General features: G+C 42.6%; 46 protein-coding genes, 1 tRNA gene, 1 other RNA gene and 1 other annotated feature (1 of these 49 running past the window's edge). Of the genes, 4 read left to right on the forward strand and 44 right to left on the reverse strand.

All coding sequences use genetic code 11. The annotated features are described in order from the left end of the window. Positions 1-166 precede the first annotated feature (166 nt). From LJE12_RS04990 to LJE12_RS05160, 35 genes are all read right to left on the reverse strand, one after another. Complete coding sequence (locus LJE12_RS04990; protein WP_227292105.1) at positions 167-316, reverse strand: hypothetical protein; 150 nt, start codon at positions 314-316, stop codon at positions 167-169. Positions 317-475: 159 nt separating this feature from the next. Next, a complete protein-coding gene (locus tag LJE12_RS04995; protein WP_227292106.1) occupies positions 476-1,771 on the reverse strand; it encodes a DUF2971 domain-containing protein in 1,296 nt (431 codons plus the stop codon). 293 nt (positions 1,772-2,064) lie between these two features. Next, positions 2,065-3,924, reverse strand: coding sequence for an asparagine synthase (glutamine-hydrolyzing) (gene asnB, locus LJE12_RS05000; protein WP_118615057.1), 1,860 nt, complete (start codon positions 3,922-3,924; stop codon positions 2,065-2,067). A gap of 1,105 nt (positions 3,925-5,029) precedes the next feature. Beyond that, positions 5,030-6,085 carry a 16S rRNA (cytosine(1402)-N(4))-methyltransferase RsmH gene (gene rsmH / locus LJE12_RS05005; RefSeq protein WP_227226782.1) on the reverse strand — a complete coding sequence of 352 codons (1,056 nt, stop codon included), beginning with the start codon at positions 6,083-6,085 and terminating at the stop codon, positions 5,030-5,032. Between the two features lie 19 nt (positions 6,086-6,104). After that, a complete protein-coding gene (locus LJE12_RS05010; RefSeq protein ID WP_227226781.1) occupies positions 6,105-8,759 on the reverse strand; it encodes a heavy metal translocating P-type ATPase in 2,655 nt (884 codons plus the stop codon). A 117-nt stretch (positions 8,760-8,876) separates the two neighbouring features. Then, positions 8,877-9,194, reverse strand: coding sequence for a metal-sensing transcriptional repressor (locus tag LJE12_RS05015; RefSeq protein WP_128867656.1), 318 nt, complete (start codon positions 9,192-9,194; stop codon positions 8,877-8,879). A gap of 456 nt (positions 9,195-9,650) precedes the next feature. Then, positions 9,651-10,970: an MATE family efflux transporter gene (locus LJE12_RS05020; protein ID WP_227226788.1), complete on the reverse strand. Its 1,320-nt coding sequence runs from the start codon at positions 10,968-10,970 to the stop codon at positions 9,651-9,653. Between the two features lie 121 nt (positions 10,971-11,091). After that, positions 11,092-12,492, reverse strand: coding sequence for a tRNA (N6-isopentenyl adenosine(37)-C2)-methylthiotransferase MiaB (gene miaB / locus LJE12_RS05025; RefSeq protein WP_227226780.1), 1,401 nt, complete (start codon positions 12,490-12,492; stop codon positions 11,092-11,094). 143 nt (positions 12,493-12,635) lie between these two features. After that, positions 12,636-13,535, reverse strand: a complete 900-nt coding sequence (locus LJE12_RS05030; RefSeq protein ID WP_008703215.1) for a M14 family zinc carboxypeptidase — start codon at positions 13,533-13,535, stop codon at positions 12,636-12,638. Between the two features lie 151 nt (positions 13,536-13,686). Continuing rightward, entirely contained in the window at positions 13,687-15,732 is a 2,046-nt protein-coding gene (locus LJE12_RS05035) for an LPXTG cell wall anchor domain-containing protein (RefSeq protein WP_227226779.1), read from the reverse strand. Between the two features lie 137 nt (positions 15,733-15,869). Beyond that, a complete protein-coding gene (locus LJE12_RS05040) occupies positions 15,870-17,120 on the reverse strand; it encodes a glutamate-5-semialdehyde dehydrogenase (RefSeq protein WP_227226778.1) in 1,251 nt (416 codons plus the stop codon). A gap of 14 nt (positions 17,121-17,134) precedes the next feature. Then, complete coding sequence (locus LJE12_RS05045; RefSeq protein WP_008703219.1) at positions 17,135-17,692, reverse strand: 5-formyltetrahydrofolate cyclo-ligase; 558 nt, start codon at positions 17,690-17,692, stop codon at positions 17,135-17,137. Next, positions 17,670-17,891 carry a DUF896 domain-containing protein gene (locus LJE12_RS05050; RefSeq protein ID WP_008703220.1) on the reverse strand — a complete coding sequence of 74 codons (222 nt, stop codon included), beginning with the start codon at positions 17,889-17,891 and terminating at the stop codon, positions 17,670-17,672. Before LJE12_RS05050 ends, LJE12_RS05045 begins: the two co-directional genes overlap by 23 nt. A gap of 93 nt (positions 17,892-17,984) precedes the next feature. Continuing rightward, positions 17,985-18,842 (reverse strand): glutamate 5-kinase, encoded by an 858-nt coding sequence (gene proB, locus LJE12_RS05055; protein ID WP_022381406.1) that lies wholly within the window; start codon positions 18,840-18,842, stop codon positions 17,985-17,987. Positions 18,843-18,945: 103 nt separating this feature from the next. Next, entirely contained in the window at positions 18,946-19,440 is a 495-nt protein-coding gene (ybeY, locus tag LJE12_RS05060) for an rRNA maturation RNase YbeY (RefSeq protein ID WP_022381407.1), read from the reverse strand. Further along, complete coding sequence (locus LJE12_RS05065; protein WP_008703224.1) at positions 19,437-20,447, reverse strand: PhoH family protein; 1,011 nt, start codon at positions 20,445-20,447, stop codon at positions 19,437-19,439. Before LJE12_RS05065 ends, ybeY begins: the two co-directional genes overlap by 4 nt. Positions 20,448-20,587: 140 nt before the next feature. Then, positions 20,588-21,772: a sporulation protein YqfD gene (locus LJE12_RS05070; protein ID WP_227226777.1), complete on the reverse strand. Its 1,185-nt coding sequence runs from the start codon at positions 21,770-21,772 to the stop codon at positions 20,588-20,590. Continuing rightward, complete coding sequence (locus tag LJE12_RS05075; RefSeq protein ID WP_020993926.1) at positions 21,766-22,050, reverse strand: YabP/YqfC family sporulation protein; 285 nt, start codon at positions 22,048-22,050, stop codon at positions 21,766-21,768. Before LJE12_RS05075 ends, LJE12_RS05070 begins: the two co-directional genes overlap by 7 nt. Positions 22,051-22,123: 73 nt before the next feature. Next, a complete protein-coding gene (locus tag LJE12_RS05080; RefSeq protein ID WP_008703231.1) occupies positions 22,124-22,660 on the reverse strand; it encodes a DUF2284 domain-containing protein in 537 nt (178 codons plus the stop codon). Between the two features lie 38 nt (positions 22,661-22,698). Next, complete coding sequence (rlmH, locus tag LJE12_RS05085; RefSeq protein ID WP_008703233.1) at positions 22,699-23,178, reverse strand: 23S rRNA (pseudouridine(1915)-N(3))-methyltransferase RlmH; 480 nt, start codon at positions 23,176-23,178, stop codon at positions 22,699-22,701. A gap of 50 nt (positions 23,179-23,228) precedes the next feature. Further along, entirely contained in the window at positions 23,229-24,320 is a 1,092-nt protein-coding gene (locus tag LJE12_RS05090; RefSeq protein ID WP_022381412.1) for a chitobiase/beta-hexosaminidase C-terminal domain-containing protein, read from the reverse strand. 13 nt (positions 24,321-24,333) lie between these two features. Further along, complete coding sequence (locus LJE12_RS05095) at positions 24,334-27,033, reverse strand: FtsK/SpoIIIE family DNA translocase (RefSeq protein ID WP_227226776.1); 2,700 nt, start codon at positions 27,031-27,033, stop codon at positions 24,334-24,336. A gap of 42 nt (positions 27,034-27,075) precedes the next feature. After that, positions 27,076-27,954 (reverse strand): undecaprenyl-diphosphate phosphatase, encoded by an 879-nt coding sequence (locus tag LJE12_RS05100; protein ID WP_020993930.1) that lies wholly within the window; start codon positions 27,952-27,954, stop codon positions 27,076-27,078. A 112-nt stretch (positions 27,955-28,066) separates the two neighbouring features. Further along, positions 28,067-28,963, reverse strand: coding sequence for a YihY/virulence factor BrkB family protein (locus tag LJE12_RS05105; protein ID WP_173681620.1), 897 nt, complete (start codon positions 28,961-28,963; stop codon positions 28,067-28,069). 231 nt (positions 28,964-29,194) lie between these two features. Beyond that, on the reverse strand, positions 29,195-30,256 hold the full coding sequence (locus LJE12_RS05110; protein WP_025579028.1) for an aldose epimerase family protein: 1,062 nt from the start codon (positions 30,254-30,256) through the stop codon (positions 29,195-29,197). 78 nt (positions 30,257-30,334) lie between these two features. Beyond that, positions 30,335-30,516: non-coding RNA, 6S RNA (gene ssrS, locus LJE12_RS05115), on the reverse strand. Between the two features lie 91 nt (positions 30,517-30,607). Further along, on the reverse strand, positions 30,608-32,098 hold the full coding sequence (thrC, locus tag LJE12_RS05120) for a threonine synthase (RefSeq protein ID WP_227226775.1): 1,491 nt from the start codon (positions 32,096-32,098) through the stop codon (positions 30,608-30,610). Positions 32,099-32,381: 283 nt separating this feature from the next. After that, complete coding sequence (locus tag LJE12_RS05125; protein ID WP_020993931.1) at positions 32,382-33,218, reverse strand: cell wall hydrolase; 837 nt, start codon at positions 33,216-33,218, stop codon at positions 32,382-32,384. Between the two features lie 194 nt (positions 33,219-33,412). Further along, on the reverse strand, positions 33,413-35,926 hold the full coding sequence (locus LJE12_RS05130; RefSeq protein WP_173698836.1) for a methyltransferase domain-containing protein: 2,514 nt from the start codon (positions 35,924-35,926) through the stop codon (positions 33,413-33,415). A 462-nt stretch (positions 35,927-36,388) separates the two neighbouring features. Then, positions 36,389-37,129 carry a pyruvate formate-lyase-activating protein gene (gene pflA, locus LJE12_RS05135; protein WP_173703081.1) on the reverse strand — a complete coding sequence of 247 codons (741 nt, stop codon included), beginning with the start codon at positions 37,127-37,129 and terminating at the stop codon, positions 36,389-36,391. An 18-nt stretch (positions 37,130-37,147) separates the two neighbouring features. Next, entirely contained in the window at positions 37,148-39,403 is a 2,256-nt protein-coding gene (pflB, locus tag LJE12_RS05140; RefSeq protein ID WP_020993932.1) for a formate C-acetyltransferase, read from the reverse strand. 405 nt (positions 39,404-39,808) lie between these two features. Further along, the gene (locus LJE12_RS05145) at positions 39,809-41,464 is read right to left on the reverse strand and encodes a 2-isopropylmalate synthase (protein ID WP_025579023.1); all 1,656 of its coding nucleotides are present in this window, start codon (positions 41,462-41,464) and stop codon (positions 39,809-39,811) included. A gap of 94 nt (positions 41,465-41,558) precedes the next feature. After that, positions 41,559-41,822: a binding site (T-box leader), on the reverse strand. A gap of 88 nt (positions 41,823-41,910) precedes the next feature. After that, positions 41,911-41,984 (reverse strand) — tRNA-Pro (locus LJE12_RS05150). Positions 41,985-42,148: 164 nt separating this feature from the next. Further along, complete coding sequence (locus LJE12_RS05155; RefSeq protein ID WP_026648465.1) at positions 42,149-42,496, reverse strand: hypothetical protein; 348 nt, start codon at positions 42,494-42,496, stop codon at positions 42,149-42,151. Between the two features lie 124 nt (positions 42,497-42,620). Then, positions 42,621-43,862 carry a DUF1015 domain-containing protein gene (locus tag LJE12_RS05160; protein WP_128867660.1) on the reverse strand — a complete coding sequence of 414 codons (1,242 nt, stop codon included), beginning with the start codon at positions 43,860-43,862 and terminating at the stop codon, positions 42,621-42,623. 258 nt (positions 43,863-44,120) lie between these two features. On the opposite strand from LJE12_RS05160, the gene dpaL reads away from it, so the two are divergent. From dpaL to arcC, 4 genes are all read left to right on the forward strand, one after another. Continuing rightward, positions 44,121-45,350, forward strand: coding sequence for a diaminopropionate ammonia-lyase (gene dpaL, locus LJE12_RS05165; protein ID WP_128867661.1), 1,230 nt, complete (start codon positions 44,121-44,123; stop codon positions 45,348-45,350). 145 nt (positions 45,351-45,495) lie between these two features. Further along, complete coding sequence (locus tag LJE12_RS05170; protein ID WP_025581111.1) at positions 45,496-46,806, forward strand: YgeY family selenium metabolism-linked hydrolase; 1,311 nt, start codon at positions 45,496-45,498, stop codon at positions 46,804-46,806. 206 nt (positions 46,807-47,012) lie between these two features. Beyond that, the gene (gene ygeW, locus LJE12_RS05175; protein WP_008703264.1) at positions 47,013-48,206 is read left to right on the forward strand and encodes a knotted carbamoyltransferase YgeW; all 1,194 of its coding nucleotides are present in this window, start codon (positions 47,013-47,015) and stop codon (positions 48,204-48,206) included. Positions 48,207-48,407: 201 nt separating this feature from the next. Continuing rightward, positions 48,408-49,352: a carbamate kinase gene (gene arcC / locus LJE12_RS05180; RefSeq protein ID WP_008703267.1), complete on the forward strand. Its 945-nt coding sequence runs from the start codon at positions 48,408-48,410 to the stop codon at positions 49,350-49,352. A gap of 27 nt (positions 49,353-49,379) precedes the next feature. Here arcC and LJE12_RS21030 read toward each other — a convergent pair whose 3' ends face one another. From LJE12_RS21030 to xdh, 9 genes are all read right to left on the reverse strand, one after another. Next, a complete protein-coding gene (locus LJE12_RS21030; RefSeq protein ID WP_373218572.1) occupies positions 49,380-49,580 on the reverse strand; it encodes a DUF6783 domain-containing protein in 201 nt (66 codons plus the stop codon). A gap of 175 nt (positions 49,581-49,755) precedes the next feature. Beyond that, positions 49,756-50,442, reverse strand: coding sequence for a nucleotidyltransferase family protein (locus tag LJE12_RS05185; protein ID WP_227226774.1), 687 nt, complete (start codon positions 50,440-50,442; stop codon positions 49,756-49,758). A 6-nt stretch (positions 50,443-50,448) separates the two neighbouring features. Then, positions 50,449-51,165, reverse strand: coding sequence for a selenium cofactor biosynthesis protein YqeC (gene yqeC / locus LJE12_RS05190; protein WP_062807712.1), 717 nt, complete (start codon positions 51,163-51,165; stop codon positions 50,449-50,451). Next, a complete protein-coding gene (gene yqeB, locus LJE12_RS05195; protein ID WP_173680887.1) occupies positions 51,125-52,003 on the reverse strand; it encodes a selenium-dependent molybdenum cofactor biosynthesis protein YqeB in 879 nt (292 codons plus the stop codon). Before yqeB ends, yqeC begins: the two co-directional genes overlap by 41 nt. Next, the gene (gene xdhC / locus LJE12_RS05200) at positions 52,000-52,500 is read right to left on the reverse strand and encodes a xanthine dehydrogenase subunit XdhC (RefSeq protein ID WP_008703273.1); all 501 of its coding nucleotides are present in this window, start codon (positions 52,498-52,500) and stop codon (positions 52,000-52,002) included. Before xdhC ends, yqeB begins: the two co-directional genes overlap by 4 nt. Next, complete coding sequence (gene xdhB / locus LJE12_RS05205) at positions 52,497-53,381, reverse strand: xanthine dehydrogenase subunit XdhB (RefSeq protein ID WP_227226773.1); 885 nt, start codon at positions 53,379-53,381, stop codon at positions 52,497-52,499. The genes xdhC and xdhB overlap by 4 nt, the downstream gene beginning before the upstream one ends. 15 nt (positions 53,382-53,396) lie before the next feature. After that, complete coding sequence (gene xdhA, locus LJE12_RS05210; RefSeq protein WP_055052750.1) at positions 53,397-55,670, reverse strand: xanthine dehydrogenase subunit XdhA; 2,274 nt, start codon at positions 55,668-55,670, stop codon at positions 53,397-53,399. A gap of 339 nt (positions 55,671-56,009) precedes the next feature. Continuing rightward, a complete protein-coding gene (locus LJE12_RS05215) occupies positions 56,010-56,501 on the reverse strand; it encodes a 4Fe-4S binding protein (RefSeq protein WP_020993935.1) in 492 nt (163 codons plus the stop codon). A 2-nt stretch (positions 56,502-56,503) separates the two neighbouring features. Then, positions 56,504-57,671: the 3' portion of a selenium-dependent xanthine dehydrogenase gene (xdh, locus tag LJE12_RS05220; RefSeq protein WP_173700744.1), read on the reverse strand. It continues 1,415 nt past the right edge of the window; the window shows 1,168 of its 2,583 coding nt (coding positions 1,416-2,583); its start codon lies beyond the right edge, outside the window; its stop codon occupies positions 56,504-56,506.

Consider the following 57,671-nt stretch of genomic DNA (forward strand, 5'->3'; position numbering starts at 1 on the left):
TGGAATAGCCGTTCCGCAGTAGCGGAACTGGCATTCCGTTTGAGCGTAATTTGCATTATAAAAATAATAAGGCATTTTCTTACCTCACAGAATTAATTGATTCATATTGCAAAATAAGTGATGAAAATCATAATGCACAAATTGCATTACTATATGCTGGATGCCTTTATATCAAAGAAAAATATACTTCTCTTGTCTTATAAGAAGGATTTTTCTCAAACTTTTCCACACATTCACATAATGTATCTAAAATCTGTTCACGCGCATTCGCTGGCCATTTTTCTGGCTTCTCAGCTGTTTCTTTCTCATAATACATTTCACTGCCCTTCCCTTCATATAAAATTAAAAGCAATTCTTTTCATCTTGAATCAAAATCAACATGATTATATTATATCCTCAGAATCTGCTTTTTTCCAGCAAAATAACGCCCCAGCCATAAAGCCAGAGCGTTACATACTTTCCATATCAAATTACCTTAAACTTTTTCTGTGCCATCGACTTTTCCTTTATAATTTATCAGTCTCCAAAATTTCTTTTTTCGAATCTTAATTTTCTGCTCTTCAGCACTATATTCAGCTTGATAAAAAGTAAAATCTGATAATTCGTCCTTATGCTTTATCAGCTTAGCCAGAATCTGTTTTTTATCATATTCACTGGTTCTGATTCCAAAGATAACACCTTTCAAAAGGTTCCAATCAAATGACATATTCTGCTTTTGAGGAACATCAAATTCACCAAATGTATTTGACACAGCTACCCTAAATTCCTTTTCATGTTCCCAGTTTTTTGTCTTGCGATAGGTTTTCGCATCATAGATCTTCCAGTAACGTTTTCTCCATTCCTCTACATCAGAAAATGCTTCATAACAGGAACTGACGCCGTCTACTCCAAGTAACCATTCTCTTATTTGAACCATAGTCAATCGTCCTAATGTCTGGAAAAAATTACATTCAATGGACTCTCCACCATAAGAAATTGCTCTTACATCAAGAGGAATATGTCGCCCTCCTACCTTAAGTTTTGCCTCGTCACCTGTATCATAAATCAGACATACACCCTTATGACAATCTGCATAGTTTCCCCACATAGCAGAATTATCATTTTTTTTAGAAAAACAAACAACATAGCTTTTGGGGTATATCATATCCCTCAACTGAGCCACAAACACTTTTGGAAAATCAGCCATAACAATTAACCACTTTCTATGCTGTTGAACTACTGAATTGCCATCATTATTATATATTTGTTCTTCAGAGCCTTTACCATGAAGAAATATGTCGTTTTCTGCACCTTTCATTATATAGGAGAATTCCTTCATTTCCTCGAATATTTCTTCCATAGATTCAATTGTCTGGACACGCATTTTTTCATTAGAAAAGACTTTCTTTATTGCATCTACTAATTTTTCCACAGAAAGTGAAAAATTAAGAAGTTTAATCTGTTTCTCAGCTTCCTCTGCAGGTACAAATTTATTTTTCTTAAATTCTTCCAGACACCTAATTAGTGCATTATTATGAATATAAAAAAGAATATATTGAAGTTCCTTTTCTGATACTTTCAAACAATTGTCACCATAAACTCCTGCCAGATTTTGTACATCTGTATCCGTTATGAACTCTTCTCCTAATTTCAATAAAATTTTCTCAAAAAAGTTATTTTTACAGCAATGAACATCTGCAACCAAAGTACCATGATATAACGCTTCATCATCGGCTTTCAGAATATAGAGTTCCAGTGCACGCGCTACGCTATATATATAATGTCTGAACAATCCCTCCCAGAAAACACGTACAAACCCTTCCAACGGATCATTTAACTCTTCTTTCGATGCAAAATGAAAAGTGCCATTTTCAATTTCTAATAATGCACTGCTTATTGAACGGTAGTGGTATAATTTGATTTTTTCCTTCTTTCGATAAATTATTCAAATAGTTATGATGAAGTCTGCTCTTCATAAACCATGGATTGACATGCAGCTTCCTATACGAAAGCTTAATACCTATCTTCTATTTTTTCTTTGTGAATATCCATTTAGGTATTATTACCGTCTCATAACCAACTCTCTCACTTCGAACATGTAGTAAAAAATCTATCGTACCAGATAAGGAATGTTAAAACTGTCCAGATTTTACGGCTGTTATCTGCTTTTTTATCTTTATGGTCGTTCAGGAGCTGGAGCAGTTTCTCTGTATGGAAAAATTCTTCTGCTTCTTTCGAGGTAAATAAATCTGTTACCATCTGATACCAGTCATTCTGCCGCAGCCACACACGGATTGGAATGGGAAAACCAAGTTTCTTCCGTTCATTGGTTTCCTGTGGAAGAAATTCTGAAACAGCTTTGCGGAAAATATATTTGGTTGTACCTGCTGCAATCTTGGCTTCTTTCGGAAGCTTTGCTGCAAAGTTAAAAATTTCTTTATCCAGAAATGGTACCCTGACTTCCAGGGAATGTGCCATGCTCATTTTATCTGCTTTCTGCAAAATATCGCCAGGAAGCCAGTAGTTCAGATCTACAGACTGCATTTTTTCCATGTCTTGAAGTGAGTCTCTGTTTTCTGACTCAAGCTCTTCATAAAATTGACTTAAATATTCCTGCGTGGAAGGTCCTGTTACTTTATTTTTCAAAATCTGTTCTTTCTCTTTTTCACAGTAAATATATGCATTTCCGATGAAGCGTTCTTCTACTTTCATTCCTGCGCGGATAAGGAAATCCCGTCCTTTCACGTCTGGCAGCTTTGCAGCCAGTTTTCTGACAGCGCGTCTGAGCACGAACGGAATCCAGGCAACTTTCTTTAATGCTTCAGGTTCTCTGTAAATATTGTATCCACCGAAAAGTTCATCTGCGCCTTCCCCGGAAAGGACTACCTTAACATGTCCGGCAGCCTCTTTGGAAAGAAAATAAAGTGCAACTGCAGAGGCATCCCCAAGTGGTTCATCCATATGATACATCACATCTGGAAGGGCATCCCAGAATTCCTGCTTGGATATGATTTTTACATGGTGTTTCAAACCTACTTTTTCTGCCACTTTGGCAGCTTTGTTTACTTCACTATATCGGTCTCCCTCATCAAACCCCACTGTAAATGCCTGATCTGCACCGGAGGAAGATGCCAGATAACCGGAATCCACTCCACCTGATAAAAATGCGCCGACTTCCACATCACTTAACATATGATGCTTCACTGAATCCTTTAAAATCTCGGAAAGCTGGCTCCGCAGCTGCGCCATATTCGTCTTATGGTCCCACTGACCTGGTGTAAGCTTTGGTTTGAAATAAGTCTTTATTTCATAGCTTCCGTTTTTATATAAAAGCATATGTCCAGGCATCAGTTTATAAATTCCCTTAAAGAAGGTCTCTTCCAGAGGAGAATATTGAAATGACAAATACTGCTCCAGGGCCTTCTGATTTACTTTTCTTTCATAGCCTGGAAATACAAGAATACTCTTAATTTCAGAAGCAAATACAAAGTGTCCATCTATTTCGGCATAGTACACAGGCTTAATTCCAAAGAAATCCCTTGCAAGCATCAAAGTCTGCTCTTTTTCATTCCATACTGCAAACCCAAACATTCCCCTGAGCTTATCCAGTGCCTTCTCCCCATACTGTTGAATGGTATTTACCAGAACTTCCGTGTCAGAATGGGTACAGAAAGAAATGCCGGAAGCCTCAAGTTCTGCCCGCAGTTCCTTATAATCATAGATTTCCCCATTAAAAACAATATGCAGGTTTCCGTCCGCACTTTCCATAGGCTGCTGCCCATCTTCTAAATCAATAATACTAAGTCTTCGAAAGCCCAGCGTAATCTTCTCCCTGCAAAAAGAGCCTTCACTATCCGGGCCTCTATGTTCAATGGCTTTCATCATCCTTTCAATTACTGTCTTCTGATCCTGTCTGTAACCTGTAAATCCACAAATCCCGCACATTTTTTCCTCCGTATCCATTTGATGTAGTTTAGACACTGCAACGACTTTTGTTACAGTCCAAAATTATTTTTACCGATATTTTATCATAAAAATGTCTGTTTGTTGTAAAATAAAAATGTCTTTTTTATCAAATACTTATATTTCAAAATAGCTTTTATATCTCATATAACATTTTATAAAAAAAGAAATGTTTTCCATTCCCTTATTTGCTTACGGAAAACGTTTCTTTTCATTTACTCTTCATAAAGATTTCCGTTCTCATCGATCCAGGTTCCGTCTCTGTTATTGTAAAGGACTCTGGATTCTTCATCGCCTTCACCTGCTGCTACAATTTCCATTCTGTTCATCGGAGATGTATTATTCCAAAGAACAAGCATAATTTGTAAGTCGTTTTGAAGATGTATTATTTTTAAAGAACAGAATAAAAAATAAAACTCAACGTTGTTTGATCGTAGCCTTTTTTGCATTAGCATTATCAACTATATTCTCTTTAGTTGGTCTTGATAACGTTATAAATTATGGCTATCGATATATGGGATACTTTGCCACTGTTACATTTATTATTCCATTGTTGACAATCGGGAGATATAAAAATAAAAAATCTGAAAAATTAACCAAAAATGGAGAGCATCAGCTATGACCTCTGTGCTTCTGTAATCTTACAGATACCGGGGTGCTGTCAGCGGGTAATCTCTTCCATCAGTTCAATCCAGCCCTGAAAATGTTGCTTTCGTTTTATCGACCGCTATTTTACAATTTTTTCATAAAATAATATCGTACAGGACTTTCCGATGTATAATGAGTTTTAGAAAAAATTACAAAGGAAAGTGACTCTGTACGACAAAGGCATTATACAACGAAAAAGCACTGATTGACAGACTTCATCAATATTATTTTGACAGATTTTCTGTGACTGGCAGAAAAAAGTTCCGCCAATGATTGATTATTGAAAAAAATCTCAAATAAGTGATTTTTTTCTTGTATAATGTATATCTATTTTTGATATAACTATCAACTGTTCAATATTCCTGTTATAAACTTAACAGCTACGGTTTTAGCATGAATAAAAAAGTTGCAATACAGCAGGCCGTTTATAAAAGATTTTTTATTCAGCCTTTATAGCCCAGCGCATCTTTGTGGAACGAGCTCTTGGGTTCTGTGTGCACTCTTTGGCTGAGGGGCGGATCACATCTTTTGCATAGTCTGAGTAGATTCCCTCCTTGTATCCTGATTTAAGCGCTTTCTTTACCAGCTTGTCTTCACCGGAATGAAAGGTAAGGATTGCCACACGTCCGCCCGGACGCAAAGCATCCGGAAGCTTCTCCATAAATTCATACAGTACTTCGAACTCATGGTTGACATCAATACGTAATGCCTGGAATGTTCGCTGGCAGGTCTTCTTAATTGTCTCTTTCTTTTCCTTTTCAGGAAGGAAATCAAGAGTTTTTTCGATTACCTGACGCAGTTTTGTGGTAGTATCAATATGATTTCCCCTGCGGATCTCATCGGTAATGGCTTTGGCGAGTTCCTCACAGTATGGTTCATCGGAGTTTTCATAAAGCATTCCCGCAAGCTCTTCTCTGGAAATGGTATCCAGACGCCGGGCTGCACTGATGCCGGTTTCCTGATTCAGGCGCAGATCCAGAGGTCCGTCTGTTTTAAATGAGAAACCTCTTTTGGGGTTATCAATCTGCATGGATGAAACACCGAGATCTGCCAGAATAAAGTCAAATCCTCCAACCTCTTTGGCAATCTCATCAATGGTGCAGAAGTTCTGAAGCTTTACTGTCAGCAGTTCTTCCCCGAATCCCTGCTCTGCCAGACGTTTCTTTGTTTTGGCGGATTCCTCAGGGTCTACATCTGTTGCATAAATATGGCCCTTGCCATTCAGACACTGAAGCATCGCTTTCGTATGGCCGCCATAGCCCAATGTAGCATCAAATCCGGTTTCGCCCGGCTGGATATTAAGAAAATCAAGGATTTCCTTAACCATAATGGAGATATGCATTCCCGCCGGGGTATTTCCTTTCTGAATCACGTGTTCAATGGTATCTTTATATTTCTCAGGCTGTAATTCCTTGTATTTCTCTTCGAATTTCTTCGGATATTTTCCTTTATAACGGACACGTCTTTTATGTGGTGTCTGGTTCTGGTTTTCCATAAAATCCCCTTTTTGTTTTTTATTCCTGTGTGATACCAGTTACTTCATAGCCGGCTTCTTTGATCACTTCGCGGATCTTATCCTCGTCCAGTTTCTCCGGAGCATGGATCACTGTGGTTCCTTTTTCATGGGAGGAAACTACATCTTCCACTCCAAATGCCTCTTTTACTGCCTTTGTCACATGTGCTTCACAATGTCCACACATCATTCCTGTTACGTTTACTGTGATTGTTGTCATTTCTTTGTTCTCCTTGTTTTCTTTTATATTTTCCTGATCTTTTGGATCATGAATTTCACTGTTGCAAAAGTCTGGATTCTCTGCCTTTAGACTTTTGTTTTCTGTTACGTTTTTCATTTCTGCATTAGCTGAAATATAATGGATTTCTTCCACATTCTGTTTTATTTTTTTGTCTCTGGAAGCATCATGTACCTTAAAGAGATTCAGTCTCAGTGCATTGGTTACCACACAGAAACTGGAAAGGCTCATGGCAGCTGCACCAAACATGGGGTTCAGTGTCCATCCGAAAATCGGAATCCATACACCGGCTGCCAGTGGAATACCGATCACATTGTAGAAGAATGCCCAGAAAAGATTCTCATGGATATTTCTCAATGTTGCCCGGCTTAAACGTATGGCAGCAGGTACATCACTGAGCCGGCTCTTCATTAATACCACATCTGCGGCATCAATGGCAACATCTGTTCCTGCACCGATTGCAATACCGATGTCTGCCCTGGTAAGTGCAGGGGCATCATTGATTCCGTCTCCTACCATGGCAACCTTTCCCTGTTCCTTCAGAGAACGGATCACACTTTCCTTGCCATCCGGAAGAACACCTGCAATTACATCGTCCACTCCTGCCTGTGCTCCGATCGCTTTTGCTGTGCGTTCATTATCACCGGTAAGCATTACTACCCGGATTCCCATGTTCTGCAGTTCTTTTATTGCCTGAGGACTGTCCTCTTTTATAACATCTGCCACTGCGATCATGCCGAGAAGCTTCCCGCCTTTTGCAAAAAGAAGTGGTGTTTTTCCTTCTCCTGCAAGTTTTTCTGCCTGCTTCATCAGTTCCGGTGATACAGAGGTTTCATTGCTGATAAATTTCATATTTCCGCCTGTAAGCACTTCACTGTTTAATGCTGCACGAAGACCGTTTCCAGGAAGAGCCTGAAAATCAGAAACCTTCTGCAAAACAATCTTTTTCTCTTCTGCTCTGGCAATAATGGCTTTTGCAAGAGGATGTTCACTCTTCTTCTCAAGTGCATAGGCATAGCCTAAAAGCTCTTCCTCTGAGATTCCCTTTGCAGGAACCATATCTGTCACCTGCGGTTCACCCTTTGTGATAGTTCCTGTCTTATCTAATGCAACGATCTGGATCTTACCTGCTTCCTCCAGGGATACTGCTGTTTTAAACAGGATTCCGTTTTTGGCCCCCATTCCGTTTCCTACCATAATGGCAACCGGTGTGGCAAGCCCAAGGGCACAGGGACAACTGATGACCAGAACAGAAATACCTCTGGCAAGTGCATATCCGAACTCTTTTCCTGCCAGCAGCCAGACAATGGTGGTGACAACCGCAATACTGATAACTGTCGGAACAAAAACTCCGGAAACCCTGTCTGCGATTTTGGCAATAGGTGCTTTTGTTGCAGCCGCATCACTGACCATCTTAATAATCTGGGAAAGAGTAGTGTCCTCGCCTACCCGGGTAGCTTCGCATCTGATAAATCCGGACTGGTTTACGGTTGCAGCAGAGACTGCATCTCCCGGATTCTTGTCAACAGGAATACTCTCCCCTGTAAGTGCCGCCTCATTGACAGCACTGTTTCCCTCAAGGACCACTCCGTCCACCGGAATGTTCTCACCGGGACGTACCACAAAAACATCACCTTTTCGGACCTGTTCGATGGGCACCGTAGCCTCCTGTCCGTTCCGGACAACAACTGCTGTCTTAGGTGCCAGCTTCATCAGACCTTTCAGCGCATCCGTTGTCTTTCCCTTAGATCGGGCTTCTAGCATTTTTCCAACTGTGATCAGGGTAAGGATCATGGCTGCAGATTCAAAATAGAACTCCATCATGTAATTCATAACTGCTGCAGAATCTCCGTCCACCTGTGCCCTTGTCATTGCAAAAAGTACATAAACACTCCACAAAAAGGATGCCATGGAACCAAGTGCCACAAGGGTATCCATATTTGGTGCACGATGCCACAGACTCTTAAAGCCACTGATAAAAAATTTCTGGTTAATGACCATTATGATTCCGGCGAGAAGAAGCTGCACCAGTCCCATGGCAATATGATTATCATTAAACCATGCCGGAAGAGGCCAGCCCCACATCATATGTCCCATGGAAAAATACATCAGCACAAGCAGAAAGCCTACAGATGCGATCAGCCTTCGTTTCAGTGCCGGTGTTTCATGGTCTTCCAGTGCCTCCTCTGCCGCAGAAGCAGATATCTGTTCTCCGGATGCCCCCTTTAAGGATGCTCCATAACCTGCATCCTGTACTGCCTTGATGATCGCACCTGCACCGGCAGTTCCCTCTACTCCCATGGAGTTGGTCAGCAGACTGACCGAACAGGATGTCACACCCGGAACCCTGGATACGGCCTTCTCCACTCTGCTGCTGCAGGCTGCACAGCTCATTCCGGTTACATTGTATTGTTCCATTTCTATTCCTCCTTACGACTTGTTGTTCCTTACCTGATATCTACTGCTCTGTTGCTTTGCAGTTCCCGGATCTATGTTCTGCTGTACTCTGATGCTATAACAGTCTGAACACAGCTTTCACTTCATCAGTTTCTGCAAAGTAGCCACCAGTTCATCGATCGTCTCATCCTTGCCCCCGCGGATATCTCTTGCCACACAGTTGCGGATATGGCTGGCAAGCAGTTCTTTGTTAAATGCGTTCACTGCTGCGTTGACTGCTGCGGACTGGATCAGGATATCGTTACAGTACGCATCATTCTCCAGCATACCAATAATCCCTCGGATTTGTCCTTCCACACGTTTAAGACGATTGATCAGCTTCTTTCTCTCCTCCTCAGAACGCATTGTGTGTTTTGGGCAACAGGGACAGACTTTTTTCTCCTGTGTATCTGCCATATGGGAAATCCTCCTTCTGATTTTTATGTACTCTCGGAATCTTTTTGTACTTGATTTTATGAGAAGATTTTTTGTCAGATGTGCCCGAATTTTTGAGGCGTACGCGGTGCGTACGTTGATAAAATTCGGGTGCATCTGGCGAAAAATCAGCCATAAAAGCAAGTGCAATAAAGACTCCGAGAGTACATTTTTATAAATAAGCTCTGTTTTATATAAATTTCTGAAACATATAACGATTTCAAAATACCCTTACGGGGTATCTTTACAGTAGTCACTATATACCCTTATGGGGTATTTGTCAATACTGTTTTTTCATATCGGAAACAAGTGGTGTGTGAACAGTAACAAAGATTACTGCGGACAGAGTAAGCAGCAGTAACACAAAAAAGAGCTCTCACAGAAAATAACCGCCGGTAATATTCTGCCGGCAATTATTTTTCGCGAAAGCTCAAAGACCTATACTCTATGCACTTTTCTTCTGACAAAATAAAAACAGGTGACCTGCATAATGATCGTCAGCATCCAGGATGCAGGATAGGAAATAAACAGAACAGCCAGTGATCTGTGATGCGGGAATATTCCAAATATCCATACGATCCTGGTTCCTACTGTTCCGATCACTGACAGGATCATTGGAACGCCGGAATGTCCCATTCCACGCAGGGCACCCGGAAACAGATCCATAATCCCGCAGAGAAAATAAGGTACGGTAGTGTAAGACAGGATTTCCAGTCCGCAGCGGATCACTTCCGGATCGGCAGTATAAATCTTAAGAATCTCAGAACCGAAGAAATATGCACCGCATCCAAGGGAAAAGGAGGTAACTACGGAAATAATAAGACAGTCGACCAGAACCTTATCCATACGTTTAAATTTATGCACACCATAGTTCTGACTGGTAAAGCTCATACATGCCTGTGTGACAGAGTTCACCGCCACATACAGAAAACCGAAAATATTATTGGCCGCCGTATACCCTGCCATGGCGGTCGATCCAAAGGAATTAACCGAGGACTGAAGCAGAGCATTTGACAGATTCATGACTGTGCTCTGGATCCCGGCCGGAATCCCAACCTGGAAAATCTGTTTTAAATAAACAGTATTGATCCTTAATTTTCCAAAATGAAGCTGGTAGCTGGTTTTCGATGTACGCAGACATCTGAGTACCAGAATGCAGGAAATTAACTGGGAAATCACAGTAGCAATGGCTACGCCCGCCACATCCATATGAAACATGATCACGAGGATCAGATTCAGTACTGCATTTACAATACCGGAAATAACCAGAAAGATCAGTGGACGTTTCGTATCTCCTACAGCCCGCAAAATTGCAGCTCCATAATTATAAAGCATAAAAAACGGCATACCCAGAAAATAGATTTTCATATACAGTGCAGACTGTCCGATCACATCATCCGGGGTACCCATCAGTTCCAGAGCCCATCTGGAAAAAATCAGTCCCACAAATGCCATGACGATACCGCTTACCAGTGCAAGAGTTACAGCCGTATGAACGGTATCTGACATTTCACGGTCTTTTCCTGCCGCATAGAACCGGGCAGCAAGTACATTCGCACCAAGTGAGATACCAATAAACAGATTGGTAAACACATTGATCAGTGCTGTGGTTGAGCCTACGGCTGCAAGTGCCTGACTTCCGCTAAATCTTCCCACCACTATGATATCCACAGCATTAAACATCAGCTGCAGGATTCCGGACAGCATCAGCGGCAGTGAAAAGGAAATCAGCTTGTCCATGATGGTTCCGTTACACATATCTATTTCGTATTTATTTTGTTTCACTTTTATCTTCCACCCTTTATATCCAAATTGATATGGGCTTCTGTAGAAGTCCTTTATATTACTGTTCGTAAACAGTTAGTATTTTTCAATGTTTTTATTCTGCAAGGCTTCCGAAATAATAGAATCCCTTGCAGGTATCCAGTTTTACTTTTACATATTTACCGATCAGATCCTGACATCCCGGGAAATGGACCAGAAGGTTATATTCTGTTCTTCCTGTAAAGATACCTTTTTCTCTGCTTTCCTCCTCTACGAGGATCTCCTGAACAGTTCCCTCGAAACGGGAAGAAGCCTTTCGGCCTTTTTCCTGAACCAGAGCCAGAAGACGGTCAAAACGGTCTTTTACTACATCCTCAGGTACCTGATTCTCCATTTTGGCAGCAGGTGTGCCGCTTCTTTTGGAATAAATAAAGGTAAACGCAGAATCAAAATCGCATTTTTCCACAACGTCCAGAGTATCCTGGAAATCCTCTTCCGTTTCTCCCGGAAAACCTACAATGATATCTGTAGTAAGGGAAATATCCGGTACGGCATTACGGATCTTGTCTACAAGTTCCAGATACTTTTCTTTGTCATAACGGCGGTTCATGATCTTTAAGATTCGGCTGCTTCCGGACTGCATGGGAAGGTGGAGGTGATGGCACACTTTTTTGCTCTCTGCCATTGTCCGGATCAGTTCATCAGACAGATCCTTCGGATGGGAAGTCATGAAACGGATTCTCTTTAATCCTTCAATTGCTTCCACCTGTTTCAGAAGCTGTGCAAAAGTAACCGGATGTTCCAGTGTCTTTCCATAGGAATTAACGTTCTGTCCCAGAAGCATAACTTCCGTTACACCATCAGCCACCAGACCCTTGATCTCTTCTATGATCGCCTCCGGTTCGCGACTCTTCTCTCTTCCTCTTACATATGGTACAATACAGTAACTGCAGAAATTATTGCAGCCAAACATAATATTGACACCCGTTTTAAAGGAATATTTACGGTCAGAAGGCATACCCTCCACGATTTCATCAGATTCCTTCCAGACATCAATGATCTGTCCCTCCGTATTTAAGCTTCTGTAGAAAAGCTCCGGAAACTTATGGAAGTTATGGGTACCGAAAACCAGATCAACAAAAGAATATTCTTTGTGGATCTTCTCAATTACTTCCGGCTCCTGCATCATGCAGCCAAACAATATAATCTTCAGTTCAGGATTCTTTTTCTTAATACTTTTCAGATGGCCAAGATGACCGTAAATCTTCAGGTTTGCATTCTCCCGGACTGTGCAGGTGTTATAGATGACAACATCTGCATCTTCTTCTCTGGATACTTCTGTATAGCCCATACGTTTCACGATACCGGCCACTGTATCCGTCTGCAGGGAATTCATCTGGCAGCCTGCATTCTGGATAAAGAAAGCTGGCGCCTTTTCATATTTTTCCTTCACAAGCTCTGTACATTTATTGATATATTCTAACTGTATTTTACTTTCCTGTGTATTATTATTCACTATTGATTCCTCATCTTTCTGTTTACAACATTTCGGGGCACTCTTTTTATCATACAGAATCTATGGCTTTATGTCAAACGCTAATCTCTGTTTTTATTACTTTTTATTTTCGGATACAGTTTTTCTTTGACTATGTGACGGATTTATGCGTTTGCCAATATGCCGCTGTTTAGAGAATAAAGATATTCAAGTGGAATCAGACGCAGTTCTTCCATATCGTCCTTGCGGTATTCCGGAATCTCAATTGCCAGAGAGGGCTGACGGATTACTTCCGCATAAAACTGTTCCGGAGATCCCATCTCAGGTTTTGCTCCGGCTTTTTTGACTCTCGCACCACCTGCAATCCCTTTTTCCAGACGATAGCCGGAACATTTCTGTAAATGCCTTGCCAGTCTGTAATTTTTCTGATTGTAGGCAAAGCCTTTCTCCTGTCTGCAGTAAACGATCTTCCCTCTGGAATAACTGAATGTAAGCAGGCCAAGGCTTGAATATTCCTGAAAAATGCTGATCAGGGCACGAGTCTCATTCTCACTGGCAGGCTCCTGATTCACTCTTTTCCGCTGATAATAATTAGTCGGAAAATTTCTGCGCAGATCAATTCCCCTGGCATTACATTCATACTCTTCCACAGGCCTGTCCTGCATTTTCAGCATCTGTCTGTGGATGGGATTATGTATGGCACCATATCCATATTCGCATATCTCATAGCTGTCAGGATTCAGCATGGGAATCATACAGATACGAACCTTATCCAGAAGTTTACGAACTTCATAACTTTCTCCGATGGTCCAGTTGCTTTCATAGGATCTGCAGTAATCTTTTGCAATAGACAAAAGATATTCCGGGAGATTTCTGTCTCCGCTTTCCACTCCGCTCAGACAGATAATGCAGGTATCACCCTTTCCAATCTCAAGCATGGGGATCATTCTGTCATCATGACTTCTTCCGATCACTCTGAACTGGACAAAATTTCCATATCTCTGTCCGAGTTCCCACAATGCGAAGTATATTTTTTCATAAGTTCCCATCTGTTCTGTTGACATACATTCTTTCCTCCTTTTTGGCAAATGTTCAGCAGCCTGGATCAGATTCCGGATTCTGACCTGTATGGACGGCTGAATGGCTGCCTTATTATTATATATATGAAAAGAGACAGGTCATAAGACCTGTCTCTTAAAAATAATTGAATTATATTTACATTTCTTTTTTACGTCTTCTTATCAGTACATAACCACCTGCAAGAACAGAAGCAGCAGCAAGAGCCAGCATAGTTCCGATCGGTGATTCATCACCTGTGGATACTGCTGATTTCGCTGTTCCGTTTGTTCCATCTGCATAGGTGGTAGGAGTTACATCTGTAGTTCCTCCATCTGTAGTTCCGTCGCCGGATCCGGTTCCGTCTCCGCTTGTTCCGTTTGCACCTGGTGTGGTAGTGGCCTGTGTCAGAGGAGCTGCCTTGAACTGATAGGGCAGAACTTCGGAAGCATCTGTTTCCTGCCAGTCATTTCCACTGTATACCTGTTTTGCATATTTAATGTAAATAGTATATGCTTTCTCGGCATCTGTATAAATACCACTCTTGGCACCAATTTTCCAGGATGTGTTCCAGGTTGACGGGTTAGAAGACATACTCCATCCTACAGGTACCCATCTGACATCACCTTCTCCCGGATTATTGTTCTGTGTACCTGCACCGATTACCTTGAAGTCATAGAAAGTATTCGGATAGAACACAAGTGCTTTCTCAAATCCCTGTACAACACTCTCTTTTACATCGGGTACTACTGGAGTATGAGATGGTGTAGGTGTAACAGGACGTTCTTTTGAATCAGGCTGGAACATTACAGAGCCATAATTACTCTTATCCTTATCACTGATCACACATACATAAATATCAACATCATAGTCAGGAAGATCAGTAACTTTTGCTGTTACATTTGTATCAGCCTCAATAGGCGCGCCTACTCTGGAAGTATCGATTGTTGGTGCTTTCTCACCACGTTTTACCCAGTCAATATAATATGTACCTTTTACATTTGACTGGAACTTAATTTTAACAGTACCACTTCCGGACCATTTGCATTCTTTTCCTGTTACTTTCAGTTTTTCTTCTGCAGGAGTTGGGGTAGGGGACGGTTCTGTTGTACTGACTAAAGTTCCGTCTTCTCCGATTTTAAGGCTGGAATCTCCCTCATATGTAATCTGAGAAAGAACATCCGCCAGTTTCACATCAGTAACAGCGTCACCCAGCTTTACGACTGTTCTTCCGGCGTTAGCCTCCTGAACAGCAACACCAATGGCAGAACCTGTAACAGCACCGCTTACATTGATCACACCATCTTTGGCAAGCACAAGGTTACTTGCAGCTTCAAAAGAATTTGTAATTGTATTTCCTGTAACACTTACAGTTCCACGAATATTGACAGTTCCCTCACTGTAAATTGCACCGCCTGCTGCTGCGGAGTTTGCTGTGATAGTACCACCCAGAAGATATACATTTGCACCGGCAGCATTGTTGATCGCACCGCCATTTCCGGTTGTGGTATTTCCTGTCAGAGTTGTACCGTCAATCAATGCATAATTACCGCTTACTACTTCTACAATCGAACCGGTAACGCCATCGCCTGTACCCTCAACAGTTAAACTGCCTGAACCGATAGCATTTCCATCTGAAGCAGTCACAGAACCGCCTGCCATCTGAAGATTACCACCATTAACAGTAAACATACTCTCAGTAAAGCCTGCTGCACGTTTGATCGTAGTATTATCTTCAGCAGCAACCAGCATGATATTCTTTTTTTCAGGGACATTTATTGTATTGTTGACTTCAATGGTTCCTTTTAATTTTACATAAGTAGGCTCACCATTTATCATATCCTCACAGTCCGGTACTGCTGCGAACGCTTCTTCCAGAGAAGTAAAGGACTTTTCGCCAATCACAATCGCAGAACCTGCCTCAGCAGCCTGCTCATCAGTTTCTTCAGCAGCCGGTGCCTCTGTAGAATCAGCTGTTGTTTCGGCAGGAGTTTCAGCCGGATCTTCCGGAGTCTCGGCTGGATCTTCGGCTGGTTCCTCAGGAGTTTCAGCCGGATCTTCAGAAGGTTCTTCTGTATCTGAAGAGTCAAGTTCACCTTCGGCTGATGTCTCAGCAGCAGTATCTGCTGCAAATGTGGCTGTCGGTGCCATTCCTACAGACAGGGCACCTGCCATTAATAATGCAAAAAGTTGTTTTTTTCTCATTGTATGTCCTCCCATAGATGAGTTTTAGTTAAAATCACTACTGACACCATCCGATTTCTTATTCCCCACGAAGCAGTCAGTAATCCCAAATCTGAATTGAAGTATAGCACATCCCTCAGAAAAAATCAATGTGCTGTCTATGGGCGTACCTGTCCGTTTCCATAGATGATATATTTCGTTGTGGTCAGAGCCAGAAGTCCCATAGGTCCCCTCGCATGAAGCTTCTGTGTGCTGATACCGATCTCTGCCCCGAAACCGAATTCAAATCCATCTGTAAAACGTGTGGAGGCATTGACATAAACTGCCGCAGCATCCACCTCATCCAGAAACTTCTGTGCATGTTCATAATTATTGGTAATAATTGCCTCTGAATGTTTTGTATTATATTTATTGATGTGAGCAATCGCCTCTTCCACAGAAGAAACCACTTTAATAGAAAGAATATAATCCAGATATTCTTTGCCCCAGTCTTCTTCTGTTGCGTGTACAGCTCCCGGGATCAACGCATAAGCCGCTTCATCTGCGCGGATCTCCACATGTTTCTCCTGCAGACGCTTTGCCAGGACTGGAAGCAGGGCATCCTTTACATCTTTATGTACAAGAACAGATTCGCAGGCATTGCAGACGCCTACTCTCTGAGTCTTGGCATTCATGATAATGTCTGCTGCCATCTCAAGGTCTGCGGTTTCATCCACATAAATATGGCAGTTTCCAGTACCGGTCTCAATCACAGGGATGGTGCTCTGCTCCACTACGGCTTTGATCAGGCCTCTGCCGCCTCGCGGGATGAGTACATCCACATACTGGTTCATCTTCATGAATTCTGCTGCTGTCTCTCTGGATGTATCAGAAATCAGCTGGATCGCATCCTCTGTCACGCCCTGTTCGTTCAAAGTTTCCCTGATACAGTTTACAATGGCCTCGTTGGAATGGATCGCATCACTTCCACCCTTCAGGATTACTACATTACCGGTCTTAAAGCAGAGTGCAAATGCATCCGCAGTTACATTCGGTCTTGCTTCATAGATAATTCCGATCACGCCAAGAGGTACTCTCTTCTGCCCGATCAGCAGTCCGTTTGGGCGTTTTTTCATCCCGGTTACTTCCCCGACAGGATCATCCAGGGCTGCTACCTGGCGCAGGCCCTCTGCCATTCCTTCAATCCTGCTCTCTGTGAGAAGAAGCCTGTCGATCAGCCCCTCAGGCATATGATTCCCTTTTCCGGTTTCCACATCCAGCCTGTTGGCATTGATCAGAGTCTGTGCATCCTTTACCAGTTTGTCTGCTACTGCAAGAAGTACTTCATTCTTTTTGTTTGTAGAAAAATTTCTCATTTCTGTTTCAGCTGCCTTCGCATTCATGCCAAGGCGGTTCAGCATTTCATTCATGTTCAGGTCCCCTTTCAGTCAGTAAGATAGCATATCTCCTCTTCTGTTACTATGATCTGCGGACAGATATCAGTAGGTTCTGTGGGAACCTCCGGCAACATCTGAAAAGAAAATGCAATGGCAACTCTTTCAAGCTGCGGATGTTTCTCAAGATAACGGTCATAGAAGCCACCACCGTATCCGACTCTGTGATTTGCTCTGTCAAAAGCCACTCCCGGCATGATCATAAGAGCCTTTGACCAGTTGACGATCTCCCCCGATACAGGCTCAGGAATCCCAAAATATCCGGGTTCCAGCCGGGCAAAGTCTGTCAGCTTATAAAATACCATATCCTTTCCCACAACCTTGGGAACTGCAACCTCCTTGCCGGCCTTCCATGCTTCTTTTATAAGATACTCTGTGACAACTTCATGGTTGTAATCTGCATATACCAGAATGCGGTCCGCATTCTTAAATGCAGGAAGTGCGGTCACTTTGTCAGTGATCGTGCGGCTCATTGCCTCTATCTGTTCATCTGTGTGCAGCTTTCTTTCTGCGAAAATCTTCTTTCTAATGTCTTTTTTTGATTCCATATTTTTCACCCAGATTAATGATTGTTCCGTCTTCCTGCTGAACATCCACATTGTCCAGCTGAGCGCGAAGGTTCATGCGGACAGATGCAATATATTCCTTGCGCAGCAGTTCTCTTTCTTTTTTCTCTTCTTCAGTAAGCCCCACACTTTTGGCTTTATGTGCAAGTGCATTAATGCGGTCGATTTTCTCAACTTCCATAGTTCTTCCTCCTGTTTTTTGTCTGCGGCAGTCTGTCTGTAAACACTGCCATTTACTCTGTGAATGTCATTTGGCACCGGTAAATTTCCGGTATTATAACAGTCTGTCAATAATATCGATCAGATAAACTTCTTTTTTGGACTGGCTTACAAACAGCGTACCGTACTTGCGTCCCTCTGTGATCTTATGGATAATATGGAAATCGGCTCCGTTTGCGATTACCATATCTACGCCTGCTGCAGAAGCGATCTGTGCTGCTGTCAGCTTAGTAGCCATTCCGCCGGTTCCTACCTTACTTCCAGAAGTACCTTTTCCCATGTTAAGCAGATTATCATCCAGATTTTCTACCACATCAATGAATTTTGCATCAGGATTAGTATTGGGATCATCTGTAAAAAGACCATCAATATCTGATAACAGGATCAGCAGATCTGCCCGTACAAGTGCGGCAACCATTGCAGACAATGTATCATTATCTCCGAATTTCTCCAGATTCTGAAGCTCATAGGTGGAAATGGAGTCATTCTCGTTTACAATGGGAATCACTCCCAGACTGAGCAGTTCATCGAAAGTATTCTGAGCATTCTTTCGGTTAACATTATTAACCATAGTATTTTTGGTCATAAGAATCTGAGCGGAAAGCTGATTATATTCAGAAAAAAGTTTCTGATAAATCATCATCAGTCTGGCCTGTCCTACTGCTGCACATGCCTGTTTTCCTTTCAGTTCTGTGGGTTTCTCATGCATTCCAAGAGCTGCCACACCTGTTGCTATAGCTCCTGAAGAAACCAGTATGACATCTTTTCCCTGATTGCGAAGGTCACTGAGCTCTCTTGCCAGCACTTCCAGTTTGCGAAGGTTCAGTCTTCCTGTCTCCGAATGAGTCAGGGAAGAAGAACCGATCTTAATTACAATACGTTTTTTATCTTTAAGTCGTTCCCGGTAATTCATCTTTTTGTTACTCCATATAAATATATTTTTGTAACTGTTCAGTGTCTTTACAGTTACGAGACAAAATCCATCAGAAATTGCCTGCAATAACAGAATTTGAAGATCAGCGTGTAATCCCAAGCTCCTCCAGGGCTTTCGCCTGTTTTGCCTCCATGACTGCCGCTTCCCCGGGAGTCATATGGTCATATCCCAGCAGATGCAGCATACTGTGTGCAACCAGAAAACAGAATTCTCTTGTCACACTGTGTCCGTATTCCTCTGCCTGCGCAAATACCTTGTCAACTGAGATCATGATATCTCCAAGAAGAAGTTCGTCTGTATCCAGATCAAAGTAAGATTCATCTTCCTCCACAATATCATATCCTGCCGGTGTCTCAAAAGGAATCATAGGGAAGGATAAAACATCCGTAGGTCTTGCGATATCGCGAAACTCAGTATTAACTCTCTCAATCTCTTCGTTATCTGTAAGTACAAGATTCACCTGTGCATCATAGGGACATTTTTCCATTTCAAGAACCTTGTCAGCTACCTTTACTGCCAGTGTCTCATAGTCGATCCCCAGTTCACGCTCTGTCTCATAATCAATCTGCATGTTCATCGTTCATTTACCCCGTTTCTGCGTCTTGCCGGTCTTTCAGGTTTTTGTTTCTTCTCATAGGCATCATAAGCCTGTACGATCTGCTGTACCAGAGGATGACGGACAACATCCTTGCTGGTAAGCTGGCAGAAGCCAATGTCATCTATTTTTTTCAGTACTTTCATTGCCACGTCAAGTCCGGATGTAGTATCTCTTGGAAGATCTTTCTGTGAGGCATCTCCGGTGATGATAACCTTGGAACCAAATCCGATACGTGTCAGGAACATCTTCATCTGTGCCGGAGTAGTATTCTGTGCTTCATCGAGAATGATAAATGCATTATCCAGTGTACGTCCGCGCATATATGCAAGCGGTGCAACCTCGATCAGGCCGCGCTCCATATTTTTCGCAAAGCTGTCCGCTCCCATGATCTGATACAGTGCATCATAGAGTGGTCTCAGATAAGGATCTACCTTGCTCTGCAGATCTCCCGGAAGAAATCCCAGCTTCTCACCGGCCTCAATAGCAGGACGTGTCAGGATGATCCTGCTGACCTCCTCATTTCGGAAGGCTGTGACAGCCATTGCCATCGCCAGATAGGTTTTGCCGGTACCGGCAGGACCTACACCGAACACGATCATTTTTTTGCGTATCTGTTCTACATAATCTTTCTGCCCCAGTGTTTTGGGCTTGATAGGTCTGCCCTGTATGGTGTTACAGATAAAATCTTTGTCTATTTCTGTGAGAACTTCGTTTCTCTGCTCCATTGCCAGAGAAAGAGCATAATTGACATTCTGTTTCGTGATCGTGTTGCCTCTTTTTGCAAGTACTGTCAGTTCTTCTATCAGTTTCTTCGCAGAAGCCGCATTCTGTTCATTGCCAAGTATCTTAAGGATTCCGTCTCTGGAGATCACTGTCACATTCAGTGTTCTCTCAATCAGCTTAAGATGCTCATCAAACTGGCCAAATACATTTGCTTCCAGTTCTGCGGGGACTTCTGTGTGTAATTCAATAATATTGCCAGCCATCCTGTGATGTCCTTTCCTGTTGATAAGTTAATAATGGATTATTGCCTCGTTTATGGACGATAATCAAAGTCCGGTTAAAACCAGATGCATCCATTGTAACACCTCCCTGCAACTTTTTAAATACAAATTTTTATGGAATTTTATGTTATCCGGCTTTTTTCGCCTGTCTGTTCGATGATAAGCAGGGTTCCTCCGGTAATGCACAGAGATTCTGTCAGCCTGGTAGTAATATGATTTTCACTGATCTTAATGCCATTTTGAAGCAGCTTCTTTTCATATTGATGAAATCTTCGCACAGCTTCCTTCTCGGCTTCTTTCCTGGTATAGGTTTCTTCTTTTATTGTATAATCAGTAGTTTCGGTCCATCCGATCCATACAGGAAGTATAAAATTTTCTGTGATACGCAGAGGAATTTCCTCTGTGATACGTTTCTGACCTGTATGTAATGTCGGATACAATCCCAGATACCAGTGCCCAAACCGGAAGTACATTTCTTTTTTCTTTTTGCCGGCAGGGATTTCTGTACGGTATTTTAATGGAAATTCCTGATAATAGGAAATTTGTCTGGAAATAAAAATATCCGCATCTGCATGAACGTATTCCTTTCGCAGGACTTCCTGACTGTCATTCATGATATGAAGTTCCCCGGATACCAGAAGTTCCCCTTTTTTGCAGGAATCCCCGGGCTTTTTTACCGGTATGCCCCTTCGGACGATCATATCTGTGATCACTCCGTCCTTGTCTGCTAGCAGATTACAGGGTGAGGTATTACTGTTGGTTTTTGGGGGGATAATTCCTTCCTGGATATTAAGAATCAGACGGGTTCCTTCTATTCTGGCAGATACCCAGGTAATCTCCGGAAAATTTTTCCGTACAGCTGCTGCAACTTCTGAACAGTTGATCTTTTTTTTGGACATCCCATGGTTTATATCCTGCTTATCCAGAAAATCGAGGATTTCTCCGGTACTGTTTCTGACATTTCCTTCAATATGGATATTCCAGATTCTCCCTGTCAAAAAAAATATCAGGATACCTCCCAGAATCATGCCTGTAAAAAAAGCCTTTCTTTTTTTATTCCTTAAAAAAAAGAAGGGCATTCCCCGTCTCTGTATGATCTGAATATGTACACCTGTTTTATTCCGGAGAGGTCTCAGGCGAAAGAAATCAGCGGCCTGCATTTGTGCCATAAGCTGGCCGTCCTCTCTGTACCGGATCTTTTCCATATAAACTTTTCTGCTTTTGCAGAGATTCAGAAAGCGTTCCAGATTTTCTCCTCTTACAAGGATGATCACATAACCATATATTAATTTCAAAAATTTCAACATTCGCTGTCACCCGCTTTTATATCATAAATACTTCCCGTCACTTTCATTGCACTGGAATTGTACCAGCGGATTTCAAGATTTTTCCCGGATATGGTCACTTTTCCGCAAAAAGACTGTATCACAATTTCAGAAGGTGTATATTTAAAAACAGATTTATAATTTTCGATAACAGCTTCCGTCTGACCGGTCAGTGTGACGATCGTTTCATTATATGCCAGATCAGGCGGAAGTTCTAATGCCAGCACCATCCGGTTTTTCCATTGTCCTGCTTTTTTCATAAAAAAAGCTCCCCCGGCTTTTACTATCAGTCTATGCCGGAAGAACTTTCTTTAAAACACGTTTCAGCAGCAATCATCGAAACAAAACCATAGAAAACCACAGAATTGTATTTCCACCCAGATTATATTCCATAGATTCACGCTCTACAATCTCATTTACTACTACACCATGACTTTCCAGACATGGATGCATCCGATCAGGATATCTGCATGGTTTTCCCTCTTTATAGGCACATTTTTCACAGATATCACAGGATTCTGTAGACAGGATGTAAGTTTCATACCCTTCTGTATTCAGATATTTTCCCACCTCTGTAGTCAGGTCCTCGTGTGCCCGTCTTGTAGAAAGCATTTCTTCCATGTTCATGATATCCGAAACTTCCGCTACACTGGAAAAGAAAACAGCCTGAGGATAACTTTTTATTTTTTTTTCACATTCCTGCAGGGTTCCTACTGCGGGGGGACAGGCCCAGGTAGAATCATAACGTTCGCATTCTTCTTGGCAGATCGTGCGCACGCGTTCCTGAATTGTAATATCTTTTGTGTCCAGTATGCGGTATTCAAAAATCGGGTACTGTGAAATAAATTCTTCAAATTTTTCTATGTTCATAGTTTTCTTCTTTCTTTTGGACTTGTTGGTACATTCGTTCATTTATGATAGGGTTCGTGATTCATAATGCGGTAGCTTCTGTATATCTGTTCCAAAAGGATCATCTGCATCAGCTGATGCGGAAAAGTCATTCTGGAAAAGCTGAGCTTATAATCTGCACGTTTCAGAACGCTCTCACTCAGTCCTAAGGAACCTCCGATCACAAATGCAATGGAACTGATACCGGAAACTCCCAGTTTCTCAATTTTTTGAGAGAGTTCTACAGAATCCGGCGTTTTTCCATCAATTGCCAGTGCGATAACATAATCCTGTTCGCGTATATGTTTCATCAGACGTTCGCCTTCTGTATTTTTAATCTGTGTGTTCAGTGCTTCTGACGCTTTATCCGGTGTTTTTTCATCTGCTACCTGACAGAAAGTCAGCCTGCAGTATCTGCTCAGCCGTTTGGCATATTCTGCGATTCCGTCACACAGATATTTTTCTTTGATCTTTCCAACTGTAACAATACGGATTTCCATGATCTTCTTCCTTCTATTTTAATAAAATCAGCGATAAAATCACAGTATTTTTAGTACTGCAGATAATATTCCATAGCAGTCATTTTACTGGTCTTGCCATTTGCTGCAACAAGAATAACATTCAGCCTATGGTAACCCACAGGCATGGAGATTGGCTGTTCATAAACAGTACTGTTAAGATCCGGTTCAGAATCAAATGCATAATATGCCTTACATCCATCCGGAACAGTGATCTTAATCTCTGTTTTTTTATTGTAATCCCCTGATTTAGGTGTTACCTTAGGGGCTTTCGGTGCATTTAAAACAATCACATACTTTCTGCTGATCACATCACTTTCGATGTTTTTATCATTTACACCAAAGGCTTTTAATTCAGTTGTGCCTTCCCTCAGAATAATAGGTTCTGTATATACTTTACTCTTTCTGGTAGGTGTGCTTCCATCTAATGTGTAATAAATCTTTTGGCAGTTACCTTCCAGTTTCAGAGTCTGCGTTGTAGTATAGGTTCCGGGTGCAGGATTTGATACAGGTGTTTCGCAGATATATTCTGCGCAGGCATTCTGCACCTCTCTGTCAGCAGATTTCAGGATCAGTCTGACTTCGTTGGTCTTTCCCTCCTGTGTAAGAAGCTTCACATACTCTTTATATATTCCTGTTCCCGCAGTTTTGTTCTGGATAAACGGGCGCAAAACAAGAAGTGCAGATCGTTTATCGCCTGATTTCTCCATACTTTTGGCCAGAAGAAGATTGGCGGCTTCATTTTTAGGATTTTTATCCAGAGCATTTTCTGCAATCCGCTGTGCTTCTTCATAGTTTTGCTGTGCATATTGTTTTTTTGCCCTGGAATATAAGGCAGAAAAAGTATTTAACTGCCGATAACAAAAGAACCCCAGCAGTGTCGCCGCACACAGAAGCAGACATAGAAGCTGTTTTCTGCTGAATTTCAGCTTTCTTCTTTTTGGATGTTTGAAATATTTTATAATTTCTGTTTTCTGTTTTTTTTCGGATGGGCGGTTCTGCTGCTCCTTTTTCATCAGAGTTTCCACTGTGCTGAATTCTCTTACCCAGGGTATCTCCGCAAGGCAGTAGGGGCAGTACAGAGAGCCTTTTTCCACCTCTTTATGACATTTAGGACATTTCATAGACAGTCCTCACTTACTGATTTTCCAGATAATTCTGAAACTCCTCCATAGACATAAGAACTTTTCTCGGTTTTGTTCCCTCTTCCGGTCCCACTACACCTGCGTCGCAGAGCTGATCCATGATTCTTGCCGCTCTGTTGAAACCAATCTTAAACATTCTCTGCAGCATGCCAATAGAAGCTTTCTCTTTCTCTATGATAAACTTACCTGCTTCTTCAAAATGGATGTCCCTTTCATCTCCGGACATACCTGTTGTTACAGGAGAATTTACCTGCTGCTCGATCTGTTGGTTATACTGGACACCCGGATTTTTATCTGCAAGAAATTCAACCACAGCACTTACCTCATCATCAGATACAAATGCACCCTGAAGTCTTGCAGGCTTCTGATATCCCTGAGGATAAAAGAGCATATCACCTTTTCCAAGAAGCTTCTCGGCTCCGTTCATATCCAGAATTGTCCTGGAATCCACACCGGAAGATACAGAGAAAGCAATTCTGGAAGGCATATTCGCCTTGATCAGACCGGTGATAACATTTACAGACGGTCTCTGTGTGGCAATGATCAGATGGATACCCGCCGCACGTGCAAGCTGGGCCAGGCGACAGATAGCATCCTCCACCTCTCCGGGCGCAACCATCATAAGGTCTGCAAGCTCATCCACGATGATCACAATCTGCGGCATTTTCACAGGTTCTTCTTCAGCTCCTGCCGCCTTGATCTGCTCTGCTTTTTTATTATATTCATCCAGATTACGGACACCGTACTCCGCAAATGTATTGTAACGGTTTGTCATCTCCTGTACTGCCCAGTTTAATGCGCCTGCTGCTTTCTTCGGATCTGTCACAACCGGAATAAACAAATGTGGAATTCCGTTATACACACTGAGCTCTACTACTTTAGGATCGATCATGATAAGCTTTACTTCATCCGGATTTGCCTTGTACAGGATACTGATGATAAGTGTATTGATACATACTGATTTACCTGAACCGGTTGCACCTGCGATGAGAAGATGTGGCATTTTGGCAATATCCGCAACTACAGTCTTACCTGCAATATCCTTTCCTACTGCAAAAGAAAGTTTGGATTTTGCCTTCTGAAATTCTTCTGACTGGAGCAGATCTCTGAGCATAACCGTACTGTTCTCTTTATTGGGAACCTCAATGCCCACTGCTGCTTTGCCGGGGATCGGTGCTTCAATACGGATATCAGGAGTGGCAAGATTCAGTTTGATGTCATCTGCAAGACCTACAATTTTGCTGACCTTCACTCCCATCTCGGGCTGAAGTTCATAACGGGTAACTGTTGGTCCGCAGCTCACATTAGTGACAGTCACGTTCACGCCGAAATTGTGAAGTACTTCCTGGAGTTTTTTTGCAGTCTTACGCAGATAGGCATCAGAATCCCCCTGAGCTTTGCTGCTTCCTTTCTTCAGCAGATTTAAGGCTGGAAATTTATATTCTTTTTTTACGGCTGCTTCCTGTCGGGTGATCTCATGCTGAATGTTTACAATTCCGCTCTGTATCTCCTTTTCAGAAGATTTGGGGTTTTTCGAAGGCGGCCGCACTGCCTTCTCATCCTGAAAAGGGGGCAGATCTTCCTCCGGTTCTGAAACCACAGATTTCTTCCGGTCAGTGACAGCATCTTCAAATGGAAGGTCTTCCTGCTGTTGTGATTCATTATCTGCCTCGTATGTATCCGGGGATGTATCCGCTCTGTGAATCTCAAAATTCATCGGAGCATCGATGTATGGTTTATTATCCGCATCATCAGAGGATTTAATCCCTGTGTTCTCGGTATTCTCCGCAGCTTCGGCTGTTTCTGCTGCTGCTTTATCTGTATCTGCTGCTTTTTTCAGAAGTTTCCCCTTTTTCTTTGGCTTCTGTTCAGAATAGCCTGTCAGCTTGGTTCCTTCCAGAAAGCCGCCTTTTTTCATTTTTTTTGCTTCCGAAGGATCCATGAGAAAGTCATCATCTGAAAATTCATCATCGCCAATTTCTTCCTCCAGTCTACGGACTCTTTCTTCACGCCGCTGTTCTCTTATAAGCTGACGTTCTCTGGCACGTTCTTCTCTATATCGCTCACGTTCAGGCTGACCCTGCATATAGCGCATATGTCTGTCTTTTACAAAATCACACACCTTCATAACCAGCCGCGTTACAAAATCGAGCAGAGAGCGCTGTGTGATAATGATCATACATACAACAAATGCCAGTATAATGATCACATATCCGCCGATAGTTCCAAAAGCAGATGTGACAGAAATACAGATCGCTCCTCCGATCAGACCACCGCCTGTTTTATAATCTGCGCTTAAAGCATAATAATCCAGCAAAGTTGTACTCTGCATATATCCGTCTGTGAGAAGCTGCGCTGCCCCACACAGAAACAGAAACATCACAAACGCCGCTGCAAGTTTCTTATATGCCAGCCGGTTTGTTTTATTGATCAGAATAAATGCTGATTCAAGGAAAAATACGATTGGAAACAGATATGCCATCAATCCCATCAGTCCGAAACAGAAATTACTGATCGCATCTCCCACAAAACCACCTGCTCCAAAATTGCTTGCCATCAGGATCACACATGCGGCCAAAATCACAAATAATATGATTTCTGTCTGAAATCTGCCGACTTCCTGTTCCATTGCTGTCTTCTTTTTTGTATTTCTTCCCGAATGCCCGGTATTCTTACTCTTTGATGCTGCCATTCTAAGGCTCCCCTCCTTGATCTTCTCGTAAATATCTTCCCTTTACAGGGCAAAATTTAATGCCAGTGTAATAATACCGACTATAAATGAATAATATGCAAAATAGCGTAATTTTATATTCTGAGTCATGGCTATTGTATTTCGGATAACAAGACATCCCGCAAAACCGGCGATGATCATTGCAAATACATAGGTAAACCCAAGTCCTGCCGTCATTTCAGAAGCACCAAAATTTCCGATTTCCGTAAAAAAAGCACCTATGATAGCAGGCAGACTCATAAAAACAGAAAAACGAACCGCAAATTTGCGGTTATATCCGCATAACAGTGCAGCACATAATGTAAATCCCATTCTGGAAATCCCCGGAAAGACAGCAATCCCCTGACAAATTCCAATCCACATGGCGCTGTCATAAGAAGCCTCTCTCGGTCCCTTTTTTCCACCGGATTTATTCAGATCTGTTACCAGAAGAAATACGCCTGTAAGTAAAAATCCGATTCCCGGAACAATCTGAGAGTCTGCGGCCAGAAGAGCCAGCCGTTTTCCTGTAAGTCCCAGAAGTGCTGTTGGAATCATGGAAATCACAAGAAGTGCACCTGTTTTCCGATATGTTCCGGTGACTATTCTGGCATAGCCCAAACTTTCCCCTGTCTTCTTGTTATGGATATATAGATTCAGATTACCGATCATATCCATAAACATCCCCAGAAGTCCCAGTCCGATTTTTTTTAAATCTTTGCGGAACAAAAATATAATTGCTGCCGCACTTCCAAGATGGAGCATCGTTTCTGACAGCAATCCGGTTTCGTGGCCGATTCCCATATATTGTTCCAATATGCATAAATGTCCCAGGCTGCTGACAGGAAGAAATTCCGTCACAGCCTGAATGACAGCCAAAAATATCAAATATACAACGATCATAGAACTGATTCCTTTTTGTTTCTCCAAAATTATGGTTTATTATAGCACACTCAGAAAGGCTTTACAATAAAAAGCCCCCTGACTGTCATGTTCACAGTAACGTAGCCAAAATTCATTCATTTTCCTGCTGCCTTTTTTCTTTTTCATGTGCCAGCAGTTCCTGTACCGATTTATGTGCAATCCGGAATTCTTTTTCAAAATAAGCATTGATCTCTGCACCGTATAACAGAAGATTCATACAGATATACAACCACACCATGACCATGATGATCGTCGCAAGGTTTCCGTACATATTACTGAACCCCGGAAAAATCTCAAAATAAAAAGAGAATCCGTATGAAAATATCGACCATGCAACTGCTATGATCAAGGCTCCGGGAATCTGGCTTTTGAATGTGGCTTTTCTGTTCGGAAGAACCTTATACAACATAAGAAAAACCAGAAACAACACACCAAATACCAACAGTGCTCTTGCCCCCAGTATTTTTCCCAGAACTCTTCCAAGAAAAGGAATATATCTTGATACAGCTTTCTGTATTTCGTTTCCGAGTACAAGCATAAGCAGAGACACGATTACCGCAATCACCAGTGATAAAGTATAGAATACTGCATAAATTCTGGTTAACAGCCAGTTACGGGTTTCTTTTACGTGATAAATGGTATTTAATCCATTGATGATAGACTGCATTCCTTTTCCGGCAGACCACAGTGCCACAATTGCTGACAAAGGGACAATTGCAGTACTTCTTTTGTATACATCTACCACGATCCCCAGAACAAAACTCTGCAGATTCTCCGGAATAAAAGCAACGATCGCATCCCTGACTACATTATAGGTCAGAGGTGTATACCGTACCAGTGTAGTCAGAAACAGAATACAGGGAATAAAAGACATGATCAGAAAATACGCTGCCTGTGTCGCATAAGCTCCTACGTGATCTCCGGATACACGTTCCATAAACCCGAATAAAAGCCCTGTAACAGACCGGGTTTTATTTTTCTTTTTCATATATGTCTCCATTCTGTTATTTTACAGCAGTCATTTTAGATAATGCATTTATGGTGATTGCTGTAATTATAAAGATAACTGTTTCGAATATCTCTGTTTACTATCATACCATGAAACTGCCGTTATGACAAACATGAATTATGGATAATAAAATCCGGTTCTTTTCATGCTGGAACGCTGTAGATATGAAAAAAACCGGATCAATATGTAATTAGTTTTATGGTCAGATTTTTACTTTCTGATGTAGAAATGATAAGCAGTCACAGAATCATACTGTTCACCTGCATTAAGAATCGGGGAGTGGAAATCTTCAACATTGACCGCATTCGGTTCAACCTGCGTTTCCAGACAGAAAGCATCCCGCTTATTGTAAGTATGACCATTTTTACCATGTTCATTTTCGACAAAATTTGCTGCGTAAAACTGTACACATGGACAGTCGGAAGTGACATCCATGGCAATTCCGGTTTTATCACTGTATGCGGTTGCGATCAGTCTTCTGTTTCCTTTTGCATAATTGTCTGTCACATAATTGTGGTCATATCCGCCTGTGAATTTCAGCTGCTCAAATTCTGCTTCAATATCCTGCCCAATCTGTTTGGCAGTTCTGAAATCCATGGGAGTCCCTGCAACTTCCTCATACACTCCTGTAGGAATGGAATGACTGTCGGCTACAGGTGTATAATATTTTGCATGGATTGTAAGATACTGATCCATGGCGGTTCCGCTTCCCTCACCATTCAGATTGAAATAAGAATGATTTGTCATATTGGCAACTGTCGGCTCATCGCAGATTCCCTGATAATGGATCCTCAGTTCGTTGTCTTCCGTAAACTCATATTTTACAGACACATCAAATTCTCCCGGGAAACCATTCTCGCCATCCGGACTTATACGGTTAAATATAACACTGTTTTTATCATCGGAAATCTCAGCCACTTTCCAGAGCTTTTTTTCAAATCCGTCAGGACCGCTGTGAAGATTATTGTCATTCTCATTCTGAGCAAGAACTACTTCTTTGCCATTGACAGAGAATTTCGCACCGCCGATGCGGTTTCCGTTTCTGCCGATGGTTGAACCGAAAAAGCATCCATTTACTTCATAAGATGCCAGATCATCATATCCAAGTACTACGTCTGTTAAAGTACCATCTTTATCAGGTACGCAGACCTTAACCAGGATTGCTCCAAAATCTGTCACTTCCGCATATGCCCCGGATTTGTTTTCCAGATGAAAAATTTTTACTGTTTCCCCAGTCTGTAATACACCGAACTTTCTTTCAGAAACACCCATTGTTTCCAACCTCCCGTATCATAAAATAATATTAAATCCAAAAGATAATAAAAAAGAGCCTCTCTACGGCTCATTTTTACAGTTCCCGAAATGCCGTTCCCTTCCCATTGACGCCTAGCCATAGCTAGGTGGGTATCCTCAACAGACCTTCTGTCTTCCGCTGCATAATGACGGCCTGACATCTGGCCTGCGATGTTGGGTTCCCGTTAAAGTCGATGTAGGTTCAAAAAAAGAAGGGGCCTCGTACATTTCAGGATATTCACTGTTTTTAACTGATTCTTATTATACTCCAGTATATGTTCTTTTTCAACATAAAATGTAGAATTAATTATATTTTTTATAATATGGAGATTATCGGATTCCAAGGATATCTTTTACTGCCTTTGGCATATCCGGCGCATCTACCACCCGGTTATGAAGCACCGGTGCTGTGCGGATTGTCTCAACTGCCTGTGGAAGTTTCACTCCGGAAAGCGCACTCAGTTCATCAGCCAGTGCAAAATCATCCTTACCGTCTGTATCTGCTCCAAGTGCTTCCATTACACTTTTTGTAAATTTATATGGGCTTGCTGTGGATGCAATGACAGTTGGTGTGGTATCATTGGTATCTTTTACATATTTGTCATAAACACCTGCTGCAACTGCAGTATGGGTATCTATCACATAATGACTGTCTTTGAAGATTTCTGCGATTGTTTTTGCTGTTTCGTCTTCTGTACAGTAATTGCCATAGAAGTCTGCAAGCTGTGCCTTCATGTCTTCTGTGATGGTATACTCGCCGCCTGCAGTAAGAGACTGCATCAGCTCTGCACATTTTTTTGCATCACCGCCTGCGATACGGTAGATCAGACGTTCCAGATTGCTGGAGATCAGAATATCCATGGACGGTGAGGTTGTAAGGATAAAGTCACGCTTTCTGTCATAAGTTCCTGTACGGAAGAAATCATACAGAACCTTGTTATCATTGGAGGCACAGATAAGTTTGTGAACCGGAAGTCCCATCTGTTTTGCATAATAAGCAGCCAGGATATTTCCAAAGTTTCCGGTAGGTACTACCACATTGATCTCCTGACCGTCTTTGATCTTGCCCTGACGTACAAGTGATGCATATGCATATACATAATAAACGATCTGCGGTACCAGACGTCCGATGTTGATAGAGTTCGCAGATGAGAACTGATATCCTGCAGCATCAAGTTCTGCTTCCAGTTCCTTATCATTGAACATTTTCTTTACGGCAGTCTGTGCATCGTCAAAGTTTCCGGTAATTCCCACAACATATGTATTGTTGCCTTTCTGAGTTACCATCTGTTTCTCCTGGATAGGACTTACACCATGTTTCGGATAGAAAACGATGATCTTGGTTCCCGGAACATCTGCAAATCCGGCCATTGCCGCTTTACCTGTATCTCCGGAAGTAGCGGTAAGAATAACAATCTCATTTTTTACCTGATTCTTCTTAGCAGCTGTAGTCATAAGATGTGGAAGAATTGATAATGCCATATCCTTAAACGCAATGGTCGCACCATGATACAGCTCAAGGAAATAAGCTCCGTCTGCTTCATGAAGCGGTGCAATCTCTTTTGTATCAAATTTTTCATCATAGGCATTGTTGATGCAGTTCTTTAATTCTTCTTCTGTAAAATCAGTAAGGAAACATTTCATTACTTCATATGCTGTCTCCTGATAGCTCATCTTTGCCAGCTCATCCATTGGGACATCCAGCTTCGGAATCTCTGTCGGCACAAATAAGCCGCCATCCTCAGAAAGCCCCTTTAAAATAGCCATAGAAGCTGTTACGGTTTCTTCTTTTCCTCTTGTGCTTTTGTATAATACCTGCATGATATTTCCTGCCTTTCCAAAGTTATTCGTAACTGTTCAGTATATTGGCAGTAATAATAAACCGCTGAACAGTTACAGTTATTCATTTCGCCAATTGAGCACATTATAGCATATACTTTAGCAAAATACTATCCTAAATTATTTCTCTTTTTTCTGTCTTTTTATGATTGATTACTATAAATCAAAAATATGGACATATTCTTTTGTTCCCGAAGAATATGTCCATATTTTGAGCAATATTACCGCAATCCTGTTAAATGAGTCATATGAAGAGTATCGTTTATTACGATCCTGTGGAACTTTCTGCTGAATCCGGATAGGTATAAAATTCATGTACGCCGTATTTAAACAGCCTTTTCAGATCTTTCTCAAACCAGGAGACATTCTGGCTTTCAGCTTCAGATTTCTGGATAAAAAACAGTGCTCCTTCTGAATAATCCACACCTTCAAGAGCCTGTCTGACGGCTTCTCTTGTCTCATCTGTAACAGTTACTTCATTGATACGTCCGTCATAAGTCGGTGAAAACTGCGGAACACCATTGGTATTCTGCCATACCACTTCTGTGACTGTATCGGGAAATTCCTTATTCTTTATACGGTTCATGATCACATTGGCAACCAGAATGCGTCCCTTGACATCCTCAGTACCTGCTTCAGCCTCTACAATATGAAGCAATGTATCATAGTCCTCATCCGACATCATCCGGGCGCTCTCTGCAAGAGCCGCTGTCCTTGCATCCAACTCATTGATGCTGCTCTCCATAGAAGAGCTGACATCGAATTCTGCCATATTATCTTCAATAACTTTAATTCTCTGACCGACCATTACCTGTTCACAGGAAGTTCCGATACGTGTGACTGATTTTTTGGGAGAAGCTGTATCATTCATTCCGGATACTACTCCTGCAATTCCTGTTGGCAGTACATCTGTTTCGTCAGCATCAGAGGAAAAAGTTTTCTCCCTATTTTCAGAAGCTGCATATACTTTGTTTTTTCCATTAAAATCTGCTATTCTGCCGCCTGCTGCAAACGCAATCGCTGTACAGGTACACACTGTAACCAGTATCAGACTCCGCGCCGGATTGCCGGACTGTTTTGACTCTTTTTTCTGAACTTTCATACTTATCATTCCTTGAGTTTTTTTAATTACAGGTTTTTATGGTTGTAACATTTCTGTAACTTATAAGAAAATTATATTTAATATAATTGATTTTGTCAAGCTTTTTTCATATTTTTGTAACATTTTGGCTTGCAAAAAAGAAAAAAGGAAGGTTCCATCAATGAAATCTCCCTTTAATATATGCTTCATTTTTCTCAATTATTACATTTATTTTTTTCGCCGCAGATCAGGAACATAGGGGTTGGATTATAAAACTCATCTTTCTTTGTATAAATTCTGCTGCTGATACCCAGATCAATGGAGAATCTGTTGATACCCAGTTTTCCCAGTGTCTCCAGATCCCAGGCAGGGCGTACATAGGAACTGATAGGAAGCTGGCGTTTAATTTCCTCGCATTCCTGCATCATGGCATCGCCTACTGTAAAATGAGCATGATTGGCAGGCAGATCAGCAGTATCTGAGAAATCATCTGCACCATAATTGGCATCTGCGTTGATCAGGATTCCTCCCGTTTTCAGCACACGAATCCATTCTTTATATGCTCTTGCTGCATCCGGAAGTGTCCAGGTAAGATTTCTGGACACGATTACATCAAAGGTACCATCAGGAAAATCCGGATTTTCCGCATCCATTACTTCAAACGTACAGGAGGCGTTCTCTTCTTTTGCCAGTTCCCTGGAATGAATGATCATATCCGGTGTCAGATCGATTCCTGTAACTTCATGTCCCAGTTTTGCTAAAAGAATGGAAAAGAAGCCTGCACCGCATCCCACATCCAGAATCCTTAATTTTCCATCAGGAAGAAAAGTCCCGATCTCTTTCAGCCATTTATCAGCCATATCACTGTGAAGCTCAGCTCTTCTCTGTTCCATAAAACTGTCGCTTCTTTTCGCCCAGTAATTTGTGATCTTTTCCTTGCGTTCATCCTTTCTTCTGCTGAAACTGCCATATGCGATCATCGGACCATCCTTAATAACCTGAAGACTTCCCGCCTGATATAGAACCACTCCATTTAAATCGGATAAACTTGTCTCCAGAATATTTCCCTCATAATCCTTAACACAGCCAAGATACTCTCCAACCTTAATGATATCTCCCGGTTTTTTGGCAGGATACCACAGCCCGGATACACTGGCAGACTGATAACGCACATCTTCAATTTCCATGGGATAATAATTACTGTAACTTCTCATGCCATCGTAAACACCCAGCGCACACAGAATATTACGCACATCTTTTCTTGTAGAATGAACCTCCTCCGGACTCCAGCCTCCCATCTGGCCACGTTCGATCAGAACACTGGGAATGCCACATGTGGCAGCATAATTGTAAGAACCACCGGATGCCACATTAGACTTTACCATATAGGGAACATCTGCCTGCTCTGCCATCTTCCTTGACATCTGAACCACATCTTCATCTGCACATCCGGCATAGTAAATATAAGGCGTAAGCTGCTCATAATCATCCCCGCTGTGAAGATCAATATAATAATCTGCTGCACTGTGAAGCTTCTGAACCACCTCATACGCCAGACGGTCCATCCTGGTTCCCTGCGGATTCCCCGGAAATACACGATTCAGATTCTTCTCATCCTCCGGGCAGATACTGCCGCTCCTCTCCTCAAATTCCTTCCTGCACACAGTCTTAACCAGGATCACTCTTCCATGGATCTTCTCAGGCTTCAGTTTATCTGCAAGCTCAACAGCAGCCTGGATTCCCACATATTCTCCTCCGTGGACCGCAGCGGTGATCAGAACTGTCTTTCCGGGATGAGAACCGCAGATTACTGTATAAGGAAGCGAAAACTCACCTCCGCCCAGTTTCAGGAATCCGCTCTTTTTCGTACCCGGAGCAGCACACAGCATGGCATCCTCCAAATCTCTTTTCCTGTCATATCCGCTATCAGAATCACCCATTCCATCATTCTCGGACCAGATATCTTTCTCTTTCTTCACAGCGCTGATCATAAACATCGGCGTAGAATGATAATTCAGCTTCTCTTCCTGACTCCACACCCGCTGCCAGATCCCGGTATCCACTGCCACAGACTCAAACCCGTTCTCCTTCAGAAACTTCCTGTCCCAGGACGGTCTGTTAATAGAAGAAAGAGGCATCTGCAGTGCAATCTTCTCCATTCTGTCAATATCCGTACAGAGGTAATGATCATCCAGATGCTCACTCTCCACACTCTTTCGGTCTTCCTCATAAGACAGGCGTTTCTCCTCATCATAAAGATAACCGTACCAGTTTGCATCGAAATTAAGAAGCTTTCCGCCCGGTTTCAGTACACGACACCACTCTTCATAAGCTCTCTTAGGATCCTTCAGATTCCATGTCAGATTCCTGCTGATCACAACATCAAACACATCATCCTCAAATTCCAGATTCTGAGCATCCATCTTATAAAAAGAAATCCGCTCACAAAGATTACCGGCATTCCTCTTCGCGGTATCCAACATCTCCTGCGTATAATCAACAGCAGTCACCTTATATCCCGCCTCAGCCAGAATAACAGGAAAAAATCCAGGTCCTGTTCCGATATCCAAAATCTTAATCTCATCCTTCGCTTTCTCCGGGAACTGCCCTTTCAACACCTCAAGCCATGCCCCCTTCTGCATCCCATTTAATTCCTTATGATTAACTTCAGAATACCCCTCAGCCCGGGTAGTCCAGTAACTCTCAATCTCCGATAATAAATCCTTCACCTTATGCCAACCTCCATGTATGCAAGTTATAATCATATATGATCAAAATTATATCAAATCCACCCTCCCCCCAACAAGCCCTCCCGGGGGATATATTTCACGTCTCAATTCATTTTTATATAAACAAAGTCCTTCTTATAATTCACACTCCACCTTGTATTATATCTTAACCAAAACCAGCGAAGCAGGCGTATAGTTGTACCGGATGCATTTGCAGGCATCTTAGAGATTCTTAGTCCTCGGAAATCTGCGTTATGAGACGAAAAGTCCCTTGTCTGAGCGACAGCGAGTAATTCCGGACTTTTCGTCTCATGCTTTTAGCGGATTTTCGAGGGCTTAGAATCTCTTAGATGCCGAAACCGTATCCGGTACAACTATACGCCTGCTTCGCGTCCCCTTTTTAAACCAAAAACAAAGCTGCCATACCCCCAAAAAGAGGATATGACAGCTATATATTTTTACTCAGATAGCTCCAAGAATCTTCCGGGCATTATCAATCCTTTCCTGCGTCGGAGGATTAACCCCCTCCAGTGGATAAGAAAGCCCCAGATTCTCCCATTTAAACTTACCAAGCGTATGATAAGGGAGCACCTCCACTCTCTCCACATTGGAAAGAGTATGGATAAAATCAGCTAACCGGTGCAGATATTCATCCTTATCACTTCCGTCCGGCACAAGCACATGACGGATCCATACAGGTTTTTTCATATCAGAAAGTTCCCGCGCCATCGCAAGAATATTCTTATTGGAATGACCGGTAAGCTTAATATGCTCCTGCTCGTCAATCTGCTTGATATCAAGCATTACAAGATCTGTATACTTCATAAGCTCCAGCCATCCGGAATGCCATGGTTCCTGATCAGTGAAAGGATTTCCACTGGTATCAAGATTCGTATGCACACCCTCTGCCTTTGCCTTCTTAAAAAATTCTGTAAGAAAATCCATCTGAAGCAATGGCTCACCACCGCTTACAGTGATACCGCCTTTGCTGCCCCAGTAGCCCTTATAACGTAAAGCTTTCTTAAGAAGCTCATCTGCCGTATAAAGCTCTCCCTGCTTCATCTTCCAGGTATCCGGATTATGACAGAACTGACATCTCATGGCACAGCCGCTAAAAAAAATCACATATCTTACTCCGGGTCCATCAACGGACCCGAAGCTTTCCAAAGAATGAACATAGCCTTTTATCTGTTTATTATCCATTATATCATCATCCATTAATTACATTCTGTCGTGGCAGGTTCTGGCAATAACGTCTAACTGCTGCTCTCTTGTAAGGTCGATGAACTTAACAGCATATCCGGATACACGGATTGTGAAGTTTGCATACTCTTCTTTTTCCGGATGTTCCATAGCGTCGATCAGTTTCTCTTTACCAAATACGTTTACATTGAGGTGATGAGCGCCCTGATCAAAGTATCCGTCAAGTACATGTACCAGATTCTCTGAACGCTCGTCATCACTGTGTCCCAGAGCATCAGGATTGATTGTCTGAGTATTGGAGATACCGTCAAGAGCATCTTCATAGTCAAGCTTGGCAACAGAGTTCAGGGAAGCAAGAAGACCGTTCTGCTCTGCACCGTAAGATGGGTTTGCGCCAGGAGCAAGAGGTTCACCTGCTTTTCTTCCATCCGGAAGAGATCCTGTAGCCTTACCATAAACAACGTTGGAAGTAATAGTAAGGATAGATGTGGTTGGCTTGGAATCACGGTAAGTATGGATGTGTTTCAGTTTCTCAAGGAATGTAGACAGAAGAGTTGTTGCGATCTCGTCTGCTCTGTCATCATCATTACCATAACGTGGGAAGTCACCCTCAACCTGGAAATCTGTTGTAATGCCGTCTTCATCGCGGATAGCTTTAACTTTTGCATATTTGATAGCGGACAGGGAGTCTACTACATGAGAGAATCCTGCGATACCTGTTGCGAAAGAACGCTCAACTTTTGTATCGATCAGAGCCATCTCTGCTGCTTCGTAGTAGTATTTGTCATGCATGTAGTGGATCATGTTCAGTGTTCCGACATACAGATGAGCCAGCCAGTCCATCATTTTGTCATATTTTGCAATTACTTCATCATAGTCAAGATATTCAGAAGTGATCGGCTGATAATTTGGTCCTACCTGCTGTTTTGTCTTCTCATCAACACCGCCGTTGATCGCATAAAGAAGGCATTTTGCAAGGTTTGCACGAGCGCCGAAGAACTGCATCTCTTTACCTGTCTCTGTAGCAGATACACAGCAGCAGATGCTGTAGTCATCGCCCCATACCGGACGCATAACATCATCATTCTCATACTGAACAGAACTTGTTGTAACAGAAATATTTGCAGCATATTTCTTGAAGTTCTCAGGCAGTCTTGAAGAATAAAGTACTGTAAGGTTTGGTTCCGGAGCCGGTCCCATATCTTCCAGTGTGTGCAGGAAACGATAGTCGTTCTTTGTTACCATGGAACGTCCGTCCTGTCCCATACCTGCTACTTCCAGAGTTGCCCATACCGGGTCACCGGAGAATAACTGATTGTAAGAAGGGATACGTGCAAATTTAACCATACGGAATTTCATTACCATGTGGTCAACAAGCTCCTGAGCTTCTTTCTCTGTAAGAGTTCCGTTCTGAAGATCTCTTTCAATATAAATATCAAGGAATGTGGAAATACGTCCGACACTCATTGCAGCACCGTTCTGAGTTTTGATGGCTGCAAGATATCCGAAGTACAGCCACTGGAAAGCTTCTCTTGCATCTTTGGCCGGTTTGGAGATATCATATCCATAAGATTCGGCCATAACTTTCATGCCTTTCAGAGCACGGATCTGATCAGCGATCTCTTCACGAAGCTGGAAGTCATAACGTCTCATACCCTGACGGTCGCATGCTGCGAAGTCTTTCTGTTTTCCTTCGATCAGAGCGTCGATTCCGTACAGAGCCACACGTCTGTAATCGCCAACGATACGTCCACGTCCGTAAGTATCCGGAAGACCTGTAAGGATCTTGTTGTGACGTGCTACTTTCATCTCAGGTGTGTAGATATCAAATACACCCTGGTTGTGAGTTTTAAATTCATAGTTGTGGAAAACATCTTTAATCTTGTCACTTACTTTATATCCGTAAGTTTCACAAGCCTGCTCTGCCATTTTGATACCGCCGTATGGCATGAAAGCACGTTTCAGAGGTTTATCTGTCTGAAGACCAACAACTTTTTCAAGGTCTTTTGTTTCTTCATCAATATATCCGGGACCATATGCTGTCAGAGATGTAACTACCTCTGTCTCCATATCAAGAACTCCGCCTTTGGCACGTTCTTCTTTCTGAAGTGCCTGGAGCTTGCCCCACAGTTTGTTTGTAGCTTCTGTAGGTCCTTCCAGGAAAGAAGCATCACCGTCATATGGTGTATAGTTCATTCCAATAAAGTTACGTACATCGATTTTTTCTTTCCAACGGTTGCCCTTAAAGCCATTCCACTGTTCGAAATTTTTCATTCTTTTACCTCTTTCTCTAAAATATTTCCGCGCATCTCTCACTGGCCTGGAGTGAGATAATAAAATGTAAATTGTACTTATTTAGGACACTTTTCTGCCCATGCAGTCAGTATACGTAAACATGAGTGTTATGTCAATTAATTTCCTTTATGATTTTAATTAAATACAATTCTGATAGCTTTTCATCGGAGTTTGCTTCTTTATTGTACTTTATCGCGTACATTAAGACTTTCTTGTATTTTTATAAATACAAAAAAATACCGGTCAGGAAGTCCTCTGGACAATCTGACCGGTATCTGATTTTTGATATTTTATGTAAACTATATTATTCCCTGCCAAGCGGATATTAGCCTGACCTGCAGAAGTCAAAAAACAGCAGGACAGAATCGGGCGTGTCGGAACAATCTAACGGTTATTGATCGCTGTTACAAGTGCATCAATAGATGCGCGAATGATATCTGCGTCTACGCCTGCACCCCAGGCAAGCGTTCCATCCGGCTTTTTGATACCGACATAAGCAATAGCTTTGGAACTTGAACTGCGCTCCAGCGCATGCTCCTGATATGTTTCCAGGGAATATTTCAGCTCATATGCCTTCTTCAGTGCATTGCTGACTGCATCAAGACGTCCGTTACCGGATGCCTCTGTAGTGATTGTCTTTCCGCGGAAAGTAGAGGTAACTTTTGTTACAATACCACCATCTTTCTGCTGGAAATGTACTTCATTGATGCTGTATGGTTCTGTGATATTCTCAAAGGTCTGTTTAAACAGATTGAAAATTTCGTCAGGATGAAGCTCTTTATGTTTGTGATCTGAAACAGCTTTTGTGGCATATCCCATTGCCTCACGCATTTTCGGAGGAAGGTTCAGACCGAATTTGGTCTCAAGGATATATCCCACGCCACCTTTACCGGACTGGCTGTTGATGCGGATAACATCTGCGTCATAATTTCTTCCCACATCTGTCGGGTCGATTGGAAGATACGGAACATTCCAGTGATCCGGATCCTTGTCATCTCTCCAGTGCATACCCTTGGCAATTGCATCCTGATGAGAGCCGGAAAATGCGGCAAATACAAGTGCACCACTGTACGGACTTCTTTCGCCTACTTTCATTCCGGTACATTCTTCATATATTTCACAGATATGTGGCATATCAGAGAAGTCAAGTTTTGGATCTACACCCTGAGAATACATATTCATACCAAGTGTAACAATATCTACATTTCCGGTACGCTCACCGTTTCCGAACAGAGTACCCTCGATTCTGTCTGCACCTGCAAGTAATCCCATTTCAGAATCTGCAACACCGCATCCTCTGTCATTGTGCGGATGGAGAGATACGATTACATTCTCGCGGTATTTCAGATTTTCACACATATATTCTACCTGGCTTGCATATACATGCGGCATGGAATGCTGTACAGTTACAGGCAGATTGATGATGCATTTGTTATCTGCTGTAGGCTGCCATACATCAAGAACTGCATTGCATACTTCCAGAGCGTATTCCGGTTCTGTGCCTGTAAAGCTTTCAGGGCTGTACTCAAACTGGAAATTTCCTTCTGTTTCATCAGCCAGTTTCTTTAATAATGCGGCACCATCCACTGCAATCTTTAAGATTTCTTCTTTGGATTTCTTAAATACCTGTTCTCTCTGAGCTACAGAGGTGGAATTGTACACATGTACAATTGCCTTCGGTGCGCCTTTGACAGCTTCAAAAGTTTTGCGGATGATATGCTCTCTGGCCTGAGTCAGAACCTGAATAGTTACATCCTGTGGGATCAGATTCTGCTCGATCAGGGTACGCAGAAATTCATATTCTGTTTCAGAAGCAGCCGGGAAACCTACTTCAATTTCTTTGAAACCGATTTTTACAAGAAGTTTAAAGAATTCAATTTTCTGTTCCAGACTCATCGGAATCACCAGTGCCTGATTACCGTCACGAAGGTCTACAGAACACCAGACAGGTGCTTTGTCCACATATTCTTTTTCTGCCCATTTCATGCATTTAACAGGTGGCATAAAATACTGTCTCTGATATTTGCTTGGATTCATCATTTTTTCTTCCTCCGTTATGTAAATATTATGTTTGGACTGTGGGGATTGACTGTAAAAAGACATAAAAAAATCTTCCATCTCCACAGACTTATCTGCAAGAGACGAAAGATATTATCATCTTACGCGGTACCACTCTTATTTATGAACAATGTCATACACTCATGGGATACGGAATCTCCGGATATCCGGTATTCTTATATCCTCTCCATATAACGGTGGAAACCGTCTGCACCTACTCTTGTATAATTTCAGGCAGCTGCTCAAAGGCGAGTTCCACAATTTCCTTCCACTGCTTCTCAGCAACCAGCAGTTCTCTGTGCTCCGGTCCGGGTGTACTATTCCTTATCATTGCATTTTACTTATAACTTTATTTGGCTTTTTTAAAATGAACATACGTCTGAATCATTCATTGTAAATATACTACAAACAATTTAACCATATGTCAGTCGGGGCAACAGGATTTGAACCTGCGACCTCACGGCCCCCAGCCGTGCGCGCTACCAAGCTACGCCATACCCCGTAACGCAAGTTAGTATAACAAATTATTTCTGTGATTTCAACTGTTTTTTGAAAAATTCACAAAAATTATACAAATTTAGCAGGAAGAAATTTTATGTACTTTTTTATGTTATAAAATTTCTTCCTGTTTATCCTATGTACAAGCCTTACAATCATCTGCTACAGTTACGCTGGCATGATGGCTTTTTCCAAATTGTCTACACGCATATCCAGTTCAAAAACTTTCTCTCGAGTTTCCTTATTCTCCTTTCTATAGCGAAGCTCATCCATACGTGCATCAAATAGGGCAGATATTTTTCTGTCAATTTCATTTTCCAGTTTAAGTTCTATAGTTTTTACGCTTCCCTTGAGTTGCACAATATCTGATTTCATGTTCGTGATATCCGTCTTCATGTTTGCAATATCTGTCTTCATATCTGCGATATCGTTCTTTACATCGGACATATCATTTTGAAAACCGGCAATGCTTCCCTGTATAGAAAAAAGGATATTTCTCAATTCCGCATCTTCCACATTCTTCCCTCCTTTCGCTATAGTACGTCTCGTTCTCTTCTGTATAGAACCAATTGTACCATTGAAGGAAGGAAAAGTCTACAGCGAAATTATTATAATATTTTTATAATACATCTTCGGCAAATTATAACTTATGTATAAACAGCCCACTCCGAAGCTTTGGCTCAAACCAGGTGGATTTTGGAGGCATTAATTTGTTCTCGTCTGCAATCTTCATCAGGTCTTCCATAGATGTCGGGTACATGACAAAGGCTACACCGCCGGTTCTGTCCGCAATCTCTGCCAGCTCTGCTGCCTTATGGCTTCCGCCCACAAAGGAGATTCTCTGGTCTGTGCGCGGATCTTCGATTCCCAGGACTGGTCTGAGGACTTTTTCCTGAAGAATGGATACATCCAGCTGTCCGACCACGTCCTTCTTCTCATAGATATCCGGCCATGCTTTCAGGTGATACCACTGTCCGTCCACATACATTCCCATACAATGCTTCTCTACAGGCCTGCATGGAAATCCCGGCATCAGCATCAGTTCAAAGTTGAACTTCAGGGCGCCCAGAAATGCCTTTACAGTCAGGCCGTTCAAATCTTTTACAATCCTGTTATAAGGAAGAATGCAGAGCTGGTCATAGGGAAATACAACAGACAGGAAATAATTAAACTCTTCCTCCCCTGTATATCCCGGATTCTGTTCTCTTCTCTTTAAACCTACTTTTACAGCGGAAGCTGCGCGGTGATGTCCATCTGCGATGTACAGAGAATCAATCCCTGCAAATTCCTTATTTATTTCAGAAATGACCTCATCTTCATCAATCACCCATACTCTGTGTGTGATCTGATCCTCTTCTGTAAAATCATATGCTGCTTCATGATGATCTTTCCAGTTATTCATCAGTGTAAGCAGAGAATCCGGATATCTGCATGCCAGAAAAATAGGACCGGTATTTGCATTACAGGAATCTACATGGTGGATCCTGTCCTGTTCCTTATCTTCTCTGGTAAGCTCATGTTTCTTCACTACACCATTCATATAATCATCAATGGAGCTGCATCCTACGATACCGGTCTGTGTCTTTCCTTTTCTTACAAGTTCATATATATAGTAACAGGCCTTCTGATCCTGAACAAGAATTCCCTTTTCTTCCATATTGTCAAGATTTTCTTTTGCTTTTTCATAAACCCGATCATCATACAGATCTGTCTCAGGTTCTAGATCCATTTCCGGTCTGTCAATATGAAGAAAGGACAGAGGATTCTCATCTCCGATTGATTTTGCTTCTTCCCGGTTTACCACATCATATGGAAGTGCTGCCACATCAGCAGCCTTTTCCGGTGTAGGTCGAAGTGCCCGGAATGCATGAAATACTGCCATAATATTTTCTCCTCTTCTGTATCTTTTGTATTGCTCTTTTATACCCACTTTACTGTCTATCCTGTAAAAATAAAACGAACATTACTCATTATTTTATCATATCCAAATCCTTATATCAATGTACAAATTATGAAACCTAATTTTTTTTTGAAAAACCTAAAAATTTTTGTATTTTTCTATTGCAATTTTTAAAATATATGGTATGATAGAATCACAAGTTAAGGAAACCAAATGATAATTTTTAAGGGAGGTCATTTTATGACAGAAGGATTAAAATGGACTGTAAACGAGGTTCCGAAATCAGATGATAAACACCTGGAACTGATGTCCGAAGAAAATGTAAAGAAAGCAAATGAGTTCCACAGAAGTTTCCCACAGTACAGTGTGACGCCTCTTCAGAACCTTTCATCTCTTGCGAAATATTTAGGAGTAAAAAATATTTTCTGTAAGGATGAATCCTATCGCTTTGGCTTAAATGCTTTCAAAGTACTTGGAGGTTCTTATGCAATGGGCCGCTATATCGCAAAAGAACTTGGACGTGATATCAGCGAGCTGCCATACAATGTTCTCTCTTCTGATAAATTAAGAGAAGAATTCGGACAGGCTACATTCTTTACTGCAACAGACGGTAATCATGGACGTGGAGTTGCATGGGCAGCTAACCGCCTTGGACAGAAAGCAGTTGTAAGAATGCCTAAGGGAACAACAAAGACCCGTTTCGATAACATTGTCAAAGAAGGTGCTACTGTTACGATCGAAGAAGTAAACTATGATGACTGCGTAAGAATGGCTGCAGCAGAAGCTGCCAAAACAGAACATGGTATCATCGTTCAGGATACCGCATGGGACGGATATGAAGAAATTCCATCCTGGATCATGCAGGGATACGGAACACTGGTTCTTGAGGCTGACCAGCAGTTAAAAGAAATGGGTGTTGAACGTCCGACACATGTATTTGTTCAGGCCGGTGTTGGTTCTTTAGCAGGTGCCGTAGTCGGTTATTTCGCTCATAAATATAAAGATAACCCGCCGGTTATGGCTGTCTGTGAAGCAAGTGCTGCTGACTGCCTGTACCGCTCCGCTGTTGCAAAGACAGGAAATCTGGTAAATGTTACAGGTGATCTTCAGACAATTATGGCCGGTCTTGCATGCGGTGAGGGAAATACGATCGGGTGGGATATCCTGAAAAATCACGTAGATGTATTTGCATCCTGTCCTGACTGGATGAGCGCAAAGGCAACACGTATCTACGCTAATCCACTGGGAGATGATCCACACGTTGTCTCCGGTGAATCCGGTTCCGTTCCGCTTGGTTTCTGCTTCACTGCTCTTCACGATGAAGATGCAAAAGACTTAAAAGAAGCGCTGAAACTGGATGAGAATTCCGTAGTACTTGTTATTTCCACAGAAGGTGACACTGATCCTGTTCGCTACCGCGAGATCGTATGGGACGGATTATACGGAACAGACGAATCTTTAAGCAAATGATGTTTTTGGTGAACACAGACAGGTAAGTGGTATGGTTATCTCGAAAATGATATACCAGTAACTAATAATATGATATCAGATTAGGGGCAAAATACCTTTTGACCCTAACATCATAATATTTTATACATATTGGGAGGGTAAAAAAATGGATTACGCAAAAATCAACGAAGCTGCAATGGGTTATAAGGATGATATGACTAAGTTCCTTCGCGATCTGGTTCGCATTCCTGGCGAAAGCTGCGGAGAAAAAGGACATATCATGAGAATCAAAGAGGAAATGGAAAAAGTCGGATTCGACAAAGTTCAGATCGATCCGATGGGCAATATCCTCGGCTACATGGGAACAGGTAAAACTCTCATTGGTTTTGACGCTCATATTGATACAGTCGGTATCGGTAATATCAAGAACTGGGAATTTGATCCATACGAAGGTTTCGAATCTGATGAAGAAATCGGCGGACGTGGAACATCTGACCAGATGGGCGGTATTGTTTCTGCAGTATACGGTGCTAAGATCATGAAAGACCTTGGTCTTTTAAACGATAAATATCAGGTACTTGTGACAGGTACTGTACAGGAAGAAGACTGTGACGGTCTCTGCTGGCAGTACATCATCCATGAAGATGGTGTTCGTCCTGAATTCGTTGTTTCCACAGAACCAACAGACGGCGGTATCTACAGAGGACAGCGTGGACGTATGGAAATCCGCGTAGATGTAAAGGGTGTTTCCTGCCATGGTTCCGCTCCGGAACGTGGTGACAATGCAATCTACAAAATGGCTGATATTCTCCAGGATATCCGCGCATTAAACGAAAACGATGCTGCTGATACCACAGAGATCAAAGGTCTTGTAAAAATGCTTGATGAGAAATACAACCCTGAATGGGAAGAAGCACGTTTCCTTGGACGTGGCACTGTTACTACTTCCGAAATCTTCTTCACATCCCCAAGCCGCTGTGCAGTAGCTGACTCCTGCTCTGTATCTCTTGACCGTCGTATGACAGCAGGCGAAACATGGGAAAGCTGCCTGGATGAGATCCGTGCTCTTCCGGCTGTACAGAAATATGGCGACGACGTAACAGTATCCATGTATGAATACAACCGTCCGTCCTATACAGACCTTGTATATCCGATCGAGTGCTACTTCCCGACATGGGTAATCCCGAAAGATCACAAAGTAACACAGGCTCTGGAAGAAGCATATAAAGGACTGTACGGCGAAGAGCGTCTCGGAAATGCTGAGACAGAAGGCATGAGAAAAGCTCGTCCGCTTACAGACAAATGGACATTCTCTACTAACGGTGTAACAATCATGGGACGTAACAGCATTCCTTGTATCGGATTCGGACCTGGTGCAGAAGCACAGGCTCATGCTCCGAACGAAAAAACATGGAAGATCGACCTTGTAAGATGCGCTGCTGTATACGCTGCTCTTCCAACTGCATACTGCAAATAATAAATAAATTTTCAAATTTTTTTAGGCGACGGATTTCCTATCATCCTAAAGGCTTAATATGTGTCCGGACAGAATCCCTGCTGTAACAGGCAGGGACACAAGATAAACAGATACAGCCGGATAACCGGTGTTCTGCCAAACGCAGAAATTCAATTATTTCATATCAGGAAAGGATAAGCTATCAAAGCATAGCAGGTATTGATTTTATGAAAACATTACAGGATTACATTGATAAATTAAACAGCTTAAACTTCAAAGAAATGTACAACAACGATTTCTTCTGGACATGGGACAAAACAGATGATGAACTGGAAGCTGTTTTCACAGTTGCTGATGCTCTCCGTTTCATGAGAGAGAACAATATCTCCACAAAAGTATTCGAGAGCGGTCTTGGAATCTCTATCTTCCGCGATAACTCCACACGTACACGTTTCTCTTTTGCTTCCGCATGTAACCTTCTTGGTCTGGAAGTACAGGATCTTGATGAAAAGAAATCTCAGATCGCTCATGGTGAAACTGTTCGTGAAACAGCAAACATGGTGTCTTTCATGGCTGATGTGATCGGTATCCGTGATGATATGTACATCGGAAAAGGACATGCTTACCAGAAAGAATTCATGGAAGCTGTTACAGAAGGAAACAAAGACGGTATCCTTGAGCAGAGACCTACTCTTGTAAACCTTCAGTGCGACGTTGACCATCCGACACAGTGTATGGCAGATATGCTGCACATCATCCATGAATTCGGCGGTGTTGAGAATCTGAAAGGCAAAAAGATTGCTATGACATGGGCTTACTCTCCATCTTATGGTAAACCACTCTCCGTTCCGCAGGGCGTTATCGGTCTGATGACACGTTTCGGCATGGACGTTGTTCTTGCTCATCCGGAAGGATATGATGTAATGCCGGAAGTTGAAGAGATCGCCAAAAAGAATGCTGAGAAAAACGGCGGATCCTTCACAAAGACAAACGATATGGCTGAAGCTTTCAAAGATGCTGATATCGTATATCCAAAGAGCTGGGCTCCATTTGCAGCTATGGAAAAACGTACAGACCTTTATGCAGAAGGCGACTTCGACGGAATCGATAAATTAGAGAAAGAACTTCTTGCACAGAATGCACAGCACAAAGACTGGGCCTGCACAGAAGAACTTATGAAAACAACAAAAGACGGAAAAGCTCTTTACCTGCACTGCCTGCCGGCTGATATTACAGGTGTAAGCTGCGAAACAGGTGAGGTTGACGCTTCTGTATTCGATCGTTACAGAATCCCGTTATACAAAGAAGCAAGCTTCAAACCATACATCATCGCTGCTATGATCATGCTTTCCAAATTTGAAAATCCACAGGATATCCTGAAGAAACTTGAAGTCAAAGCAGCTCCAAGAATCCTGAAATAATCAGGCGCAGATTAACAGTTGGATTGCAGTAATATTCCAGCTGCTTTCAAACAGATATTTAATTTTGAAAGCAGTTTCAGAATTTAAATATATTGAAAAATAGTACTCATCATATTGTATAGCAGGCGGGGCTGTCGCAGAAAGCACACAATCTTTATTGCGGCGGCCCTCTTTGCCTTTAAAATCAGGAGGTTTTTACAAATGTTTACAAGAAAAAGAATCGTTATTGCGCTCGGTGGGAACGCTCTGGGAAATACTCTCCCGGAACAGATGGTAGCTGTAAAAACTACTGCAAAAGCATTATGCGATCTGATCGAAGAAGGTCATCAGGTTGTTGTTGTACATGGAAACGGGCCACAGGTTGGCATGATCAACAATGCCATGTCTGCTCTCTCCAGAGAAGATGAGAATCAGCCAAACACTCCTCTCTCTGTCTGTGTTGCCATGAGTCAGGCTTACATCGGATATGATCTGCAGAATGCTTTGAGAGAGGAACTTCGAATCAGAGGATTTGTCCGCACACCTGTCGTCACTGTTGTCACTCAGGTTCGTGTAGATCCCAATGATCCTGCTTTTGAAAATCCATCCAAGCCGATCGGCAAATTCCTGACAAAAGAGGAAGCAGACCATCAGGCCAAGGCATATGGACATATCATGAAAGAAGACGCAGGGCGTGGTTATCGTCGTGTAGTTGCATCTCCAAAGCCTGTTGAAATCGTTGAACAGGATGCGATCAACAGTCTTGTGGATGCAAATAAAATCGTTATCTGCTGCGGTGGAGGCGGAATTCCCGTTGTTCTTAACGGACATCATCTCAAAGGTGCATCAGCAGTTATTGATAAGGATTATGCAAGCTGTCTCCTGGCCAAAGAGCTGGATGCAGATATGCTTATCATTCTTACAGCAGTGGAGAAGGTTGCTGTAAACTTCGGCAAGGAAAACGAAGAATGGCTGGATGACATCACTGTAGATGACGCTAAGAAATATATTAATGAGGGACAGTTTGCTCCAGGTTCCATGCTCCCGAAAGTTCAGGCTGCCGTTGATTTTGCAAGCTCCAAAGAAGGAAGAACTGCCATGATCACTTTACTTCAGAAAGCCAAAGACGGTATCCAGGGAAAAACCGGAACCAAAATCCATCTTTAATCTGTTCAGCAGATATCTTATTATATATCAGCTGTTTAATACTGATATATATAACTGCCACATATTCAGGATATCTGCTATATAGCGAAATAATTGCGCAAAAAAGTTCCGGTGACCTTGCCCGGAACTTTTTTTGTGATGAGTGGACCAGAGTGTCTGGAAAATCATTCCTGCAATCTGCACGCCCCACTTTTCGGTATATTTTGACATACATCTTGCGGAAAGCATTTTTCAGACACGCTCTAGTACATCGTTTTCGAAATAACTATACCACTCACTTGTCTGCGAATCCGATTGCACAGGTCTAAAAGCCTCAGCGTAGCCCGCTACGCCTGCGTTTTTATACCAGCACACTCGAATCCGCATCCTACGCGATTGGTATAGTTATTTACGAAACGATGTACTAGTGGACTGCTATAGATTCATAATAATCAATATCTTCCAGTTCCCTGCCTGCTTCTATCTCATAAATCTGCGTATCATCCAGATGTTTCATGATCACTTTTTTACCGCCTTTATCCCCTTCCAGAGAAAGCAGCTCATTGTAATATTTCCTGTCAAAAATACATGGATTTCCCATTTTCCCCTGACAGGAAACACAGGCGATTCCTTTGGGAGTGTTTAAAAACACATGGATCAGTTTACAGATTGTCTCACTGGTAAGCCAGGGCTGATCAGACACAGTAAAAAGCACTGCATCTGCATCCAGGCTGGCATTCAGACCGATTTTTACAGAGGAAGAAATTCCATCTTCCGGATGGGGATTATACAAAACCTGTATTTCCTTTGTTTTCACTGCTTCTGCAATGGCATCATATTGAGTAATAACAATAATATTACAGATTATTTTTGCTGTAATATTATTTCTGTACAGGTTATTTGACTGAACACTATCTGAATTATTATCATTATTATTATCCTCTGTAATATCTGAATATTCCGAATAGATATTTTCTATTTTCTTCTTTGTATCATCCAGTTGTTCCAGCACATGTCGATACATAGGTATTCCGTCTATTTCATATAACAGTTTATTTGCCCCAAAACGGCGGCTGTTTCCAGCCGCCAGCATGATCATTGCAATTTTCAAAATAATTTATTCCTCCAAAAGGCTTCCGTAAGCCGCTACTGTATTCTTCCTTTCCAGTTCCTCAACAATGTGCTCTGCAGGTTCTTTCTCTCTGAGTATATCTGACTTGTTCAGATACACTCTGTATACTCTTTCTTCCACATCCTTAAAAAGTCCACAGATAGAAGTCGCAATCTTTACAATATCTTCTTCAGTGATCGGAGCTTCCAGACTTTTCCTGAGAAATTCCGAGGTACGTTCCATACGGTAAGCACTCTGACTGATTGGCTGCCCCAGACAGTCCAGCCCGATCACACTGATCACAATGTCCGCACATCTGGGGATTACAGGCTCCCATTTCTCCGGGACTTTTACCGGATGATGCTTTGCTCCGTCCGCTTCCACAAGCATTACATCGCACAATTCTCTCAGTTCTTCCAGTTTTTCTTCTGTCAGAGACGCATATTTACCGGTGTCCTCCTCATATTCCGCAGCAATCACATATCTTTCTTTGTCCAGAAGTTCTTTTACCCTGACTGCATCTCCGCCCCTGGCAAACGGAAGTTCAGACTCTCCTGCCATATGGGTGGTCGTGGTAATAATCACTCTCTTTCCCTTATCGATCAGTTCATCTGTAAGACGGTAGATCAGGCTGGTTTTGCCGCCGCCGCCAACTACAGCGATCACAGGGTATTTTTCATAATCAATCTGCAGCAGTTCCAGAAAATCGACCTGGTGCTTCATATGGCATCACTCCTTCTGAAAGCAGGATTTCCAATACACTGCCGGCAATACAGCGGGCTTTGTCGGAAATCGTGAAACAGTTTTTCTTTTGTTCTTTGCGCGGATCAATATCTGCAATTTTCATCCCCTTCGGCACTGTAAATCCATCTCTGATCATGCCACGCAAAACTCCTGTAAGAGAAGCCCTGACAGGTGTATCTCCGATCCAGGCAAGGACCTGATCCTTCTCCACGATATCTGCAATCTTTGAGATACAATGGATTTCCCCTGCAGCAGGAGCATGGAGCACGCGCTCTTTTCCAAATCCTCCAATGATACCCGGAACTCCTGTGTTTGGCATAGCAGCGCCTTTTGTGATGATTCTGGCAAGATTGTGGCCTCTCATAGTCTCCACTACATAATCCACATCCTCACCTGCCACAAATCCCGGTCCAAGACCAACGGTTAGATCTGCCATCTCTCTGGTGGTTCCAAGATTCTTTTTTGCAAGAATTGCATCTATCAGTGCTGCAGGTCTGTATTTCTTAAGGACAGTTCCTTCTGTGTCTACCATAAGAGGAATCTCCCCGGCTTTCCAGACTGCCTCGCATTCTTCTACACTGTCAACTTTTCTGCAGAGAACTCCTTCCACAGAAGACTGCCCGTCGTAAACAGCCTCGCAAAAAGAAACCATTCGCCTGATTGCAGTGGGTTTCTCACATTCCAGTACCAGAAGACGGTAGCCGCAGCGGTATAATCTGTGGATCGTACCGCTGGCCAGATCACCGCCACCTCTTATTATTACAACATTTTCCGGTTTATTGTCAGATTTTGGGACATTTGTGTATCTGTTTGTCATCTTACTGTCTTTCCTCTTCTTGTCTCATTTTCATCCATTACTTTTTCCACCGCATTTACAATGTTCTCATAACCTGTGCAGCGGCAGAGATTTCCTGCCATATGTTTCCGAATCGCATCTCTTGATAATTTCTCTCCACGTTCCAGTAAAACAGTGGCAGACATGATAAATCCGGGAGTGCAGAAACCGCACTGTATGGCACCTTCTTCGATAAATGCCTCCTGAATCCTGGTAAGTTCTCCGTTTTTCTCCAGACCTTCCAGTGTACGGATATTTTTACCCTCCGCCCAGACTGCCAGATAAATACAGGAGTCAATAGTCTCTCCGTCTATGATTACTGTACAGGCACCACATTCTCCTACTTCACAGCCCTTTTTTACAGAAGTCAGTCCAAGCCGGTTGCGAAGCATATCAAGCAATGACTCCCTTACATCTACATATTCTTCAACTTCTCTTCCGTTTACTGTACATCGTACAAGCTGCATCTGCTTTTTCATATGCGGTCACCTCCTGCAAGTTCTACGGTACGTCTCAATGCCCGTGCCGCAATTTCTCCGCCGATCTGAAGACGAAATGCCCTGGATGCTCTCCAGGAATCTCTCGGATTGATTTCCTCCCGGATCAGCTGTGCTGTCTTTTCATACAGGTTTTCTTCTATCTTCATGCCCTTCAAAGCCTCTTCTGCCTTTGTGCAGCGGTACGGAACCGGAGCTGCAACTCCAAAGGTAATGCGCACATCTTCTATCACTCCTGCCTGTTGATCTACTTTGCTCACCACACTACAGCTGATCGTTGCGATATCCATGGCATTTCGCATGGAATACTTAATATAATGACCATGATACCCTTCATATTCTTTTGCAGGAATGATCACATAGGTCAGGATCTCGCCCTGCCGCAGATCCACCCTGCCGGGTCCAAGATAGAAATCTTTTACAGGTACAAGACGGCCTTCCTTTCCATCTTCCAGCCTCAGCAGTGCGTTCAGGGAAAATACGGTCGGTGCACTGTCCGCACTGACTGCTCCGTTGCAGATGTTTCCACCGATAGTACCAATATTTCGTACCTGTGGTCCTCCTACCTGATCTACAGCCTCGCCAAGAACCGGAATATATTTCCTGATAATTGCATCATTTGTTATATGTGAGAAGACAGTTCCGGCACCAATATAAATATCTCCGTTATCCGCCATTTTTACACCCTGGATTTCTTTGATTCCATGGATACTCACCAGAGAAGTTCCGGCAAATTTTCCCTCCCGGATTTTGATCAGCACATCACTTCCTCCTGAAATGATCCTGGCATCCGGATGTTCATTCAGTAATCTCACAGCATCTTTTACACTTTCAGCCTGATAATAGTTCTCAATATCGTACATAAAATCCCCTCCCCTCTAAATAAGTCCGGCCCTTATAAAGCCATCGATCAGTCTCTGTGGTGTCAGAGGATTTTCATTAAAGGCTACACCTGTTGCATGAAGTACTGCATTACGGATTGCCGGTGCACCCGGAATTGCCGGCGGTTCACCCAGTGCTTTGTTTCCGAAAGGTCCAATCGGATCATCAAGTTCCACAAAATCCGCCTTGATATCAGGAGTATCCATCATTGTCATCAGTTTATAGTCCAGCAGGGTTCCGTTCAGTGGTCTTCCTGTTTTCTCATCCAGAATGAGCTGCTCCGACAGACCGTATCCCATTCCCATAGACATACCGCCCTGTACCTGCATTTCAGCCAGTTTCGGATTAATAAGCTTACCGCTGTCATGCACATTAATGATATGAAGGATTTTGATCTTGCCAAGCTTTATATCGACTTCCACTTCAGCAAAGCAACATCCTGTGGCAATCGTATTTTTCTTTACCTGCTCGGAAACCTCTGCTGTAATAACAGAAGAATTGCCAAGACTGTAATAACTCTCCAATGCAAGATTTCCAAGAGATATTGCCGGATCCTTTCCTGCCATGATCCATCCATGATCAAGCCTCAGTTTCCTTGTCTCTTCAGGCAGCAGCTCTTTTGCATAAGCCAGAATCTTTTCCTTCAGAAGATTTGCGCAGTCTTTAACAACTGTTCCTGTTACAAACGACTGTCTGGATGCATAGGCACCGGTATCAAATGGTGTTACATCAGTATCCTGGACCGTCTGGATATGAATATCACTGATATCCATATTTAAAACCTCAGCCGTCATCTGGGAAAATACCGTATCAGCGCCCTGACCGATTTCAGTAGCTCCCAACATCAGTCCAACACTTCCGTCCTGATTCAGAGTCATTCTTGCACCTGCAATTTCCAGTGAAATCGGCCATACACCTGTCTTATAGGAGAAAAGTGACATTCCGACGCCTCTGCGGATATTACCTGTCTGGTTTGTATATTCTTTTCGTTTTTCTTCCCAGTGGATATAATCTGCACCTTTTTCCAGACATTCAAAAATCCCGTTGGTGTTTGCTGCGATCGGCTTCAGGTAAGCATCCTCATAATATCCTTTGATAAGATTTTTCTTTCTGAACTCCAGAGGATCCATCCCGATCTCTTTTGCAATATCATCCATAAAGCACTCAATTGCAAAACATACCTGCGGGATCCCGTATCCACGCATCGCTCCGCCTACCGGTGTATTCGTATAGACAGTATATGCCTCTCCTTTGATATTCGGACATGCATACTGCAGCCTCCAGGCAGTCAGGCCATTGGCTGCTATGGCGTGTCCATGGGAGGCATATGCTCCCTGATTGGAAATAGCCAGCATATCCTTTGCCAGAAGATGCCCCTCACTGTCAACACCTGCCGTCAGATCATACTCAATAGAATGACGGGTTCTGGTGTTGCAGAAAGTTTCCTCTCTGGTTATATCGAGTTTGACCGGTCTGCCGCCAACCTGCGTGGTAAGAAACGCATTTAACGGTTCATACAGTACATCCTGCTTATTTCCGAATCCTCCACCTATGTATGGCTTAATGACTCTGATCTTTCCCCATGGGATTCCAAGAGCCTGCCCGATCACACGCCGGACAATATGCGGAATCTGAGTGGAAGTCACAACTATGATCCTGCCATTTTCCATGTATGCACAGGAAATAGGATTCTCAATGTGGCAGTGCTGCACGATCGGGGTTTTATAACTGCGTTTTATAACTGTTTCGGATTCCTTCAGCCCTTCTTCCACATTTCCGATAAAGTAATTGGAACGGACAAGTACATTATCCTTTTTGTCGAGATGGATTGGCGGTTTGCTTCCATACATGGATTTACGCGGATGGATTTCTACCGGATATTCTTCATATTCAACTTCGATCAGGCGCAATGCCCTCTGGGCTGTGATTTCATCTTCTGCCACTACAGCAGCAATATCATCTCCGTAATAACGGACTCTTCCGGTAAGGATATTGCGGTCTGCAACATCCTGATGTGCCAGTTCCACAGACCAGGGATGTCCCGGCGTAGGATAACAATGATTCGGTACGTCTTTAAAAGTAACCACTTTTACTACGCCGTCCAGAGCCTCTGCTTTACTGGTATCGATTGATTTTACGATACCGTTTCCGATCTTTGCGTGATAGATTTTTGCCACCAGACAGTTGGCAGGAACCAGGTCATCAGTAAATTTTGCACGTCCTGTAACTTTGTCATAGGCATCTACTCTTGGAACACTCTTTCCAATCATGTTTTCACCTTCTCTGTATTTATTTTTGGTTATTATATAGAAGGAGCCGGACACACCCCAAGGTATCTGTCTGTTCCCCTCAGGACTTATGTCCGGCTCCGAACCATGCTACTTTCCTTCACCTTTTTTCTGACATCAGGCGAATTTACTTTTTATTTGCATAATTGTTATCTGTTTTCTGATTTAAGTATAGCATATTTGGATATGAAATTGCAATCTTTTATTCAATTTTTACGTATTATTTTCCTATTAACGAAGTTGTCTGATTGGGTTACTGTTCACTGAGAATATCCTTTGTAATGTATTACTAAGAACAGAGTGAACAGTAACCTGATTTATTTAACGTATTTCTGTCAATATTCCATGCAGATCATGGATAACGTGTCTTGGGCATTTCACTGCGCACATACCACAGCTCAGACATATGGATTCCTCGATCACAGCACAGCTGTCTTTTACTTTTATCGCACCGGCTGTACAGGTCTTCTCGCAGATTCCGCAGCCGATACAGCTGACGTCACACTGTTTCTTTGCTTCTGCACCTTTTTTCTTATTGGAACATTTTACCACAATGTAGTTTGCACACTCATGGACATGGATCACTTTCTGCGGGCAGACTTTCGCGCAGGCACCACAGCCAATGCATTTCTCCTCATCCACTTCCGCCACACCATACTCATTGATGGAAATGGCTCCGAATTTACATTTATCTATACAGGCTTTACATCCGATACATCCATCTGCACAGCCGGCCTCACCTTCGGCTGATCTGCACCCCCCATTACATGCAACTACAGCCGCGCGATATGGAAATTTCTTCTTTACTGCCATATTCAGCACTTCCTTTCATATGGTGTTCCGGTCAGAGGAAGACTATACTGTCTTTCACCATTCCATCTGAAATATGCATCTGCAATTGCAGGTGCAGTTGGGATAGAGGTGATCTCACCGATTCCAATGGCACCACAGGCTACATTCAGTCCCGGTTTGTCAACAACGATGGCATCGATTTTCGGAATCTCATGAGAGCGGAACAGACCAAGCGATCCATACTTGTCAATTGGTTTACAGTTCTCATCGATCGGATAACGCTCTCTCAGTGCAAATCCTATGGACATCACTACGCCGCCCTCGATCTGGCCTTCACAGGACAGTGGATTGACTGCTTTGCCCACATCATGAGCAGCAACCATTTCCTCAATCTTACCTGTTTTCTTATCCAGGATACATACCTGCGTCGCATAGCCGTAAGCTACATGTGAAACAGGATTCGGCACATTTGCGCCAAGAGGATCTGTCTTTGCAAGATATTCCCCATAATAAATTTTGCCGATCACATCATCAATGGTCTTACCTGCATTGCGGTCCTCCATAACCTTATCGCAGGCTCTGCGGCAGGCTTCTCCTGTTACCAGAGTCTGTCTGGAGCCGGAAGTTGTACCTGAATCCGGTGCGAACCAGGTATTACTTCTCTCATATACAATATCTTCATGCTTCAGATCTGTATTGGTGACTACCATCTGTGTCAGGACTGTACCAAGTCCCTGGCCGATACAGGAAGCACCGGAATAGATGTGCAGCTTTTTATCTTTCTCAAATACGAGTTTCACGCGGCCTGTATCCGGGATACCGACACCGACACCGGCATTCTTCATGGCGCAGCCGATTCCCACCGGTTTTCCTTCTTCCAGGGCAGCATCATACTTCTTCTTTACAGCTTCCAGTGTCTCCACAAGACCTGTGGAATTATCTACGATCTGACCATTCGGAAGCGTCTCACCGGGACGGATCGCATTGCGGTAACGGATTTCCCATGGAGTGATACCTACTTTGTCTGCCATCATATTCAGCAGGGTTTCTGTTGCAAAACAGGTCTGGGTTACACCAAACCCGCGAAACGCTCCGGCAGGCGGATTGTTGGTATAATAAGCAGTTCCTTCAATCTCGAAATTCTCATAATGATAGGGACCTGCCGCATGAGTACATGCACGTTCCAGCACA

Source organism: Blautia sp. DFI.6.71 (assembly GCF_020593585.1).
GTDB classification, from domain to species: domain Bacteria; phylum Bacillota; class Clostridia; order Lachnospirales; family Lachnospiraceae; genus Blautia_A; species Blautia_A wexlerae.

What these genes read in the sequence shown, in the direction of transcription:
- LJE12_RS05215 (WP_020993935.1), bottom strand. Translation starts at nt 56,501, where the DNA reads ATGGCAGTAAAGAAGAAATTTCCATATCGCGCGGCTGTAGTTGCATGT.
- LJE12_RS05105 (WP_173681620.1), bottom strand. Translation starts at nt 28,963, where the DNA reads ATGAAAAAGAAAAATAAAACCCGGTCTGTTACAGGGCTTTTATTCGGG.
- rlmH (WP_008703233.1), bottom strand. Translation starts at nt 23,178, where the DNA reads ATGGAAATCCGTATTGTTACAGTTGGAAAGATCAAAGAAAAATATCTG.
- LJE12_RS05040 (WP_227226778.1), bottom strand. Translation starts at nt 17,120, where the DNA reads ATGAATGAAATGCTGAACCGCCTTGGCATGAATGCGAAGGCAGCTGAA.
- arcC (WP_008703267.1), top strand. Translation starts at nt 48,408, where the DNA reads ATGTTTACAAGAAAAAGAATCGTTATTGCGCTCGGTGGGAACGCTCTG.
- xdhB (WP_227226773.1), bottom strand. Translation starts at nt 53,381, where the DNA reads ATGTACGATATTGAGAACTATTATCAGGCTGAAAGTGTAAAAGATGCT.
- xdhC (WP_008703273.1), bottom strand. Translation starts at nt 52,500, where the DNA reads ATGAAAAAGCAGATGCAGCTTGTACGATGTACAGTAAACGGAAGAGAA.
- LJE12_RS05095 (WP_227226776.1), bottom strand. Translation starts at nt 27,033, where the DNA reads ATGGCAGCATCAAAGAGTAAGAATACCGGGCATTCGGGAAGAAATACA.
- yqeC (WP_062807712.1), bottom strand. Translation starts at nt 51,165, where the DNA reads ATGAAGCACCAGGTCGATTTTCTGGAACTGCTGCAGATTGATTATGAA.
- thrC (WP_227226775.1), bottom strand. Translation starts at nt 32,098, where the DNA reads ATGCAGGTATTATACAAAAGCACAAGAGGAAAAGAAGAAACCGTAACA.
- asnB (WP_118615057.1), bottom strand. Translation starts at nt 3,924, where the DNA reads ATGTGCGGGATTTGTGGATTTACAGGTTACAGACAGGATCAGAAGACA.
- LJE12_RS05010 (WP_227226781.1), bottom strand. Translation starts at nt 8,759, where the DNA reads ATGGAACAATACAATGTAACCGGAATGAGCTGTGCAGCCTGCAGCAGC.
- LJE12_RS05065 (WP_008703224.1), bottom strand. Translation starts at nt 20,447, where the DNA reads ATGGCTGGCAATATTATTGAATTACACACAGAAGTCCCCGCAGAACTG.
- LJE12_RS05170 (WP_025581111.1), top strand. Translation starts at nt 45,496, where the DNA reads ATGGATTACGCAAAAATCAACGAAGCTGCAATGGGTTATAAGGATGAT.
- rsmH (WP_227226782.1), bottom strand. Translation starts at nt 6,085, where the DNA reads ATGGAAAACCAGAACCAGACACCACATAAAAGACGTGTCCGTTATAAA.
- LJE12_RS21030 (WP_373218572.1), bottom strand. Translation starts at nt 49,580, where the DNA reads ATGCTTTCCGCAAGATGTATGTCAAAATATACCGAAAAGTGGGGCGTG.
- LJE12_RS05020 (WP_227226788.1), bottom strand. Translation starts at nt 10,970, where the DNA reads ATGTGTAACGGAACCATCATGGACAAGCTGATTTCCTTTTCACTGCCG.
- LJE12_RS05125 (WP_020993931.1), bottom strand. Translation starts at nt 33,218, where the DNA reads ATGAAAGTTCAGAAAAAAGAGTCAAAACAGTCCGGCAATCCGGCGCGG.
- xdhA (WP_055052750.1), bottom strand. Translation starts at nt 55,670, where the DNA reads ATGATTGGAAAGAGTGTTCCAAGAGTAGATGCCTATGACAAAGTTACA.
- LJE12_RS05035 (WP_227226779.1), bottom strand. Translation starts at nt 15,732, where the DNA reads ATGAGAAAAAAACAACTTTTTGCATTATTAATGGCAGGTGCCCTGTCT.
- ygeW (WP_008703264.1), top strand. Translation starts at nt 47,013, where the DNA reads ATGAAAACATTACAGGATTACATTGATAAATTAAACAGCTTAAACTTC.
- LJE12_RS05070 (WP_227226777.1), bottom strand. Translation starts at nt 21,772, where the DNA reads ATGTTGAAATTTTTGAAATTAATATATGGTTATGTGATCATCCTTGTA.
- LJE12_RS05075 (WP_020993926.1), bottom strand. Translation starts at nt 22,050, where the DNA reads ATGAAAAAAGCAGGACAATGGAAAAACCGGATGGTGCTGGCATTAGAA.
- LJE12_RS05100 (WP_020993930.1), bottom strand. Translation starts at nt 27,954, where the DNA reads ATGATCGTTGTATATTTGATATTTTTGGCTGTCATTCAGGCTGTGACG.
- LJE12_RS04990 (WP_227292105.1), bottom strand. Translation starts at nt 316, where the DNA reads ATGTATTATGAGAAAGAAACAGCTGAGAAGCCAGAAAAATGGCCAGCG.
- LJE12_RS05145 (WP_025579023.1), bottom strand. Translation starts at nt 41,464, where the DNA reads ATGATGAATCCAAGCAAATATCAGAGACAGTATTTTATGCCACCTGTT.
- LJE12_RS05045 (WP_008703219.1), bottom strand. Translation starts at nt 17,692, where the DNA reads ATGGAATCAAAAAAAGACATTAGAAAGAAGATTTTCGCAGAAAGAAAG.
- LJE12_RS05050 (WP_008703220.1), bottom strand. Translation starts at nt 17,891, where the DNA reads ATGGAAGTTGAGAAAATCGACCGCATTAATGCACTTGCACATAAAGCC.
- ybeY (WP_022381407.1), bottom strand. Translation starts at nt 19,440, where the DNA reads ATGAACATGCAGATTGATTATGAGACAGAGCGTGAACTGGGGATCGAC.
- LJE12_RS05080 (WP_008703231.1), bottom strand. Translation starts at nt 22,660, where the DNA reads ATGAACATAGAAAAATTTGAAGAATTTATTTCACAGTACCCGATTTTT.
- pflB (WP_020993932.1), bottom strand. Translation starts at nt 39,403, where the DNA reads ATGAAAAATTTCGAACAGTGGAATGGCTTTAAGGGCAACCGTTGGAAA.
- LJE12_RS05015 (WP_128867656.1), bottom strand. Translation starts at nt 9,194, where the DNA reads ATGGCAGATACACAGGAGAAAAAAGTCTGTCCCTGTTGCCCAAAACAC.
- LJE12_RS05110 (WP_025579028.1), bottom strand. Translation starts at nt 30,256, where the DNA reads ATGGGTGTTTCTGAAAGAAAGTTCGGTGTATTACAGACTGGGGAAACA.
- yqeB (WP_173680887.1), bottom strand. Translation starts at nt 52,003, where the DNA reads ATGACAAACAGATACACAAATGTCCCAAAATCTGACAATAAACCGGAA.
- LJE12_RS05030 (WP_008703215.1), bottom strand. Translation starts at nt 13,535, where the DNA reads ATGTCAACAGAACAGATGGGAACTTATGAAAAAATATACTTCGCATTG.
- proB (WP_022381406.1), bottom strand. Translation starts at nt 18,842, where the DNA reads ATGAATTACCGGGAACGACTTAAAGATAAAAAACGTATTGTAATTAAG.
- LJE12_RS05090 (WP_022381412.1), bottom strand. Translation starts at nt 24,320, where the DNA reads ATGAAATGTCCTAAATGTCATAAAGAGGTGGAAAAAGGCTCTCTGTAC.
- dpaL (WP_128867661.1), top strand. Translation starts at nt 44,121, where the DNA reads ATGACAGAAGGATTAAAATGGACTGTAAACGAGGTTCCGAAATCAGAT.
- pflA (WP_173703081.1), bottom strand. Translation starts at nt 37,129, where the DNA reads ATGGATAATAAACAGATAAAAGGCTATGTTCATTCTTTGGAAAGCTTC.
- LJE12_RS05160 (WP_128867660.1), bottom strand. Translation starts at nt 43,862, where the DNA reads ATGGCAGTATTTCATGCATTCCGGGCACTTCGACCTACACCGGAAAAG.